The organism is Paraburkholderia sediminicola (genome assembly GCF_902859805.1).
GTDB lineage: Bacteria > Pseudomonadota > Gammaproteobacteria > Burkholderiales > Burkholderiaceae > Paraburkholderia > Paraburkholderia sediminicola.
Window position 1 is genome coordinate 1,492,241 of the sequence record NZ_CADIKC010000001.1, and the last position, 57,509, is coordinate 1,549,749.

Here is a 57,509-nt window from a genome sequence, read left to right on the forward strand (position 1 = left end):
ATTGAAAAGATGCTGAAGTAACCAAGGGAAAGCATCAGCAGGAAAAGAAACGGCGGCACACGAAAGTGGCCGCCGTTTTTCTTGATGCGATCTTGACGATTACGCCGCGCGCGATTGGCTCAGCGTGAAGGCGAGCAGGTCGCCATCGGTGGGTTCGCCCCAGGTTTTGCGAGCCAGCCAATCGAAGAACGCCGTTTCGACGATCTTCGAATCCAGCCCACGACGGCGCCAGTCATCCCGCATGTGTGTACCGAGATCCGGTAACACGTCGTCCTCAAACGACTTCCGCGCGATCTCCCGTTCGGACTCACCTTGCTCGTCGTATAGCTCGCGCGCTTCCTTGCGGCGAACCGCCGAGTACTCGCCAAGCAGACGCGCTTTCAGGTCGTCCGCCGGCGCAGCCACCGCGGCTTTACCGCCGCTACCGGACGCCAGCGCCTCGACCGGCGGCGCATAGCCCTTCTTCAACGCGTCCTTGAACAGAGCCGGAGCGCTGCGCACAGCGGGCAGAGACGTGCTGCGCATGCGTTGCTCGGTCATCTGCAGCGCCGCGCGAATTCGGTTTTCTTCGCTATCGGCGTACAGTGTTTGCGCTTCTTTCAGCGGAATGCCGATCTTCACCATCCGGTCGACCAGCGTGCTGTCGAACACATTCGGGTGTTCGTCGAGCGCCAGCATGGGCTGCTTACGCTCGGTCACGCGGAACTGGATCTCGGCAACCCGCCGCCCTTCGCGGTGTTCGATCAACTCGACGAAGATGTTGGTGACCGCATTGACTTCGGCGATGGCCGGGCGCAGGTAATCGCGCTTGAAGTACTTGTACTCGCGCTTCGCCTCGTCACCCGCTTCGGTGTCTGGCGTGCCGGAAAGAATAGGGCGCCACCATTCCCATGTTTCGCGCATCGTCAGATGGCTCGGGTTGGTCAGGTAGCGAACGCAAATCTCGTAAAGTGCGAGGCCCGCGCTACTGCGCAGCTGGCTCTGGAACTGCAGGCTCAACCGCGCATACTGAACCGGATCGAGCAGCTTCTTTTTGATCTTCGGCGCAAACGAGAACTCCACCCACACGCGGCGAGTGGTGGGATCTTCGAGAATTTCCGCGTCGGCAATCAGCGTGGAAATACCCCATTTCCGGCCCGGCTTCTGGCTGGACGTGCCGGTACTCCATTCCACCTGCACCGACACCATGCGCCGCAGGTGCTCCTTCACGAGCGCCGTGTCGTTCGAATCGAATGCGGAATTGGCGACGATGTCGGACAGCAAGGCCCGATAGGTATCACCGGACTCGTCAGCTTGCTGAGCGACGGCAAGGAGAACGTTGAACAGCTTGCGGGTGAGGAGCGTGATCTTGCCGCTCTTGGGCTGGATGGCGATCGCCTCAACGGCCTTGCGTAATTCGGCCGAGCTCGGGCTGACTACATCTGTCTTCTTCGCGCGCTTCGTGGCCATGCGTCTGGTCGAGGAGGGATTTGGCGAGAGCATACCGGCTGTGGTGATACGCGTCTATAGCACGGGTCTCACCGTTCCCGGTGAAGTGAGTTTACGAGGCACGACTCACCTCGAGCAACTCCCGAAAACCCTCACCTCACCCGTTTCGCGCCAGGTTCAGGGCATCCTTACAGGTCGCGGCCTCCAGAAAATTGACCGATTTCTGACCTGCCGCGAACGGGAGCCATTCGATCCCGAATCGTCTCACCTCAAAAAATTTTCGTGAATTTTGGCTGCACGCGCGTTGCGAGCGAGGCGCACTCGTACTCAATCGGTGGCTCGGATGCATTTCTGCCGATTTCAGCGGATAGGGGAGGGGAGAACGTCACCAAGCGCGCCGAGCCTCCTTCCTAAGCAGGGCGCCACGCCCAAGCTCGCCGGCACGCACACGCGTCGATTGAGGCCATGTGGCCTTCGGCGCGCAGACGCGCACGGCAATCGCAGCGTGCCCAATTGAGCAAATGGCTGCCAAACCTCGCAGCAAGACACCTCATTCATGCGTGAGTGAGATCTGAGTCGCGAGAATCTCCCCCGAAAAAGCTCACCTTAACGCTAGCTGAGCGCTTGGAACGACGCGGCCTCCAGACCTGGGGCGCTGAAAAAACACCGATAAATAGTCCCGAAAAGCCTCACCTATGAACCCGAAACAGGCCCACGCAGTGCATGAAAAAGGCCCCCCGAAAAACCTCACCTTTGCGCAGCGCACAAAAATTATCCAATGATTTCATTGACTTATCGGTCCGCTATTCACCGAGTCATGGGCACATACTCCCGTATATCCTCACCTTTGACAGCTTTTCAGTGAAATTCGGCGTTTCCGGCCGCAAGCCGAAAGGCCCCGAAAAACCTCACCTTAAGATTTTCGTAGCCACAAAATCGGAATGAATCTGACAGCGTCAGTAGGGCTTTTCCGGCCCGTTGTGGCCATTTCGGTCCTGCATTTCCTCACCTTAGCGAACACAGACGTCTCAAAAGGCTCCCGAAAAACCTCACCTCAGGCCCAAAACAGCCTTTTTGACGAGTCGGCTATCGCCTCGATCCAGGTCTCCCGAATTCGCTCACCTTTCCGCAACCGTGATCGACCGACCCTGTCGACACATCGAAGCGAATTTGAGCCGAAATCAGCTTCAGCTCCCGCAAACACTCACCTCAAGCCCCTAAATGCACAAAATTGAGGCAAAAATGACGCCTCGGCCCCGGAAAGTCTCACCTTCGGTTCGCGTTTTCTCCTGTCTTGACTCACCAATGGGGTTTACGAGGCCCAAATAAGGCCAAAATCTGTGGTCCGCGACGGTCCCGAAAGCGCTCACCTTAAGGTCCATCGAGCTACGCACCTACTTTTGAGCGCCGCCGGGCGATCCCGGACTCTCAGGTCCCGCAAAATCTCACCTTTAGCGAAACCGCACTTTTGGACCAGCTCCTGAACCCGCTCACGTTCTGTCCCGGACCCGCTCACCGAGGCCCCCGAACCTCATCACTCAACACTCCCGCAAGACCTCACCACCCCTCCCGTAAAGCTTCACCTTGTCGGGCTGGAACGCCTGCCTGGTAAGGGTTTGCCATGGCGTTAACGTTTTTAACATGGGTTCAAAGGTGTTTACTTTTATTACTCTCTAGACTTTCCCCGCGCGTCCTTCGGACAAGACCGCTCCACCCCCACCGCTCGCATTACGCCTTCGTGAAACAGTGAGCGATCAGAAAGAAACTGCTGAAATCTCTTTATTTACAACAGCTTATTGGCTAGTCTTCGTTTTGTTTCACGGAAAAATGCAGCTTGCTCCGATCCTGTGAGCTACCAGCAACGTCAAAACGCGCCAATTGGCTAAATAACACTCGTCCCCAACAAATACGTAGCAAACAATACGTAAATTGTTATGATTCATCCAATTCGAGCGACATCGAGGTATACATGAATCTGGACCAGGAACGGCAAGCCATCCGTGACGAGCTTGAATCGTTGAGGGCGAGCGGAGCCCGGCGGCAAGAACTGTCACTGCATGCTTGCAAGCGACTTTTCTTCGATTTGGGCATTCGCCCGTCCATGGCAGCCGTTCGCGATCTCACTCAAACAGGCAGCGCGAGCGATATCCCTAAGGACATCGACCATTTCTGGGAACGCATCCGAACGGTATCGCGCGTCAAAGTCGGCGCTGGCGCTATCCCCAAAGCACTGGAAGACCGCGCTGGCGAATTATTGGGCGCTCTTTTCGAAGAAGCCGTCGTCCACGCCCGCTCCACCCTCGACAGCGAACGCGAGGAAATTCGAGCCCAAGTCACTCTCTCCGACCAACGCGCACGAGAAGCGGAAATTCGCCGCGATGCGTCAGAAGAAGCGATCAAGCGCAGCGAACTTAGAGCTGAAGCCGCCTGGGACCGTGTTCGCGCACTCGAGACCGAGCTATCCAGCGCCGCCACACATGGGACCGCTCACCAGGAAGGTTTGCAGTCCACGGTGCGTCGACTCGACGGCGAAAACGAAACGTTGCGGCAACGCCTCGATACCGAACAGGCAACTAACGCGGCGCTCCGCGACCGCATCGATGCGCTGCATGTCGAATTGCGGCAAAGCACCGAGCACTATGCGCAGCAGATCAAGGACGCCGTCGCCGAAGCCGAGCGCCGTGTGAAACCCATGCTGGTCGAACTCGATTCCTTGCGCAGCATGGCGGCCACCTACCAATCGGGAGTGCGTGACGCCAGTCGAAAGGAATTCGAGTTTATTCAGCAACTCGCTGCGGCGAAGGCGCGCGGCGACCGGCTCGACGCGCAACTGCGCGAGCAGTCTCACGAAGTGGATGTTTTGACGAAAGAAGTTGCGGCGCTGCGCGGCCAACAGGACATCGATCCCGCCGTCGCGATCCTGTTGTGCTCGCTGGTCGAAGCCGGCAGGCTCACGACCGACGAGTTGGCGGCGATCGGTACCGCGGCGGACGGCCATGTCACGCTGCCGCTGCGCTGTCCAAAATGTGAGGAAGGTGAGCCTGAGTTGTCGCAAGTGGATCACCGCTTCGAACTGCAGTGTCCGGAATGCGATCACTCGTCGGGACCCGGCGAATCAAGGCTGGAGGCGGTTAGCCGGTTTTTATCGAGTGGGTCGATTGCAGCGTCGGCATGACCCTCGACGCACACGTAATAACGGACAAATCGCCAAAGGTGAGGAAATTCGGGACCCGTAGGGTGAGTGCTTTCAGGATCATTCCACTCACCCTTTTCTCGTCAAACGCCCGTCGCGCCTAGGCGTGGGCAATGGTGGAGCGGCTGGATCCGGTTCATCGACGGTTGGCGAATCCTGCTGATCCATCCATCTTTGCCATGCCCGATACAAACGGTTGGCAGACACGGCCTGGACAAATCCCAGCCATTGCCCGACCTGTTCCGCTTCAACTCCACTCTCGAACAGATCTGCCGCGAAGGTGTTGCGCAAAGTCTGCGGACTGGCGCGCGACGCTCGCGACGCGGCAATGCCTGCGGCGTCGATCAATGCATCGACGCCGCGCAGCATGGTCGCCTTGTGCATTGGGCGTCCGGAAGGCGAAGCGGGAAAGACCAGATTGCCGGCCAGTTCGGAAAGGCGCCGTTCCGCAAGCCATGCGTCGAGAACGGCCGCCGCGAAGGGCGCGAGCCGGGTGCGGCGCGTCAGCATCGGATTCGCGGACTCGATCGTGACCCACGGTGAGCCAACATTCACGCAACTAACCGTAAGTGCCGCCGCCTCCCCGGTCTTGACGCCACCGCCAAGAAACACAGCAATCAATGCACGGTCACGTCGCTCTCTCCAGCGCTGCGCGACGGACAAAACCGGCAAGGGCGAAAACAGATGTGCAATGAGCGCGGCGCGCTCTGCATGATTGAGAAACCCGGTCGGGTCATTATCGCGCGCATTCCGCCATGCTGCTTCGCCATCCTGAGCAATGAAGCGCGCAGGATTAGTCGACGCGGATTCGATTTCGCGCACATGATCCAGCACTCGTTCAATGAGCCGCAAATACCTGATGCGTTGCGGTTTTCGAATCTCGAGGCCGCCCACGAATTCGGCGATGGTTTGCGTATCGACGGTGACCAGGCTTTTTTGACGAACCGCAAGCCAGTCGAGGAAAAGCCCCCACTGTGCTTGATAGACTTCAGCAGAAGAACGCCTGAAATGTTGCTTGGCAAGCCACGCGTCGAACGCGATTTGCGGATCGCGTCGCCAGTCTTCCCGTTCCTGATCGAAGAGATCGGTTGACGGCGCAGGGCGTGGGACCGGGTCGGACAGATTAGGAGGTGACATACGCTATCTTTCCGTTAGTTGCGCATATTGTAGGTGGCAACCGATGAAAATACAGCGCCTGAGTCAATCGCCCCACGCCCGTGCGTGCTTTAGCGGCGCGTCTTTAGAAGTGGGTTGTGCGGCGCGGCGTGCCGCCTCTTCATAGGCCGAGACGGCAAAGGCAAACACGGCCGGCAATGCGGTGGATGTGCCGAAGTCCACCGCTTCGTCCGTTTCCGGATAGGGCAACTCGGACGGCCGTTGGAACAGGCCGAGCATGATCGCGTCGTGCCGGCTGGCAAACCCGAGGTCTGCCAACGCCTCAGCTTCGATTGCATGAAGCAGGCGCCACGAGAGCGGCACCTGCTGGACGATGTAGCGCGCGGCGATGTTGCGCACGATGTGTTCAAGATCGCGCGCCGCGGTTTGATAGCGCAGCGCGGCCAGAGCATGCTCGGCTTGTTCGGTGGTCAGGTCGTTCATTATCGGCTCCAGTCGACACCCTGTACTGTACAAATATACAGTGTCTCGCGCAACCTTGGCCGAGCGGACAATTCAGTCCAATTCAGACATCACCCTGCAGCGGTGCGCCTGCCCCTCAGCCGTGAATCACCACCAGCAGCGCTTTCGCCTCTCCCTTTCCGGCGTTGCGGATCGCGTGTGGCTCGTCGGCAACATAGCGCGCGGTGTCCGCCGCCTTGAGCCGCTTCGTCGCGCCCGCCGCCTCGATCTCGATCGATCCCTGCAGTACCGTCAAATGCTCACGCGTGCCGGGTTCGTGTGCGTTCGACACCAGCGCCCCGCCCGGCTGCAGCGTCAGCTCGTACCACTCGAACTTGCCGGCCAATTCGATCGGACCCCAGACACGCAACTGATACTTGGCCTCGTGCCCGCTCAAAGTCGGGATGTCGTGCGGACCCGACACCGCAATCGCCTCCGGCGCCTTCTGAGGCGCGAACAGCGAATCGAGACTGACGCCGAGAGCGTTCGTCAGACGCCAGGCGACCGCAATCGTCGGATTGGCCTTGTCGCGCTCGATTTCCGAGAGCATCGATTTCGATACGCCGGCCGCGCGCGACAGGTCGTCGAGCGTCATGCGCCGTTCGGCGCGCAGACGCTGAATCTGCTCGCCGACGCGAGGCGGCGCAGCGATCGCCTGGACCGGACTCGCGCCTGAAATGGGTGCCGCGTTGGCTGCTGCGCGGCGGATTCCCGAACTTGCCATTTACTGACCTATCGTTTAGAGTTGTTCGACATACCGGATTTTAGTTCGGAAAAACGAAAATATCCGATAAAACTGACAGCCGACTATAACAGCCCGTCTCGACGTCGAACATGCCGCAAATGCCGGACATGTCGGGGCGCACCACCCTTTCAGGAGTCTGGTTCATGCGTGACCTTTACCTCGCCCATCTGCGCGGCACACTCGAGCAGATCCGCGCCGACGGTTTTTACAAGAACGAGCGCGTGATCGCCAGCCCCCAGTCGGCTGACGTGCGTCTTGCGAATGGCACGGAAGTGCTGAATTTCTGCGCGAACAACTATCTCGGTCTGGCCAACGACGAACGGCTGATCGAGGCCGCGAAACAAGGCCTCGACAACGACGGCTTCGGCATGGCGTCGGTGCGTTTCATTTGCGGCACGCAAACCGTGCACAAAGACCTCGAGAAGGCGCTGGCCGCATTTCTGCAAACCGACGACTGCATCCTCTACTCCAGCTGTTTCGATGCGAACGGCGGTCTGTTCGAAACCCTGCTCGACGACAACGACGCCATCATCAGCGACGAGCTGAATCACGCGAGCATCATCGACGGTGTGCGGCTGTCGAAGGCGAAGCGTTTTCGCTACAAGAACAATGACCTTGTGGATCTCGAAGCAAGGTTGAAAGAAGCCGATGCCGCCGGTGCACGCTTCAAGCTGATCGCTACCGACGGCGTCTTCTCGATGGACGGCATCATCGCCGACCTCGCCGGCATTTGCGATCTCGCCGACCGCTACGGCGCACTGGTCATGGTCGACGATTCGCACGCAGTTGGTTTCGTCGGCGAACATGGGCGCGGCACGCCGGAACATTGCGGTGTGCTGTCGCGCGTCGACATCATTACCGGCACGCTCGGCAAAGCACTGGGCGGCGCATCGGGCGGCTACGTTGCAGCGCGCCAGGAAGTCATCGATCTGCTGCGTCAACGCTCACGTCCCTATCTATTCTCGAACACGCTGACGCCGAGCATCGCCGCCGCCTCGCTGAAAGTACTCGAATTGCTCGCCAGCGACGAAGGCGCGCAACTGCGTGCGCGCGTGCGCGAAAACGGCGCGCATTTCCGCCGCGCAATGAGCGCGCTCGGCTTCACGCTTGTGCCCGGCGAACACCCGATCATTCCGGTCATGCTCGGCGACGCGCAACTCGCATCGAACATGGCCGACGCGTTGTTGAAGGAAGGCGTGTACGTGATCGGCTTCTCGTTCCCCGTGGTGCCCAAAGGCCGCGCGCGCATCCGCACGCAAATGAGCGCCGCGCACACGCCGGAACAAATCGATCGAGCTGTCGACGCATTTGCGCGCGTCGGCCGTCAACTCGGTGTTATCTGAAGCGGAGGCGCACATGAAAGCATTGGCAAAACTCGAACGCGCACCGGGTCTCACGCTGACGGATGTGAAGAAGCCCGAAGTCGGTCACAACGACGTGATGATCCGCATCACGCGCACCGCGATTTGCGGCACCGATATCCACATCTGGAAATGGGACGACTGGGCGCAAAAGACGATTCCCGTACCGATGCATGTCGGCCACGAATACGTCGGCGAAATCGTCGAGATGGGTCAGGAAGTGCGCGGCTTTGCGATCGGCGATCGCGTGTCGGGCGAAGGGCATATCACCTGCGGCTTCTGTCGCAACTGTCGTGCAGGACGCCGGCATTTGTGCCGTAATACGGTGGGCGTTGGTGTCAATCGTGAAGGCGCATTCGCCGAATACCTCGTGATTCCCGCGTTCAACGCGTTCAAGATTCCGCCTGAAATCTCCGACGATCTCGCCGCGATCTTCGATCCGTTCGGCAACGCCACGCATACCGCGCTGTCTTTCAACCTGGTTGGCGAAGACGTGCTGATCACCGGCGCCGGGCCGATCGGCATCATGGCGGTGGCAATTGCGAAACACGTTGGCGCACGCAATGTGGTGATCACCGACGTCAACGACTATCGCCTCGAACTCGCGCGCAAGATGGGCGCAACGCGTGCCGTGAACGTCTCGCGTGAATCGTTGCGCGACGTGATGGCGGATCTGCACATGGCCGAAGGTTTTGATGTCGGGCTGGAAATGTCAGGTGTACCGAGCGCTTTCACCAGCATGCTCGAAGCCATGAACCACGGCGGCAAAATTGCGCTGCTCGGCATTCCGCCCGCGCAGACCGCGATCGACTGGACTCAGGTGATCTTCAAAGGCCTCGAAATCAAGGGCATTTATGGCCGCGAGATGTTCGAGACCTGGTACAAGATGGTCGCGATGCTGCAGAGTGGTTTGGACCTTTCGCCGATCCTTACGCACCACTTCAAGGTCGACGATTATCAGGAAGCGTTTGCCACGATGCTCTCAGGGGAGAGCGGCAAGGTGATTCTCGACTGGACCGCCGCGTGATTTGAAAAGCGCTGCACTCAAGCGCAACTGCTGAAGCAAAACGCCCGCACCGCGCTCACGCGCCTGCGGGCGTTTTTTCGAACTCAGCCTGAATACGCACATGAATATCGTTGCCGACAGCCGGATACCACGTCGACAAACCGAACTTCGCGCGGCTGAAATGCCCTTCCGCGGAAAAGCCGAGCGTGTCTTTTTTTGTAAGCGGATCGGGCGCGAAGCCGTTGAAGGTCACATCGAGTGTCACGGGTTGCGTAACGCCGTGAATCGTCAGATCGCCGGTCAATGTGCCGCGCGATTCGCCGGTGCGCTCAAAATGCGTGCTGACGAAGCGCAACTCCGGATAGCGCGCGACGTCGAGCATGCTGTCGCTTTTCACCATCTTGTCGAGTAGCGGCACATTCGTATCGATGCTCGCAGCGTCGATCGTGATCGCTACGCTACTCTTGTCCATCCCGCCTTCGTTCCAGTCGAGTTGCCCCTGCCTGCGATCGAAGCGCATCGTAAAGCGCGAGTACTTGAAGTGATCGATGTCGAAGGTGATGCTGCAATGGTCCCGATCGAGATCGTAGCGGCCGGGCGGCACGCGTGCTTCGTTCTGGCTGACCGTATGAGTGAGCACTTGCAAAGGCGTGCAGGCCATCGAAGTCAGCAGCGCCGCGCTGAGCAACGCGCGCACCAAGGTGATACGGACAACAGGGATGCTCATGGAATTCGTTCCGGTTGGTCGATCAGCATCACGATAGCAGCAAGCGCCGCAATCCGCCGAAGCGCACAAAAACTTGACGAAGGAGAATGATCGTTCTACCCTTCGCACATGGCTACTCAAAACCCAACTGAATCGGTTGCGTCCGGCAGCGCGCGTGAAAGGCTGCTCGACGCTGCTGAAGCGTTGATCTACGCCGGCGGCATTCATGCCACGGGCGTAGATGCGATCGTCAAGCAATCCGGTACTGCGCGTAAGAGCTTTTACACGCACTTCGAATCGAAAGACGCGCTCGTCGCCGCCGCGCTGGAGCGGCGCGACGAACGCTGGATGAACTGGTTTATCGCGGGCACGTTGCGGCACGGCAAGACTGCACGCGCACACCTGCTCGGCATGTTCGACGTGCTGCGCGAATGGTTTGCGTCGGAGGACTTTCACGGTTGCGCGTTTCTGAACGCGGCCGGCGAAATCGCTTCCGCGGAGGATCCGATCCGGATCGTCGCGCGTGAACACAAGGAACGTCTGCTCGTGTTCGTGCGAACCCAGTGCGATGACTACGCGGCCGAATCGGGCATGGACGCTCGCCGCGCCGCGCGCTTGTCGCGCCAATGGCTGATCCTGCTCGACGGCGCCATCGCCGTGGCGCTGGTGAGCGGCGAGGCCGACGCCGCGCTCGACGCGCGAGCCGCCGCTGAAGCCTTGCTCAACACCGAGTCCATAAGCGAATCGAACCCACTCGCGGGTAAGTCCGCGAGCAAGACCCCAAGTGAAGCCCGAAGCAAACGACCGCCGTCCCGGCGCACAGAAATCTGACTGAGGAAACACACCATGGCTGACTCGATCGAAACCCGCCCGCCTCTTCCGCCTTTCACACGCGAAACCGCGATCCAGAAGGTACGCGCCGCGGAAGACGGCTGGAATACCCGCGATCCCGAACGCGTGTCGCTCGCGTACACACCGGATAGCGTCTGGCGCAACCGTGCCGAGTTCACGCATGGCCGCGCAGAGATCGTCGGCCTGTTGCGCCGCAAATGGGCAAAGGAACTCGACTACCGTCTGATCAAGGAACTATGGGCATTCACGGATAACCGCATCGCTGTGCGTTTCGCTTACGAATGGCACGACGACTCCAACAACTGGTTCCGTTCGTACGGCAATGAGAATTGGGAATTCGATGAGCACGGGCTGATGGCGCGCCGTCATGCCAGCATCAACGATCTGCCGATCCGCGAAGCCGACCGTCTTTATCATTGGCCACTCGGCCGCCGTCCTGACGACCATCCCGGCCTGTCCGACCTCGGCCTCTAGACCTTTCTCCGACATTGAAGGTGGATACCTGCCGGGTGTTCACCGCTCTGCCATCGGTTCTCCGTTATCGTTGCGTCTGCGCCGTGGGGCACGTCCCGTGCCCGCGCGCCCGAGCGTGTCCTCCACATCGCCCGTGCGGGTTGAGGTACAGTGCGCGACGGACGACAAGCAAGAATACCTAGAACATAGATGACACCGGCGTTCGATCGGTGGCGGAGAATACATGCATTTTCGTCAGACAAAAAAGCAGATTCGACACGCGGCCGTAGCGCTCGTCGCGAGCCTCGCCGCAGCCTCCGCTGCGCATGCGGGCAATTGGTGCGACGGCGGCGTGTGGGTTGACGCCATGCTTGGCTCGTATCACATCAATCCAGACCCCAATACCCATTTCGAGCAGTTCAATCCTGGCCTTGGCGTCGAATGCTGGCTGAACAATCAATGGGCGCTGACTGCCGGCGGCTTTCGCAACTCTTTACGCCGCCCTTCCTACTATGGCGGCGGTGTTTGGGCGCCTGAGTTCGCGCACTGGGGGATCGTGCGGATTGCGGTGATGGGCGGGATCATCTCGGGCTATAACTACGGCAATTGGGGTCTCGGCCGTAACCATACGATTGGGCCAGTGGCCGCGCCGATCGTGATGGTCGACTACAAGCGCGTCGGCGCCAACTTCATTGTGATTCCGCCGATCCCTTCGGACAATCTTCCGTTCACGATCGGGTTTCAGGTCAAGGTGAAGTTCTAGTCTGCAACGGTGAGCGATTCCAGGATGGTGAGGAATTCCAGGAGATAGCCTCACCGTAGTCAACGGTGAGGATCGCCAGGAAACATCGTCAACATGGCTAAAGGTGAGGAATTCCAGGAGACGCAACCACCTCGACGAAAGGTGAGCTGTTCCAGGGAGCATGACTTCACGTCGGTGAGAGGTGAGCGGTTCCAGGAGGTGTCGCCATATCAGCGAGAGGTGAGTCGTCTCGTGGACTGAACTGCACCGTGGAAGCGAGCAAAGCCACGCCAAGGTGAGGCGTTCCAGGAGGCCGCTTGCCATAGGTGAGCGATTCCAGGAGGTGAGCAATCGCCGCGTTGAGTACGCACCTGAAATAAGGTGAGGATTTCCAGGGAGTCGCTGTCATAGCCGCCGACAGACAACCACCGCACTAGGTGCTTTCCCGCTCGATCAGACTGAACCCCACGTCGACGATTGGTTCGCCTCCAGCACGATTCTCAATACGATCGACCAGCATGGTCGCCGCAAGCGTTCCGATTCTCGTGCCGTCGACTCTCATGGTCGACAACGGCGGTGTGGTGTCTTTCGCAAAATTCAGATCACCGTAGCCAATCACACGCAGTTTCTCTGGCACGGAGATATCCCGGTACTCCGCTTCCATCAACACGCCCAGCGCCAGAATATCCGCGCCGCAAAAAACGGCGTCGATATCGGCGTGCGTGTCGAGCAAGCCTTTCAGTGCCCGTCGCCCGTCACCCAGATTCGCGGGTGACTCAACCGTCACGACAGGGATGGAGGAGAGTGTTTTGCCGTTTCCGAAGGCTTTGAGGAACGCTTTGGTGCGGGCCTGCGCGCGCCGGTCGCTGGGCGTGACGACAGCGGGCCGCCGCACACCACGCGTCTTCAGAAAATCCGCAGCAGCCCTCCCGACGTTCTCATGAGAGAAGCCGACCAGCATGTCGATAGGCTCGCGTGTCAGGTCCCAGGTCTCGACGACAGGAATGCCGCACGCGCGTAGCTTTTGCCTCGCGCTCTGCGAATGAATGACGCCGGTCAGTACGATGCCGGCGGGCCGGCGGCCGATCACTGCATCGAGCAGGGCGTCCTCGCGCGACTCGTCGTATCCGCTTTGTCCAATCAGTAATTGATAGCCCGCCGCGGCAAGCTCGGTCGTCAGGGCGCCGACGGTTTCCTGAAACACGCTCCCGGCCATCGCCGGAATCAACGCGACGATGAGATGACTGCGAGTCGACGCCAGCGAACCGGCGATGAGATCGGGCGTATACCCGGTTTGCCGGACGGCCGCCTGGACGCGCTCCAGCGTATCGACCGAAACCAGCTCCGGCGTGTTCAGTGCGCGTGAGACGGTCACTTTCGTCACGCCGACGAGCGCCGCGAGATCGCTCAGCGTCACGCGGCCGGAATTCTTGCGGGCGCGCCGGGAGGCGCTGCGTTCGGCAGGGGCAAGCAGGGTAGTAGGCGGTTTGCTCACGACGTTGATCACTCAGGCCCGAAAAAAGTTGCTGGCGATTATGGCAAAACCATACTACCATGCGTCATATGTTACCGGTTACATGAACCGGTAACATCAATCAGAAGAAAGGCGATTGGCGCGAACCGAATGCGTGCGCCCAGGACTTGAGAGACAGGAGAGCAGCATGTCGCAGGCTGGTACGGTGTTGAGCGAGCCGCTGATCCGGCTTAACGCCGCGGACAATGTACTGATCGCGCGAGAATCGCTGTCGATCGGGCAGCAACTGTGCATCGGCGAGGCGGCGATCCGCATCCGCGCGCAGGTCATCGCGGGCCATAAGGTCGCTGCCTGCCGCATTTCGCGCGGTGCGCCGATCCGCAAATACGACACGGTGATTGGCCGGGCCGCTCGTGACATCGAGGCGGGTGATCACGTTCACACTCACAACGTCGAACTGATCGATTTCGAGCGCGATCCGGGTTTCTGTCTCGACGTGCGTCCGGTCGAATACGTCGCAGAAGCTGACCGCGCAACCTTCAACGGCATTGTCCGGCCCGATGGGCGGGTCGCGACGCGCAACTTCATTGGAATCCTGGCATCGGTCAACTGTTCGTCGACCGTTATCAAGAATATCGCCGCCTGGTTTACACCCGAGCGGCTTGCACCCTATCCCAATGTCGATGGCGTGGTCGCGTTCGCGCAGACAAGTGGCTGCGGGATGTCCTCACCCAGCGAGCACTTCGACGTGCTGCGCCGGACGCTCGCCGGCTATGCGCGTCATCCCAATCTCGCCGGGGTGCTGATCGTCGGGTTGGGCTGCGAGCGCAATCAGGTCGCCGATCTGCTCGATTCACAAGGGCTTCATGTCGGTACATCGGTCCATGCGTTGGTGATGCAGGACGAAGGCGGCACCCGGGCAACGATCGAAGCGGGGATCGCTGCCATACAGAAGATGCTGCCGTTGGCGAACGATATCGAGCGTCGCCCGGTGTCGGCGAGCCACATCAAAATCGGTCTGGAATGTGGCGGCTCCGATGGCTTTTCAGGCATCACGGCCAATCCAGCCCTGGGTGCGGCGATGGACATTCTGGTACGCCATGGCGGCACGGCGATTCTTTCCGAAACCCCCGAAATTCACGGCGTCGAATACATGCTGACGCGCCGTGCGGTGACACCGGCAGTCGGCCAGAAACTACTCGACCGGCTTGCTTGGTGGGAGCGCTACACGCGCGGCCACAACGGTCAGTTCAACGGTGTCGTCGGCCCGGGTAATCAGAAGGGTGGCCTCGCCAACATCTTCGAAAAATCGCTCGGATCGGCAATGAAAGGCGGCACGACGCCGCTGCAGGCTGTCTATGAATACGCCGAGCCGATCGACCAGGCCGGCTTCGTCTTCATGGATTCGCCCGGTTACGATCCCGTTGCGGTGACCGGGCAGATTGCAAGCGGCGCAAACCTGATCTGCTTCACAACGGGCCGCGGTTCCATGTTCGGCTCGAAGCCCGCGCCCACGCTCAAGCTCGCGAGCAACACGCCGATGTTCAAGCGGCTCTCCGACGATATGGACATCAATTGCGGACTTGTCCTCGACGGCGAGCGGTCAGTCGAGGAGATGGGAAAAGATATCTTCGAGCACATCCTGCGAGCCGCGTCGGGTGAGCGCACCCGTAGTGAATTGCTCGGGCTGGGCGATCACGAATTCGTGCCCTGGCATATGGGCATCGTGAGCTGAAACGCCACCTCATTCCTACAAAAAAAGCGGAGACAGAGATTGAACCAAGCCTTGCAACAGGCGCCACGCAGCAAAGTGCGCTGGCTGGTGGCCGGTCTGATGTGGTCGGCCATTGCCATCAACTATATCGACCGCACGGTGCTGTCCGCCGCGGCCCCCCATCTTCAGGCGGAGTTCCATCTGAGCGCGATGGAGATGGGCATCGTGATGTCGGCGTTCTTCTGGTCATACGCGTTGCTGCAATTGCCTGCGGGCATGCTCGCCGATCGCTTCGGACAGAAGATCGTGCTGGGCGCGTCCGTGTTCTGGTGGTCGCTCGCCACGGCCGTCACCGGACTCGCCACCGGCTTCAAGTCCCTCGTGCTGCTGCGGGTCATGCTGGGCATCGGCGAAGCGGGCGCCTACCCCAGTAACGCGGGCATTGCCACGCGATGGTTTCCGCGCAAGGAACGCGCGACGGTGGCGGGCATCTTCGATAGCGGATCGAAGCTTGGAGGCGCGGTGGCGCTGCCGCTGATCGCATGGTTGCTGGCGACGTTCGACTGGAAGGTCACCTTTGCGATCACCGGCGTGCTGGGTCTCATCTGGTGCGTCGTCTGGGTGTTGGTGTTCAGGGACTCGCCGGCGGATCACAAACGCGTGAATGCGGCTGAGCTTGCGCATATTCGCGATGGCGAAGCGGTGTCGCGTAACGACAGCACCGGCGCGGCCGCCGCTGTACCCTGGCACAGGCTGTTTGCGCATCGGAACATCTGGGCGATGTGCATCGGCTTCTTCATGATCAACTACAACTCATACTTCTTCATCACCTGGCTGCCGACGTATCTCGTCAAGGAACGCGGCATGAGCCTGATGGAGATGGGCTTCATGGCTTCGCTACCGCTCATCCTTTCGATGATCGTCGAGGTATTCGCGGGCTGGGCCTCCGATCGTGTGTATGCGTCCGGAAAGTTATCGCTCACCGCGACCCGCAAACTTTTCCTCGTGGTCGGCCTGGTGATGGCGTCAAGCATTGGACTCGCGGCGTTCGCCACTTCTCCGCTCGTGGCCGTCGCGTTGCTCTGCGTGGCGAAGTCGGGCACGACTGTCGCCGCATCCCAGGTCTGGGCGCTACCGGGCGATGTCGCGCCGGGGAACATGGTGTCGCGGGTGGCGGGCATCCAGAACACGGTCTCCAACATGGGCGGCGTGGTCGGTCCGATCGTCACCGGCGCGATCGTCGGTGCAACCGGTTCGTTCATTCCTGCGCTGCTGTTCTCGTCGGGGCTGATCGTGATCGCGATCCTCAATTACCTGTTCCTGCTCGGAAAGGTGGAGCCCATTCAATTCAATCAAGTCCCCGTGGAGGCTAGAAATCGTGATGAACGCAACGTCGATGTCAGCGCTTAACCCATTCAAGGCAGCGCTTGCAAATGGTCAACGACAGATCGGTTTCTGGCTTTCGATGGCCGATGCCTACCTGGCCGAAGTCAGCGCGACCGCCGGCTTCGAGTGGCTGTTGATCGACGCCGAGCACGCCCCAAACGACGTGCGCAGCATTCTTGCGCAATTGCAGGCGGTCGCGCCGTATTCCGCCGAAGCCGTCGTGCGACCCGTGAATGGCGATCCGGCGCTGCTCAAGCGCTTGCTCGATATCGGCGCACGTAACCTCCTCGTTCCGATGATCGATACCGCGGATCAGGCCCGCGCGTGCGTGGCCGCCGTACGCTATCCGCCGCATGGAATTCGTGGTGTGGGCAGCGCGGTGGGACGCGCGTCGCGCTGGAGCTCGCGGACCGACTATCTGGATATCGCGGACAGCGAAATCTGCCTGCTCGTGCAGGCGGAGACGGTCACCGCACTCGACAATCTCGAAGCGATCTGCGCCGTTGACGGCGTGGATGGCGTCTTCATCGGGCCTGCGGATCTGGCTGCGTCGATGGGCCATCGCGGCAAGCCCGGCCATCCGGACGTGCAGAACGCGATCGAAGCCGCGATGCGCACCATCATCGCTTCCGGCAAGGCGGCCGGCACGTTGACCTCGGACCCGGTGCTCGCGCGTCGCTATCTCGAGCTTGGATGCACGTTCGTCGCGACCGGCGTGGACATCCTTATGTTCGCGAACGCAGCGCGCAAGCTCGCCCGGGAATTCATCGAGCAGTGAAGAATGGTGAGGAATTCCAGGAGATGGCGCCACTTCGATCATTGGTGAGGAATTCCAGGAGACGACACCCTCTTCTTCAGAGGTGAGTCATTCCATGAGTCGGACAGCACCTCAGGAGCACGCTGAGACGCGCTAAGGTGAGGAATTCCAGGAGATGATCTGCAAAGGTGAGCGATTCCAGGAGGTGAGCAATCGCCTCGCTGAGTGCGCACCTTAAATAAGGTGAGGATTTCCAGGGAGTCTTCGCCATGGTCGTTGTCGGTGATGCAGCGAGCACCGCAAACCTCACCTGATGCGTGCAAGAGCAAGACCGATACCGCCAATCTCCTTACATCCTCTTCCATATACAAACAAAGCGTGAGCGCGGCATCTGGCGTCGCGCCACGCCGCAAAAGCCCTGTTAGCGCCGCCGCACAGCAATACATACCGCAGCCTTTGCGCGGCAGAAGCGGCCAAACCTCGTCATCTTGTAACGCTCTCGTAAAACATCATCGCTCGCCGATTGATAAGTTGCGGATAACGCGTGTCGTCGCCACTCGAGCAACGACTTTGCGTCACTGTAGATCTATCGATGGAGAAAGCATGAAGAAGCTGTTGGCAATCGCGGCGTTGGCCGCACTGAGTGCAACCTTGGGCGGATGCTGGTGGGGGCCGCCTCCAGGTTGGGGCGGCGGCGGCCCTGGCGGGGGCGGACCTGGCGGCGGCGGACCGCACGGTGCGATCGTCGTTCCTGGCCTCGCCGCTCAGGCCTAGGCGGGAAACGTAAGCGTCACCACGAAACCGCCGTCGGCGGCGTTATCGGCATGAAAAACGCCGCCGTTGTACCGCACGAGGCGCCGCACGATCGCGAGTCCGAGCCCGCAGTGCGCATCGCCGCTACGCGCTTCATCGAGTCGCACGAACGGCTGCAGCGCACGGTCCAGTTGACCATTGGGAATGCCGCCGCCATGATCGCGGACCTCGAGCGTGTACTGCCCGTCGCGGCGGGACGTCGAAATTTCCACCGGCGGCTCACCGTAAGTGAGCGCGTTCTCGATCAGATTGGTCAGAATCCGGTCGAGGTCGACAAGCGGCAACCCAAAGCCATCGCCGGCTTGCAGATCGAGGCGCACGAGCGCCTCGTCCGCGAGACTGTCGCCGTAATGCCGGCGACAGTGGGCATCGACGCTGGTGCTCGGCGAGGTATCCGCTGTCTCACGCGCGAAGTCGAGAAACTGCGTGACGATGCGTGACAACGACTCCGCGTCCCGCAAAAAGCCGCGGCGATTCGCTTCATCAGGCAGCAGATCCGCACGCACCTGCATGCGCGTGATCGGCGCACGCAGATCGTGCGCCACGCCGGCCAGCATCACCGCGCGCTCCTGCTCGGCCTGTGCAAGTTCATGCACCATCTGATTGAAGTCGCCGATCAGTTCTTTCAGCTCGCGCGGGCCGCTCGCCTCCACGACCGGCGCGCGATGGCCGACGCGGAACTCGCGCGCGGCGAGCGCCAGCCGATGCAATGGTCGTTGCAATTGCCACGCGCCGAGCAGCGCGATGATCACCGCCAACACCAACATCGTCGCCGATGCGCTCAGGAAGCGACGCGCCGGCAGCGTCGCGTTCTGCATTTTGAGCCAGCCTGGATTGCCCGCGTATTGGACCCAGACCGTGCCGGTCTCGCCATCGGTTACGACCTTGCTGCCCGCTGGCAATTTTTCGCGCAAGTCGTGTTCGATCGGACCCGAGGTGTTCTCGCACGGCGCGGGACAGCCATACCGGATCGCGTCTTGCGCGCTCACATAGGACACACCGAGTGTTGCCGCGACGTGGGATGCGGCGAGCGGGTCGCCGCGTCCGGCCTCAACCGCGAGCAGCAACGCGCGTTGCGCGTGACCCGCGTCGATCTGGCCGCGGTCACGGTCCACGAGAACGATTGCGGTGATGTGCACCAGTACGATCAGGCTCACCGTCATCAACGCGAGCCGGCCAAACAGTGTGTTAAAGGGATTCTTCATCGTCATTGGCGTCGGGCACGAACATATAGCCAATGCCGCGTATGGTCTGGATCCGGCGCGGATTGGCCGGGTCGTCTTCAAGCAGACGGCGCAGACGCCACACCGGCACGTCGATACCGCGTTCGGTCACTTCCGAGTGGGGCCCATGCAGCAGATCGACGAGCTTCGAGCGCGACAGCGTTTCCATTGGATGCGCGGCGAGCACTTCCAACAGCGCATATTCGCCGCCGGTCAGCTTGAGCGCTTCGTCATCGCGGAACAGGGTGCGCCTCGCGAAGTCGAGCCGGAAGCGGCCGAAGCGTAGCGCTTCACGCCTTTCGAGCGTCGTAGCCGCGGACCCCGATGGCTGCGCATGCCGGCGCAATACCGCATGAATACGTGCGAGCAGTTCCTGCGGCATGAACGGCTTGCCGAGATAGTCGTCGGCGCCGAGTTCCAGACCGACTATGCGATCCACGCCGTCCGCGCGCGCCGTCAGCATGATCACGGGAATCGTGTCGCCATGCGCGCGCAATTGCCTGAGCGCGCTGAGTCCGTCGACGCCCGGCATCATCAGATCGAGCACGATGATCGAGGGCCGTTCGCGTTCCAGCCGGCGTGCCAGATGGTTCGCGTCGTGCAACACGGACATCTCGATGCCGCGTTGTTGAAAGAATGTTCTGAGCAGGTCACGAAGGTCGGCGTCGTCGTCGACCAGTAATACCTGGATGGGCGTGTCTGACATGGCTGGGCCCTGATCGATGAGGACAATTGACGGACGGCGCGGCCGCGCGTCTATCACAAGTCGCAATATAGCGAATCGCGCGGTGACAGCGGTTTCGGGTTCTTATCTGCGCTTACAGTTTATTACGATGGCTGCCTTCGGTTCTATCCGGCTGCGTGAAGCAACCCGTGCCGGCCAACGTCACACCGCCCGATTCAATGCCACACCGCGCGCCGCGTTACAACTCGTAATCCTCGCCTAAGCCACCGTAAGACGCCGCTCACTATGCTGGGCCACTTCTCGCCGCTGGTGGCGTTTTGCGGTTTCCTCCGGGCTCAGTGTGTCGGTTTGCGTGCAGATTCAAGCGCGTGGTCGACCGATACGTTTTCACTCGCCCCGCTTTAGCGAACAACGCATGCCAGACGGCCCTTTGTCGAATTGAGTCGAAGGATGCCCACAGCATGCCGAATAACCCTAGCGCGTCCGGACCTTCCTCGCGCGTACCGAGCTTCACCTATCTTGCCGCTGCAGTCGTCGCCGCCGCCCTTTTGCTGGCGGGTTGCGGCGAGCAGGCGCCGCATGGACCGCCACAGTCGATCCCTGAAGTTGGTGTCCAAACGATCGCGCCGCACACCGTGGTGTCGAGTACCGAATTGTCCGGGCGACTGTCGGCGATCCGCGTCGCCGAAGTCAGGCCACAGGTCGAAGGCATCGTCAGAAAGCGCCTCTTTGCTGAAGGCTCGCTGGTTGCGGCCGGCGCGGTGCTTTACCAGATCGATCCGTCCAGCTACCAGGCAACTTACGACCAGGCCGTCGGCACGCTCGCCAAAGCCGAGGCGACAGCGAGCGCCGCGCAGACCAAGGCCTCCCGCTACGCCGAACTGTCGAAGATCGAAGGCGTGAGCAAGCAGGACTACGACGACGCCGTCGCCGCGCTCGAGGAAGCGAAGGCCGATGTGGTTTCCGACCGTGCCGCATTGAAGACTGCCGCGATCAACCTCGGCTATACGAAAGTCGTTGCGCCCATCGCGGGACGCATCGGCAAATCGAGCGTGACTGAAGGCGCGCTCGTCACCGCGGAGCAGACCACCGCGCTCGCGACAGTCCAGGCGACGAACGAAATGTATCTCGACGTCACGCGCTCTTCCGCCGACTGGTTGCGGCTGCAGAAAGAATTCGCCAGCGGCCAGCTGCAACAGGCGGGCTCGGACGGTGCGGTCGTTCATCTCGTGATGGAAGACGGCAGCACGTACACGCAGCGAGGCAAGCTGCTGTTCTCCGATATCACCGTCGACGCCACCACCGGCTCGGTCACCTTGCGCTGCGTGTTTCCGAATCCGGACGGCGTGTTGCTGCCCGGCATGTTCGTGCGTGCGCGGCTTGAAGAGGGCGTGAACCAGCAGGCAATCACGGTGCCGCAACTCGCGGTCTCGCGCGCATCCGATGGTTCCGCAAGCGTGCTGACGGTCGGCGCCGACAACAAGGTCACGCAGACGCCCGTCACCGCCGACATCGCTTCAGGCGCCGACTGGTTGGTCACGCGCGGCCTCAAGGCGGGCGATCGCGTGATCGTCGCCGGATCGCAGAAAGCGCGCGCGGGCGGTGTTGTAAAGCCGGTCGAATCGGCCGCCCCATCGGGCCCGCCCGCCACTGCAGACACCACGTCGGCTGCACACAGCTAAAGCGAGACACTCATGGCAGGTTTCTTTATCAACCGACCGATCCTCGCGTGGGTCATCGCTATCGTCATCATGATGATCGGCGGCGCTTCCATCGGGACGCTTCCGGTCGAACAGTATCCGAGCGTGGTGCCGGTCTCCGTGCAGATCACGGCGACGTATCCGGGCGCCTCGGCTGAAACCGTGGCGACCACCGTCACGCAGGTGATCGAGCAGAAACTGAGCGGCATTGACCATCTGCTCTACATGTCGTCCACCAGCAGTTCGGCCGGACGGGCCACCATCACGCTCACGTTCCAGCAGGGCACCAATGCCGACATCGCCCAGGTGCAGGTGCAGAACAAGGTCGAACAGGCCAGTTCGTCGCTGCCGCAGACGGTTCAGGACCAGGGTGTGCAGGTCGCGAAAGCGGCCAACGCGTTTCTGATGATCGTGTCGCTGTCGTCCGCTGACGGCAGCATGAATTCCATCGATCTCGGCAATCTCATTGCAACGCAGATCGAAGACCCGCTCACGCAGATCGACGGCGTCGGCGATGTGACGCTGTTCGGCGCGCAGCACGCCATGCGCATCTGGCTCGATCCGGTGAAGCTGCAGGCCGTCGGTCTGACTGCCGGCGACGTCACCACCGCGATCACCAATCAGAACGTGCAACTCTCGGTCGGCCAGATTGGCGGCTCGCCGTCCACGAAGACGCAGGCGCTCAACGCGACCATTTCTGCATCGAGCCTGCTCACCACGCCCGCGCAGTTCGGCGCGATCCTGCTGCGCGTGAATAGCGACGGCTCGAAGGTCATGCTCAAGGACGTCGCGCGTGTCGAGGTCGGCGGCGACGACTACAGCACGGACTCGCGTCTGAACGGCAAGCCGGCGGCCTCGCTCGCGGTCAAACTGGCGAGCGGTGCGAACGCGATGAGCGTAGCCAAAGCGGTCCGCGCCAAGCTCAACGAACTGAGCGGGCAATTACCGCATAACGTGGTGGTCGACTATCCGTACGACACCACGCCGTTCGTGCGCATCTCGATCGAAGAAGTGGTGAAGACGCTGATCGAAGCGGTGATGCTGGTCTTCGTCGTAATGTACGTGTTTCTGCAAAATCTGCGCGCGACGCTGATTCCAACCATCGTGGTGCCGGTTGCCTTGCTCGGCACGTTTGCGGTCATGTCGGCGGTGGGCTTTTCGATCAACGTGCTCTCGATGTTCGGGCTCGTGCTTGCGATCGGGTTGCTGGTGGACGACGCGATTGTGGTGGTGGAAAACGTCGAGCGGTTGATCGCGGAGGAGGGACTATCGCCCGTCGAAGCCACGCGCAAGGCGATGAAGCAGATCACCAGCGCATTGGTCGGCATCACGACCGTGCTGATTGCGGTGTTCATTCCGATGGCGTTTTTCTCGGGGTCCACGGGTGCGATCTACCGGCAGTTCTCGATCACGATCGTCGCCGCGATGCTGCTCTCCGTGTTCCTCGCCTTGACGCTGACACCGGCGCTGTGCGCGACCATGCTGAGGCGCGCGGACGTCGAGCACCACACGAAGCGCGGCGTGCTCGGCTGGTTCAACCGCGTGCTGACTCATGGAACCGATCGTTACGACTCGACGGTCGCGCGTGTGATCGGCAAGCCGATGCGCTATATGGTGATCTACCTGCTGATTGGGGGTGTGGTTGCGTTGCTCTTCATGAAGCTGCCTTCGTCTTATCTGCCGGACGAGGATCAGGGGATCATCATCACGTCGATTTCCGCGCCGGCCGGCACGCCCGCCGCGCAGACGCTGGAAGTCGTCAAGAAAGTCGAGGCGTATTACCTCGGCTTGCCGCAGGTGGACAAGATCATCGCGCTGACCGGTTTCAGCTTTAACGGCTCGGGGCAGAACAACGGCCTTGCATTCGTCAAGCTGAAGGACTGGAGCACGCGGCGCGGTAGCGACGGTTCGGCGTCGGCGATCATCCAGCGCGCCAACATGCATTTCGCCGCCTCGCACGACGCGCAGATTTTCGCGCTCAATCCGCCGGCCATTCAGGAACTCGGCACGCAGAGCGGCCTCGACTTCGAACTGGAAGATCGCGCCGGGCAGGGTCATGACAAGCTGATGGCCGCGCGCCAGCAATTGATCGCGCTTGCCTCGCAAGATAGCGCGCTATCCGGCATGCGTCCCGGCGGTCTCGACGATACGCCGCAGTTCCATGTCGATATCGATCGCGAGAAGGCGAGTGCGCTCGGACTTTCAATCGCCGACGTGAACGACACATTGCAGACCGCGTTCGGCTCGACTTACGTGAACAACTACGTCGACACGGGACGCATCCAGAAGGTCTACGTGCAAGCCGACGCGCCTTACCGGATGATGCCGTCCGATATTGGGCGGTGGTATGTGAAGTCCAGCACGTCGAGCAGCAGTTCGACTTCCAGCACGAGCAGTACGACCACCACAAGCTACGACGGCCAGATGGTCCCGTTCTCCGCGTTCGCCACCGGCAAATGGACCTTCGGGCCGCCGCAGATCGAACGCTTCAACCGCACGCTGGCGATGGAAATCACCGCGCAAACCGGTGCGAACACCAGCACGGGCCAGGCGATGGCCGCCGTCGACGCGCTCGTGAAGAAACTGCCCGCCGGCTTCGGCATCGACTGGACCGGGCAATCGTACCAGGAGCGCCTTGCCGGATCTCAGGCGATCTACCTGTACGCGATTTCGCTGGTCGTGGTGTTTCTCTGTCTGGCCGGTTTGTACGAGAGCTGGTCCATTCCGATCGCTGTGATTCTGGTTGTGCCGCTCGGGGTGCTCGGCGCGGTACTGGGTGCGCATATTCGCGGACTCTCCGACGACATCTACTTCAAGGTCGGCTTGCTCGCGACCATTGGGCTCTCCACCAAGAACGCCATCCTGATCGTCGAATTCGCCAAGGACCTGCAAGCGCAGGGCCGCAACCTGATCGACGCCACGCTGGAAGCCGCGCGACTGCGTCTGCGGCCGATTCTGATGACCTCGCTCGCTTTCGTGTTCGGCGTACTGCCGCTGGTTATCAGCACGGGTGCCGGCTCGGCAAGCCGGCATGCGATCGGCACCGGCGTGATGGGCGGCATGATCGCCGCGACGCTGCTCGCTATCTTTTTCGTGCCGGTGTTCTTTGTCGTCGTGCGCCGCCTGTTCGGCGAACACGGCGATGCCAAGCAACAGGAAGGTGTTGAATGATGAGACTCAAATTGAGCGCATGCATGGTGGCGTTTGCCGTTGCCATGCTGACGGGATGCACGCTGGATCCGCGCTATGAACGGCCCGCGGCGCCCGTCGCTGCGGCTTATCCAAAAGGCGAGGCGTACGAGAGCACGAGCGCTGCGGCAGCAACCACCGCGGCTTCGGGAACGGCTTCTGGAACCGCGACACCGGGCACGACAACTACCGCACCGCCGCTTGCCGCCGACATAGCCTGGCGCAGTTTCTTTCGCGACGAGCGTCTGCAACGGTTGATCGAGATTGCGCTCGACAACAACCGCGACCTGCGCGTCGCAGCGTTGAACGTGGCCGAGTACGAGGCACAATATCGCATCACGCGTGCCGCGCTCGCACCGTCGATCAGCGCGAGCGGCAGCCTGACACGCGAGCGTACATCGGGTGTGACGACCAGTTCCAGCGACGTGAGCATCGGCACGACGTCATGGGAGATCGACTTCTTCGGACGCTTGCGCAGCCTTAAGCGTCAGGCTCTGGAAAACTATCTTGCGACGGATGCCTCGCGGCAGAGTACGCAGATCAGCCTGATTGCGACAGTAGCGACCGACTACCTGACGCTCCTGTCCGACGAACGTCTTTTGCAAATCACCGAAGACACGATCAAGGCGGACCAGTCGACGTACGACGTGACCAAGCGCATCCAGGAGTTGGGCAATTCTTCGATGCTCGACGTGCAGCAGGCGCAAAACTCATTGGCGAGCGCGAGGGCCAGCCTTGCGTCTTACCGGCGCGCCGTCGCGCAGGACCGCAACAACCTGGTCGCCGTGCTCGGCGCGCCGATTCCCGACGACCTTCCGCCCGCTCGCGAATTCGACGACGAGTCGATGTTCGCAGACATCGGTGCGGGCGTACCTTCGTTGCTGCTCACCCGTCGTCCCGACATCGTGCAGGCGGAACATGCGCTGAAGGCGGCGAATGCGAACATCGGCGCCGCGCGCGCTGCATTCTTTCCGAAGATCGAGTTGACGGCTTCGGCTGGTACATCGAGTTCGACGCTTTCAAGTTTGTTCAAAGCGGGCACGGGTGCCTGGGCGTTTGCGCCAACCGTGTCGGTACCGATCTTCGATTACGGTAGCAACAAGGCATCGCTCGACGTCGCCAAGATCGAGAAACAGATCGAGGTCGCTGACTACGAGAGCACGATTCAAACGGCGTTCAAAGAAGTCGCGAACGCGCTGACTGCGCGCGCAACGTACGTCGATCAGGTGGAGGCGGATCGCGACTATGTGATGTCGTCGCAGCGGTACTACACGCTTGCTCAGGCACGCTACAAGGCGGGCACGGACAGCTTCCTCACGTTCCTCGACGCGCAGCGCACGCTCTACACCGCGCAGCAGCAACTGGCGTCGGATAGTCTGTCGCGACAGGCCAATCTCGTGACCTTGTACAAGGTGTTAGGTGGCGGTTGGGAGGGCAGCTAAAAACCGAAAGGTGAGAACATTCGGGAGCGCGTGCGGTGATAATGTTGCTACCTGTCGACGCACTTTCAATTCGAAGGTGAGAAGATTCGGGAGCCCTGCGCAAACGCAAACGCAGACACCTGCGAATCACTTTCCATCCATATGGAGCACGTTCCCAATGACGCCCGACGCTTTCGGTGAAGAAATCAAGGCAGCGCTGGCGCTGCACGCGGATGCCGGGCGCGCCGTCGCGATGCGCGCCTACATGCGCGATCAGTTCGAGTTCATCGGGGTGCCGACGCCACTGCGGCGCAAAGCGATATTGCCGGTCTTCAAGCGGCTGCCTGTTGAAAACGCGGAACACCTGCTCGCGTGTGCGCACGTCTTATGGGCGATGCCGCAGCGCGAATACCAATACGCTGCTACCGATCTGCTGGCGCGCAAGTGGAAGACGTTGACGATCGCGGACATCGAGCATCTGCTCACAATCGCTCAGCTTAGCGCGTGGTGGGATTCGATCGATCCGCTGGCTGGTGTGGTCGGCGACATTCTGAAGTCGGCACGCGGACAGACGCCGCACGCGCAGGCATGCATGGACGCGGCGCTCGAGCATGAATCGTTGTGGGTTCGCCGTATCGCGATGATTCATCAACTCGGCTGGCGTGACGATACGGACGAGGCGCGCTTGTTCGGTTATGCGCGCTCGCTCGCCGCAGAGCCGGACTTCTTTATTCGCAAGGCGATCGGCTGGGCCTTGCGGGACTATGCGTGGCATGCGCCTCAAGCGGTCGGCGGTTTCCTGATGACCGCACGCGACATCCTGTCACCGCTCACGCTGCGTGAGGCGTCGAAGCACCTGCCGCCGATTCGCTGACACGCTGACACGTTGAGCGCGAACGTTTGTCGTTCGATTCGCGGGCTGCATCAACGCAATGCAGGTGGTGGTAAAAAAGCCGCAAACCGCGGGGCGCAAAGTGGCGGCTGTTAACGGCGTCGAAGCTGAAAACTTTAGAAAAATATTTGATCCCTTTGGTGTGGCCAAACGCTTTGTAGTCATCGCTTAGTAATATGCGCCAGCAATACTCGGCAGCGCTGCAAGCTTGACTCGAATTAGCAAATAACGCGCTGCCCCGATCGAGGGTGGACGCGAAGGCCATACCCCCGGGGGTTTCACATGACTATCCGTCATCGCATCACGCTATTGGTTGTCTTGATGTTCGTCGCCTTGTCGGCAATCGGTGGCTACGCCGTGTATCAAACGCGCGGCAGCGCAGGCGAAGTGCGCAAGGTGACCGAGGGCGTCGTCCCCAGTGCGCTGGCTTCCGCTGACCTCGTTTCGCAAGTGAAAGACGTACAGCTCGCGACCATGACCTTGGTCTACGCGCCGGACGCCAACATGGTCACGCAGGCACAAGACGAACTGAAGAAGAAAAAGGCCTCGTTGCAACAGGCTCTCGCGCTGCAAGGCAAAGATGCCGCGAGCCATGCCCAGCAAGGTCTCGTTTCCCAGGCTAACGATAGTCTCGAGAACTACTTCTCCGCGATCGCCGAAACGGCAAAAATGAAGGCCGACGGCAAGAACGAACTCGCGCAAGCGTATCTGTTCGCCAACGTCGCCCAGTATCGCGACGAACTCGAAGGCATTGTCGAAACCCTGCGTGTCGAGAAAAACCGTCAGAAAGACGAGGCAATCACCGCACTGAACGCCACACTGTCCACCACGACAACGGCCATTGCCATCGTTACCGGCATCGCGATCGTTCTGCTGACTTTTATCGGCACGCTGCTCTACCGTCAGATCACCCGTCCGCTCAGCCGCATGCAGGCCATGATGAGCGAGATCGCGTCGAGCCAGGATTTCACGCGGCGCGTACCGGTGGGCCGGCTGGATGAGATCGGCCATTCGATCGTTGCCTTCAACGGCATGATCGAAAAGATCCAGGAAAGCTCGGCGCAACTCAAGCAGAAGACCGCCGACATCCAGGCGATGTTGCAGAATATGCAGCAAGGTATCTTGACGGTGATCGACGGCGCCGCGATTCACTCGGAGTATTCGGCGTATCTGGAAGACATCTTCGAAACGAAAGATATCGCCGGGCGCGGTCTGATGGATCTGGTGTTCTCGGATACCGATCTTGGTTCGGACGTGCTCTCGCAAGTCGATGCGGCCACCCATGCCTGCCTCGGCGAGGACTGCATCAACTTCGCGTTCAATCAGCATCTGCTGGTCGGCGAAATTTCGAAGCGCATGGCCGACGGCCGCGTGAAGATCCTCGACCTCAGCTGGTCGGCGATCACCGACGAAAACGACGTGATCGGCCGTTTGATGCTGTGCGTGCGCGACGTTACCGAACTGCGCAAGCTCGCTGCGGAAGCCAGCGAACAGCGTCGCCGTCTCGACATGATCGGCGAGATTCTCGCGGTGAGCGAAGAGAAGTTCCATCACTTCATTGAAAGCTCCGCGGGTTTCGTCAGCGAGAACGAGCGCATCATCCGCAAGCACTCGGAAGCGGACCATGCGGCGATCGCCGAGCTGTTCCGCAACATGCACACCATCAAGGGCAATGCGCGGACCTATAACCTGGCGCATCTGACCAACGTCGTTCATGAAACCGAGCAGAGCTATCACGAACTGCGCCAACCGGACGCGGACCGCTCGTGGGATCAGGAACACCTGATGCAGGAACTCACGCGCGTTCGCGAGGCGATCGAGAGCTACGCGAAGATCAACGAACATAGCCTCGGCCGCAAGGGCAAGGCCGGAGCGAATAACGCCGGCAATGCGGGCCGCTATGTGATGGTCGAGAAGGATCAGATTCAGCAGACCCTGAGCATGCTGGACAGGACGAACGCCGGCGAACTCCACGAATTGCAGTCCATGCGCGACGCGCTGCGCCGGACCTTGCGCGCCTTGGGCAGCGAAAGCGTGCGCGATGCGCTGTCCGGCGTGCTGGACTCGCTGCCTTCGTTGGCGCAGGAACTGGGCAAGCCGGCACCGGCCGTGCGCATCGACGACAACGGTTACCGTCTGCGCGGCCAGGCGGGTGGCACCTTGAACAACGTGTTTATGCATCTGCTGCGCAATTCGATGGACCACGGCATCGAAACTGCCGAGGCGCGCAGCGCACACGGCAAGACGCCGGCTGGCACGATCGATATCGAAGTGGGCGTGGACAGCGGCGCGCTGCAGATCACGCTTAGCGACGACGGCCGCGGCCTCGCACTCGAACGGATTCGCGGCATTGCCGTCGAGCGCGGCTGGATCGGCAGCGACGAACACCTGAGCGACGAAGCCATCGCCGAATTCATTTTCCGGCCGGGCTTCTCGACCGCCGCAACGGTGACGGAAGTATCGGGCCGCGGCGTCGGCATGGACGCGGTGCGCGACTTCCTCAAGCGCGAGAACGGCCGCATCGAACTGCGCTTTACCGACGACCATAAGGGCGCTTCGTTCCGTCAGTTCCAGACGATCGTCTGCCTGCCGGATAGCTTCGCCGTCGACACGTTGGGTATGGCAGCGCGCGGCGATGCCGGTGAACTGCAACTCGACGCGATGGCAGATTGAACGTTGGTCGAGCGCTGATTGACGCGCTTCGCGACGGACTTCGGAAGGATAGGTTGTGATTCAACAGTACGTATTGGCGGCGGTGGCAGGCAGCGCGATAACCGCGCTGCTGGCTTTTGTCGCGCACAAGTTGCAAAGCGCGAGGCTGACGGCACGGTTGCGTGACGAAGCCGACGCACGGATCAAGGCGCTATCGGCGGAACAGGCGGACCACAGTGAAGTGATCCTCGAACGCGAACAGGCCGCGCAGGACATGGAAGCGTTGGCTGCACAGTTGCGTGAGGAGTTGAGGCAGCAATCGGCCAGCGTCGACGAGCTGCGCGCAACGTTGAAAGCGGCGACCGACGACAAAGACCAGTGGGCGCATCAGGCGCGACAGATCGCCGGCGAAGCTGCGCGTCTGAAGAGCCTCGGCGCGACATTCGAGCGTTGGCACGAGCAGATGATCTCGCTGATGACGCAGAACCACGACATGCACGCGAAGAATCAGGAGTTGTCGTCGATCGTCCGGCATGTGGTGATCGTGTCGCTTAACGCGTCGATCGAGGCTGCGCGCGCGGGTCCGGCAGGACGTGGCTTCGCGGTGGTGGCGAGCGAGGTCCGGGCGCTCGCTGCGCGTTCTGAGGAATTGTCGAAAAGCTATCGCGACAGCCTGCACCGCAACGATCTGACCACGACCTCCACGTTCCAGGACATCCAGGCGGGCGGCAAGATGATTGCGGCGTCGCTCTCCAGCGTCGAATCGCTCGCCAATCAGTTTCACTCGAAGCTGCACCAGGTGCCGGCGTGATCACGAGCCAGGCGAAGGACAGCTTCGAACGCATTTTCCGCAAGGCGGCAGAGGCGCGTCTGCCGCAGAATTCCGGCGATACGTGTGAAATTGTGCCGCTCGCGGAGGCCGGCGAGGGCGCGACGAAGGACACCCAGGTGGTCGTGCTGACCATCTCGTCGATTGTGTTCAGACTGCTGCTGATCCTGCACTTCGACGAAAACGACAGCACGCGTGGCTACTACCTGAAAGAAGCCGACGAGCGGCCGTTTCAGGAAGCCTTTCTGGAAATCTGCAATCTGTGTTGCGGCGCGATGAATCAGGAACTGCTGCGCTATTTCCCGGACCTCGGCATGTCGACGCCTTATGTGCTGAGCGCGCGTTGTCTCGGGCATCTGCCGGCATTGAAGCCAGGTTTGCTGTCGTCATATTCGGTCATGCTGAACGGTTCCGTGCAACTTGCCGCGACGGTATGCGTGTGCGCCCATGCGCCGATCGACTTCCTGGCCGACACGAGCGCGATCGAAGAATCCAGCGGCGAGCTGGAGTTGTTTTGAGAGTTGGGGTTTGACCATGACGTCGATGTCCGCAGCGAGCAGGAACGCGAAATGAACATGAACAAGCCGGTCAGCAAGGTGCTGGTGCTCGACGACTGTCCCGTGCACAAAGAGGCGCTGAAGCGCTTTTGCGACGAGCACAATCTGGTTGGCGTGAAAGTCGGCAAGAACCGCTTGCAGTCGGTACTGCGCTCGAACATCGATCTGGGCGCGGTTCTGTTTGCTGAAGGCTACGGTGGCTCAGCCGAAGCGAGCGCCGATATCGCGATCAGGATCAACGCGGTGCGCCCCGAGCTGCCGATCATCATCCGGCGGGATGACGATCCGAGCGTCGAGAGTCTGCCGGAGAGCTTGCGCCGTGTGGTCTGCGCGGCCTACGTCGCGCACGATATGGCGCCCTTGCGCAAGGTGATCGACGAATACATCTTCAGCCTGGACTATCCGAACGCGCTGGTGCGCGGCATCGCCGACATGACGCAGGCGATTCTCGGCGACGTGTTCAAGGACCTGACCATCACGTGCGACACGCCTTATATCGTGCGCGACCGGATCATCTTCGGCGAGGTGTTCAGCCTGATTCCGCTGGAGAGCGCGTGGTGCCGCGGTTACATGATGATGCAGGCGGAAGAGGCGCCGATTCTCGAACTGATCGATCGTTATCGGATGAGCGAGCACGCGGAAGACGGCGAAGCGAACTTCCGCGATCTGAATGGCTTGCTCGGTGAAGTGACCAATCTGATCTGGGGTTCGTTCAAGAATCGCTATGTCGGCGATGCAGGCGCCTGGCTGGGCAGCCAGGTGCAGGTGCCGCTGCTGGTGAATCACAAGCACAAGTACATCTCGTTCGGCAGCGGCAATCCACAACTGTGTTTCATGTACTCGCTGACGGACCCGCAGACGGGCGGCTCGGTCAAGCTGCATCAACGCTTTGTGTTCAGCCTGAGCTGGTCGCCGGAGGACTTCAAGGAAGTCACGGACGACGTCGGCGCGATGGTCGAAGCGGGCGAACTGGATCTGTTCTGAATGTTGTCATAGGAAACAAACATGTCGAAAATTCTAGTGGTAGATGACTCGAGCACCGTGCGCGACGAAGTGGCCGGCTTTCTGAAGAAGAACGGCCTGGACGTCGACACGGCGGTGGACGGCAAGGACGGCCTTGCAAAACTGAAGGCCAGCCCGGGCATCAAGCTGGTGATCAGCGACGTCAACATGCCGAACATGGACGGCCTGACGATGGTCGAAAAGATTCGCGGCGAACTCGCAAACACAACCGTCAACGTCATCATGCTGACAACCGAGAGCAGCCCGGCGATGAAAGAGCGCGGCAAGGCGGCGGGCGTGAAAGGCTGGATCGTCAAGCCGTTCAAGGGCGACGCGGTGCTGGAAACGTTCCGCAAGCTGGCGAGCTAGACGCCGCAAGCGCGGCAGGCCGGGCAAAGGTGAGGGTTTTCGGGAGCCCGTGCGCCGGTGATTTGCAAAGCATGATTCGCTATAACGGCGGCGGTTGAAACACGCTAGTCTGCGAGCATGTGCCAACTGCTCGCCCTCAGCTGCGCCGAACCCACCGACGTCAGTTTCTCGCTGACGGGCTTTGCCGCACGCGGCGGCCTTACGGACCATCATGTAGACGGCTGGGGCGTGGCGTTCTACGAGGACCGCGCATGCCGCGTGTTCGTCGATGAAAAGCCCGCGTATCAGTCGCCGGTGGCCGAGTTTCTGAAGAGCCATCCGATCAAATCACGCAATGTCGTCGCGCATATTCGCAAGGCGACCCAAGGCGGCGCGCGCGTGGAAAACTGCCACCCGTTCATGCGAGAGTTGCGCGGCCAGCAATGGGTATTCGCGCATAACGGCGACCTGCAGCCTCTCGGTGAACCGGAGCAAGGTCCGTATGCACCGGTCGGCACGACCGATAGTGAAGCGGCGTTCTGCTTCATCATGAATCGCCTCTACGCGCGTTTCGCCAATCACGCGGACACCGATGACATCGACGCGGTATTCGACGTTATCGAGCAGGCGACGCACGCGCTGAACCCGTATGGCATTTTCAACTTCGTGCTTTCGAACGGCACGGCACAATTCGCGTACTGCTCGACGCGTCTCTCGTACGTGATACGTCACTGGCCGTTTTCGAGCGCGCGTCTCGTCGATGGCGATCTTTCAGTCGATTTCGCCGAACGTGGCACGCCGGCGGATCGCACGGCAGTGATCGCCACCACACCGCTCACCGATGAAGTCTGGACCACCTGCGAACCAGGCGATCTGTTGATGTTCCGCAGCGGCGCGCTGTTGCGGCGCGCACACGTACCCGTTCCCGCCGAAGTCCTCGCCACCGCGAAATACGCACCTTCCGAACTGTCCGCCATTCCGGCGTGACATCGCGCGAACGCGTGGCCTTAGAAGCGGCCACGCTACCGGCACTTTCATATTCATCGAAGAATTCGTTAGTTTGCCGACACAAATTCCTCTCGTATCGTTTCGCCAGATTTAAACAAATACAACATTGATACGGGAACTCCAAAAATGAAACGTCTTTCTCTCCTCGCATTGCCCGCAGGTCTTTTGTTTGCTGCCGGCGCTCAGGCACAGAGCAGTGTCACGCTATACGGTATCGTCGATGCCGGTATCGCCTATGTTCACAACGCACAAAACGCGAGCGGTCAGAATCAGTCGACGCTCGTGAAGTTCAGCAGCGGCAACCTGTCTGGCAGCCGCTGGGGCCTCAAGGGTATCGAAGACCTGGGCGGCGGCCTCGCCGCTGTGTTCCAGCTCGAGAATGGCTTCAACATCGGCACAGGTGCGCTTGGGCAAGGCAGCCGCGAATTCGGCCGCAAGGCGGTGGTTGGCTTGTCGAGCGGCACGTGGGGGACGGTCACCCTTGGACGTCAATACGACCCGGTGGTCGATCTGGTTCAAGGCCTCACGGAAGACAACTACTTCGGTGGTGTATTCGGCACGCCTGGCGACCTGGACAACTACGACAACAGTCTGCGTGTGGGCAACTCGGTCAAGTACGTGAGCCCGCTGTTCGCCGGCTTCCAGGTCGAGGCACTGTACGGCGTGGGTGGTGTGGCGGGTGCGACCGGCAGCGGCCAGACGTATAGCTTCGGCGCGGCCTATGCAAATGGGCCGTTGTCGCTCGGCGCAGGTTACTTCTACGCGAACGGCGGCAACACCACGACGACGGCGAATGTGCGGACGTGGACCAGCAGTTCCGATTCGCTGTTCAACACTGTCATCAACGCGGGATTTGCAACCGCGAAGTCGATTCAGATCGTGCGGGTTGGCGGACAGTATGTGATCGGCGCGGCGACGATCGGCGCGGCCTACTCCAACACGCAGTACGCGAACGACGCGTTCTCCGTTTTCAGCAGTACGGCCAAGTTCAACAACGGCTCGGTGTTCTTCAACTATCAGATCACTCCGGCATTGCGCACGGGCGTTGGCTATAACTACACGTCGTTGACGGGCCCGAGTTCGGCACACTACAACCAGGTCAACCTCGGTGCGGACTTCGCGTTGTCGAAGCGCACCGAACTGTATGCACTGGCGGGCTATCAGAAAGCGAGCGGCAACACGCTGAACGCGAGCGGCAAGGTGGTGAACGCCCAGGCATCGATCGGCGATTATGGCGTGAATTCAGGGACCAACAGCCAGGAAGTGGCGGTGGTCGGGATCCGTCACAAGTTCTGATTGCCTGGTTGAACAAGCCGGTTGCCTTGATGGCGGCCGGCGTTCCGAATGTCCTCGCAAAACCCAAAGGTGAGAATATTCGGGAGCGCGATGCCGCCGCGCACACGTGAGTCGCACCCCATCACCCCGCCTCACCCTCCAACTATTCCATCGACGACTCCCGCCAGCATTTTTTAGGCAGATCCGCCACTGGTGCGGAATGCGAGCGCCTGACACACATCGCCTCTTACCTGGGTATGCAGATTACTCGACCTCTTCCAAAGGTGAGGGTTTGCGGGAGTAGCCAGTTCTGAACCATCGGTTGCCCGCCCAGCATGCCTTTGCGGCCTGTCCCCAAGCTTGAAAGGTGAGCGTTTTCGGGAGCGCTCTGATGGGCACTTCGCGCCTGATCCCGTTCGCTCCGTACCAAAGGTGAGATTTTTCGGGAGCCGGCGTGCGCATCGCAAGATGATTCTGCGAGCTTTCCCATATCACGTTCTGCGTTGAAAGAGTTGGGAAGAAATTGCCAACCTTGGGGGCTGTTCCGCGTTTTGAGAATAGCGGCATACAGGGAAGATGGCGACGCGGACGACAAGCGGTCAGCGGATTTGCTATTCCCGCAAGCCATCGCCTGTCTCTGAAAACCGATCGTCTCCTGGAATCAGTTGGATGAGTCAGCACATTCTCTTTGTTGGCGCCGATGCCGGTTTAACGGCAGTAGTGGGCGAATCTTTACGTGGGCAGGGCTGCGGTGTGTCCGCACGTCCGCATTGCGCCGGACTGAAGCACGTGGTCGAGACGGAGCGGCCGGCGTTGCTGGTGCTCGACGTCTCAGCACCGCACGGCGACGGCCTTGCCGTATTGCGCGACTTGCGCATGAGCGGCAACGACGTGCCGGTGATTTTGCTGTCGGCGAGCAGCAAGGCGATCGATCGCGTGATCGGTCTCGAGCTCGGCGCCGACGATTTCATGAGCAAGCCCGCCGACCCCGCCGAATTGCTCGCCCGCATTCGCGTGCTGCTGCGCCGGCGCGGCGCGCTCGCGCCTGGCGCGCCGGAAACGCGGCCGCCGTACCGCTTCGGGCGATGCGAACTGAACTTCTCCGCACGCGAATTGCGTCGCGACAACGAGCATTTCGCGCTGCGCAGCTCCGAGTTCGCATTGCTGAAAATCTTCGTCAATCACGCGATGACCGTGCTCACGCGCGTGCAACTCAACGAGAAACTACGCGGCAATAGCGTGCTGCATCAAGGGCGGAGTCTCGATGTATCGATCTGGCGGCTGCGGCGTCTCATCGAGATCGATCCTTCCGAGCCGCGCTATGTGCAGACGGTGTGGGGACGCGGCTATGTGTTCGTGCCGCACGGCGAGATTGGAGCGGCCGAGCGCGGCGTGATGGTTGCGCCCGGCGTGTGAGGTTCGGCTTCTCTGCCGAAAGATCAGCCGAAAGGTGAGGTTTTACGGGAGCACGAAGCTCGCGTATCAGGCCTGCTTCGCGACCTCGCGAATGTCGGCCACCGGCGTTTGCCCGAATGCATCGCTGAAGGCGTAGTCGAGCAGCTGGGTGGCGCATTGTTCGGGCGTCGAAAGCTGGCCGTTGCGCTTGAGGTCTTCGAATTTTTCGCGCATCGGGAACTGTTCCTCGCCGCTGCTGCGAATTTCCGCCTGCATGTTCGTATCGATAACGCCAGGCGCCAGGCTGCAGATACGCAGCGCGCGATTCGCGTCGAGTGCAACGGCGCGTGCGTGATGATCGAGCGCGGCTTTGGTCGCGCAGTAGATGCTCCAGCCGGGATACGCATTGCGCGCCGCGCCGCTGGAGATATGCATGATGCGCCGGTCTGTCGCGTCGACGCTGGTTGCGGCAAGCGCGCTCGCCAGCATCAGCGGCGTGGCCACGTTCAGGCTCACGGCGGTCGCGATGTCGGCGGCGTTCTGGCCTTCGATCGGACCGATCGGTTGAACCATGCCTGCGTTGTTGATCAACAGTACGCTCTGCGCGCCGCTGACGAAGCTACGCAGTGCATCGGTCGCGACCCACTGCGCGACGCGCGTGGGATCCGAAAGCTCGAGTTCGATTTCGTCGAGCAGTGCCGGGAAACGCTCTTTGAGCGTGGCGTGACGCGAGCGGGACAGACCCAGTACCGCGACGCCGCGCGTCAGCAGTTGTTCAGCGAGGGATGCGCCGAGGCCGCGAGTGTGACCGGTAACGATCGCACGGATCGGAGAAGAGGGAGACATGTCGTTCCTTGTGATCGTTCGCTTGAGAAGGCCGCTATTTTCTCACGCTATGTCTGATGCTTGCAGCGGCGCCGGTGTTCAGGCTGCGTTCTGGCGGCGCGCAAGTTGCTCTCCTGCCTGCCGCCTATGCCGTCACCATTCTATTTCCCTCAGCCAGAGCGAAAGCGCTCGCGATATTGCATCGGCGTGACGCCGATTCGCTTCGTGAAGACAATGCGCATCCGGTCCGCCGTGCCGAAGCCGCAATCGTAGGCAATCGCCTTGAGCGCGGCATCGCTGCTTTCGAGCAACTTGCGCGCTGCATCCACGCGTGCGCGCTCGACGAATTCGTGCGGCGTCACTCTGGTTTCCTGCACGAACACGCGGGCGAAATTCCGCGCGCTCATTCCGGCGACGTCCGCCAGTTGTTTGACCGTAAAGCTCTCGCGAATCCGTTCCATGACGTGTGCCTGCACTTTAGCGACCGGCGAGGTGTCGTCCGCGGGTGCCGTCAAGTAAGGGCTGAACTGCGATTGACCGCCTTGTCGCTGCGCAAACACCACCAGCCGTTTGGCGACGGCGAGCGCCGTATGTGGCCCATGATGTTCGGCGACCAAAGCAAGCGATAGATCGATGCCCGCCGTGACGCCCGCCGACGTAACCAGGTTGCCGTCGCGCAGATAGATCCGGTCGAAATCGACATGGGCTCGCGGAAACTGCTCGGCGAGCTGTGCGGCGTGCTGCCAGTGCGTCGTGACTTTGCGCGCGTCGAGCAGCCCCGCGTGGCCGAGTGCGAACGCGCCGGTGCAGATCGAGCCAAAACGCTCGCATTGTGTGGCGGCTCGCGACAACCATTCCAGCAAACGTGTATCGGGCGCGGCGCCATCGGGCAGTGCGGGGCCGCCTGCAACCAGCGCAAGATCAAACGGCTGGCGTGCCTGGTCGAACGTGGCATCGGCGACGAGCGTCATGCCGTTGGACGCGCGCAGCGGACCCGGCTCCGCGCTGAGCAGCGTGACCTCATAGCGATCCTGCGGCGCGATGAAGCGATTGGCTTCGGAGAACACATCGACCGGACCGGCGACGTCGAGCGCCTGCACGCCTGGAAAGATCGCGATCGCGACGGTAGGCATCGAATGATCTCCTTTGACGATGGATAGGAATCCGCGGCCTGCGGCAGTCAACGCGGTGCGTTTGGCAGTGTTCAACGGTCCGCGACGATTGCCCGCGACCGCCTGCTGACCAATACTGAACTTCATCGGACGCGCTGCTCGACGGGTCAAATAGGCAGCCAGAAAAAGCATCGCGGACCAGCATACCAAACGCGCTATCGAGTCACAAAGACCGCGCGTCGGGTTCACTCAAGTCTTTCATGGAGCACTTCACATGACCACGATCGCAGGCATCCAGATTCCCGATAGCATGATGGCGCGCGAAGCCACGCAGCTTGTGCGCGACACCGAAACCGAGCTGCTCTATCACCATTCGCGGCGCGTTTTCCTGTTCGGCTCGCTGGCCGGCGCGCGCAAGCAACTCAAGTATGACCCTGAGCTGCTGTACATCGGCGCGATGTTTCATGACATGGGACTCGTCGCGCCGTATAGCAGCGAGCATGACCGCTTCGAGGTGGACGGCGCGAACGCGGCGCGTGACTTTCTGCAACGCCACGGGATCGGCGAAGACGATATCGAGCAGGTGTGGAACTCGATTGCGCTGCACACCACGCCTGGGATTCCGCAATATATGAAACCTGTGGTTGCGCTGGTGACGGCGGGTGTGGAGATGGACGTGCTGGGCCTCGCCTATGACGAATTCACCGAACACCAGCGCCATGAGGTAATCCACGCTCACCCGCGCGGCGCGCATTTCAAGGAAGGCATCATCGACGCATTCGCGCACGGCACGATCCACAAACCGGAGACGACCTTCGGTAACGTGAAGGCAGATGTGCTGGCACTGAAAGACCCGCATTACCATCGCGAGAATTTCTGCACGATGATTTTGGGGTCGTCCTGGAAGGATTAATTAGTCGGCGTGCCGCGGCGAAAATGACAGCCGCGTAGAAGAAATATTATCGGCACGATTTTCATCCAGCATGTCATTTCCAGTCAGCGTTCGCGACTAAATCCATGAAACACCCGGTCGATCGTGTGCAGCGGTCAGGCCCGGGTGTTGCATCCTCAGACCCGGCATGTGCGACGGATTCATCGCGGCAGGCCAGTCTGGGCACCTGAATGTCGCTTATGCGGCCCTCCTTGAAGCCGGGCTGCTCTCATAAGACTGGAGATGAAATGAAATCGATCCGAGCCGTACTGATGTGCGGATTGCTGCCGCTCGCGCTTGTAGCGGGTTCTGTGCAAGCACAGGGAATAGGACGCGCCGGCACCTATCTGATGCCGCCCGAGTACAGCATGATGATGGACAAGCTGACTCCTGAACAGCGCGCTCAGGCCATCGGCATCCAGCAAAAAATGATGCAAATGGACATGGAGTATCAGGACACGATGGCGCAAATGGAGATGAAACACGCGCACGAGATGATGCAGATGCAAAATCAACTGCTGGATATTTTCAAAGGCCATTGACGTTCACCGCGGTTCGACCGGTTCGCGTGCGGACTCACGTCAGGCGCGGCCCGGTCATCCTCTGCCATGCAACGCGGCGATCTCCTGCAAATCGAGATCCCGTTCCAGTTCGGTTAGCAGTTCATCATGAATCATCCCTGACCGATGCATCCGCAACAACTCGCTACGACCGGCTGCCACGGCGGCGAGCACAACGTCGTAATGCGCGACGCGAACGTCGGCGGGATATTCCGTCAGGTCCTGGTGGGTTTCCGTCATCTGCGCTCGATAGCTGTATTGCTCCAGCAGGCGCGGATGAATCACTTGTCCCTCGGCGTCGTGCACGAGCGGTTGGATCGCGGCGAATTGAGCCGCTTCCAGCCTCGCCCATGCCTGAGGCTCGGTCAAATGCTGCTCGTTGCGCTCTTTCACGCTATCCAGTTTGACCCAGCGAATCAGTGCGCCGATCGTGGTGCCTTGCCCGAGCACGGTCACGAGAATCACCGCGAACGACGCGACCAGAATCAGATCGCGTCCCGGCATCGCCTCAGGCAACGAGAGCGCGATCGCCAGCGTCACCACGCCACGCATGCCGGCCCAACTCGTCACCGTCGACGAGCGCCAGTCGAGTGCAATGTTTGCGCGCCGCGTCACTTTGCATACGAGTCCCTTCAACCATTCGACGGCAAACACCCACACGAAGCGCGACAGCACCACGGCTGCGATCACGGCGCCGACGGCGGGTGTAAACGCGGTCAATGCGTCGCCGACGCCGCCCAGCCGCACGATCACGCCGCGTAGCGACAGCCCGATCAGAAGGAACACGAGCGCTTCCATCAGGAAGATCAGGACTTGCCAGAAAGCCGTGCCGCGCATGCGCACCGAGGCAGAGAAAATTTCATGCTGATGCCAGCCGAGCACCATCCCGCAACTGACGGTCGCGATGACACCCGAGACGTCCAGCATGTCGCCGGCGATGTAGCTGAGCCACGGGGAGAGTGCGGATGCGGTGATGATGAGGTAGACGTCGTCGAGATAGCGCAGCAGCCTGACGACCACGAAGCCGATCGCGATACCCACCGCCACGCCACCCAGGCCGAGCACCGCGAACCGCTCGACCGCGTGTTGAGCGTTGAACGTGCCGGTCAGCGCGGCCGCGACGGCGAAGCGGAACAGCACGATGCCGGCGGCGTCGTTGAGCAGGCTTTCGCCTTCGAGGAGCACCATCAACCGGCGCGGCAGCGCGACACGTTCCAGCACGGCCTTCGCGGCGATGGCGTCAGGCGGCGAGACGACCGCGCCCAGCGCGAAGCACGCGCTCCACGGTAAAGACGGTACGACCCAATGCACGACCATACCGACCGCGAGGGTCGTGAAGGCGACCGCGCCGATCGCGAGCAGCAGGATGCCGCCGAGATTGCGCTTGAATTCATCCCATACGGAGAAGTAGGCGCCGTCCATAAGGAGCGGTGGCAGGAACACGACCAGAACCAGCTCGGGATCGAGGTTGATGCGGGGGAGTCCAGGCACGAAGGCCATCGCGGCGCCGCCGACCAGGAGCGCTGCGGCCGGAGGGAGTCGTAGCCGTTTGGCGAGCAGTTGGAGACCGATCATCGCGCCGAGCGACAGCAGGACGAGTTTGAAGCCCATGACGGAGGACATGCGGGAGCCTCGGCGGGTGGCTGGGGATTACTTTTTATCACAGAGCAAGGGTATTGCCTGCGGCTGGGCCGACGGGGGATATATCTATTGCATCAAGTACTTGAGTTGACTGTGGGTGGGTTGTGCACAGGCTTGCCCACAATTTGTGGGGATAAGTTTTTGGATGCTCGGCGCTTTTTGGGCCGTGTTCTTGGGGCTTTGGCCTTTCCTTGTTTTGTTAGTGGTCTATTAGCGTTCCCCCTGTGCGGGGGGGCACCTACTTTTCTTTGCTTGCCGCAAAGAAAAGTAGGCAAAAGAAAGCGGCTCAAACCGCTAATGCTAAGTGGGCTCCGTGGTCTGCTGCGGGTAGTGGTGCGACTGGAATCCGTGCTCTCGCGCATTCCGCGCTAGTGACAAAGGACTCGTCAGCTCCCACTCCGCACTGCGTGCGTCGCGGACGGGTATGCATGGGAAACCACGGGCTTCGTTTTTGCGCGGCGGGGGCCATCGGCTTCGTCTCGGCGGGGTGTCGAAGCGACAAAGGAGATACGCGCCGGCCACCGCGCCGAAGAAGGTGTGAGCGCGAAAACGCAGTGATCGGTTTGAGAGATACGCTTCGGCGCGCGCAGCGCCGCCGGAAGAATGACGCCCTTGTCACTGGCGCATGCAGGTGCACGAACCCAGATTCCAGATGCACCACTACCTGTAGCAGACCACGGAGCCCGCTTAGCATTAGCGGTTTGAGCCGCTTTCTTTGCTTATCTTTCTTTGCGGCGGCAAAGAAAGTAAGTGCCGCCCCGCACAGGGGCAACGCTAATAGACCACTAACAAATCAAGGAAAGGCACCAAAGCCAGAACAAGGACAAAAAAGCGCCGAGCATCCAAAACCCTTATGCCTTCAAAACCGAAGCCGCCACCTCCTCCCGCGACTGCACCTGCAAAACCGCATCCCGCTTATCCAGCAAATGCTGCCGAAGAATCGCGCTCAACTTCTTCCCATCCCTCGCCTCGAGCGCCTTCAACATCTCATCATGATCATGAATCGCGCTATCCCACTTGGGGATCTGAAAATTCGACCGAAACCGCAGCGCCTGCAAGCGCCGATTAACCGCGACATAAGTCTGCCGCAGTGCTGAATTTCTCGCCGCCTCATTGATCTTGTCGTGAATCGCCTGGTTGCGGCTGTAGTACCCGGCCAGATCGTTCTGCGTCCTGCAAGCCAGCATCGCGTAATGCAATGCCTTGATCTCGGCGAGCTCCGCAGCTGTCATCCGCTCCGCCGCCAGTTCGCCTGAAAAAGCTTCAAGACCGCTCATCAACTCGAAGGTCTCACGCAACTCGGCTTCCGACATCTTCGACACCGACGCACCGCGATTCGGCGAAATCTCGATCAGCCCTTCAGCAGCCAGAACCTTCAGCGCCTCCCGCAACGGCGTGCGCGAAATCCCGAGCGTCTCGCACAACTCGCGCTCGTTCAGTTTCTTGCCCGGCTCGAGCACCCCCTCGACGATAAAGCGGCGAATGTGCTCCACCACCGTGTCGTGCAAACGCTGACGCTCCACCTTCGGCATCAGCGGAGAAGCGGCCACACCCGCATCGAAATCCGAATTTTGCATACAAAAGCCCCCAACATCGTGTTAGGTACGATTTTATCGGAACCATGCAGATTAGTTAATAGCACGGGTAAACACCGGTATCTGCAGGCAATTTTCGCCTTGGGATCATCACGGATCATCTGATATAGTTTTTTGCATGCAAAATTCAATCGGAGGAGCCCAATGCTCAAGCTAGACTTTCACCCCGCTGGCCGTCACTTTCTGCAGATCCCGGGTCCGAGCCCGGTGCCCGATCGCATTCTCCGTGCGATGAGCTACCCGACCATCGATCACCGCGGCCCCGAGTTCGGCGAACTCGGTCTGAAGGTGCTCGAAGGCATCAAGAAAATCTTCAAGACGCAGCAACCGGTGGTGATCTATCCGGCCTCCGGCACCGGCGCTTGGGAAGCGGCGCTGTCGAATACGCTGAGCCCTGGCGACAACGTACTGATGTTCGAAACCGGTCACTTCGCGACGCTGTGGAAAAAGATGGCGGAAAGCCTTGGGCTGAAGCCGGAGTTCATCGGCTTGCCTGGCATCGAAGGCTGGCGGCGCGGGGTTCAGCCGCAGATGATTGAAGAGCGCCTGCGCGCCGACACGCAGCACGCGATCAAGGCCGTGTGCGTCGTGCATAACGAAACCTCCACGGGCGTCACCTCGGATATCGCCGCCGTGCGCCGCGCGATCGACGCTGCCGGTCACCCGGCGCTGCTGCTGGTCGATACGATCTCGGGGCTCGCCTGTGCCGACTATCGTCATGACGAATGGGGCGTCGACGTCACCGTGTCCGGCTCGCAAAAGGGCTTGATGCTGCCGCCTGGCATCAGCTTCAACGCGATCTCGCCGAAGGCATTGGCCGCCAGCAAGCAGGCCAAATTGCCGCGCAGCTTCTGGGACTGGACCGACATCGTCGAGATGAACAAGACCGGTTACTGGCCGTACACGCCGAACACGAACCTGCTGTATGGGCTTCACGAGGCGTTGGAGATGATTCTCGGCGAAGGGCTCGACAACGTGTTCGCCCGTCACGAGCGTCTCGCCGAAGCCACCCGCCGTGCGGTCCGCGCGTGGGGTCTGGAGATCCAGTGCGCCGATCCCGCTGTGTATAGCCCGGTGCTCACCGGCGTGATGATGCCCGAAGGCATCGATGCCGACGCCGTGCGCAAGCTCATCTACGAACGCTTCGACATGTCGCTCGGCACGGGTCTCGGCAAGATGAAAGGCCGCATGTTCCGCATCGGCCACCTCGGCGACTGCAACGATCTGATGCTGCTGGCGACGCTGGCAGGCTGCGAAATGGGTCTGCGGCTCGCGGGTGTGCCGCTCAAGGAAAGCGGCCTGCCTGCCGCTATGGAATGGTTGAGCCAGCCGACCAAAGCCTCGGGGCTGAAAGCGGCGGCTTAAGCGATAGAGCGCCACGCGCATCGGTGCTCAGCGCATCGATGCGTCAGCGCCTCTGCCTGACAGGCAGCAAGCAGCAGGCAGCAAGCAGCAAACAACAGGCATCTCGCAGCAAGGGAAGGCGGGGAGCACTTCCCTCACGAAGCCGCGCATAGAACGCGGCTCATGGACAACATGCGATGGACCCACAGCGTATGCCGCTGACGGGCGACGACGCAGCGCGCCATTCCAGGCGCGCCGTCGATAGACTGCAATGGAGAGAGGCGATGAAGCGGTTTCGTGTGAGCAGTGCGACCAGTATCGTTCTAGTGATGCTATGCATCATGTACTTCATCACTTACCTCGACCGCGTCAACGTCAGCACCGCGGCCGCAGGGTTCGGCAAGGAGTTCGGTCTCTCGCATACGGAAGTGGGCCTGGTGTTTTCGGCCTTCGCTTATCCGTATCTGATTTTCCAGATTATCGGTGGCTGGGTCAGTGACCGCTTCGGTGCAAAACGCACGCTGATTTTCTGCGGTGCTATCTGGGGCGTGGCGACTTTGCTGACCGGTTTTGCCGGTGGTCTCGTTTCGTTGCTGGCGGCGCGTGTGTTGCTGGGTTTCGGCGAAGGCGCCACGTTTCCTGCGGCGACGTCCGCGATGGCGCGCTGGGTCGCGAAAGAAAAACGCGGCTTTGCGCAGGGCATCACCCACGCGGCATCGCGTATCGGTAACGCGGTGGCGCCTGGCCTGATCGTGCTGGTGATGGCGACCTGGGGCTGGCGCGAATCGTTCTACATTTGCGGCGTATTCAGCCTGTTGTGGGTGGCGGTGTGGGCGTTCACGTTCACCGAACATCCGAAAGATCATCCGCGTATCACGAACGAGGAACTCGAAGTCCTGCCCGCGCCGAAGCCGAAAGCGGCCGGCGTGCCGTGGAAAAAACTGTTTCGCCGCATGTGGCCGGTCACGATCGTGTACTTCTGCTACGGCTGGACCCTGTGGCTGTTCCTCAGCTGGATTCCGCAGTACTTCCTGCACAGCTATCACCTGCAACTGCAGAAGTCGGCGATCTTCGCATCGGTCGTGTTCTTTGCCGGCGTACTCGGCGACACGCTCGGCGGCATTGTGACCGACTGGATCTTCACGCGGACCCGCAGCCTGAAGTGTGCCCGGAGCTGGATGGTGTCGGTGTGCATGTTCTTTTGTCTGCTCTCGCTGATTCCGCTGATGTTCACGCACGATCTGTATCTGTCGATGGCGTGTCTCGCTTCGGGCTTCTTCTTCGCCGAAATGACGATCGGCCCGATGTGGGCGATTCCGATGGATATCGCGCCGGAATACTCGGGCACCGCGAGCGGCATGATGAACACCGGCTCGGCATTGGCCGCGATCATCTCGCCGGTGGTCGGCGGATTCCTGATCGACTACTTCGGCAGCTGGGAGTTACCGTTCGTCGGCAGCATGCTGTTGATGGCGATCGGCGTGGTGCTCGCGTTCCGCATGCAGCCGGAAAGCAAGTTCGAACTCGGCGCGGCCGATAAAGCGCACGCTACGACCGGCGTGGGCGCGTAAGCAGATCGCGCGCCATTCCCTCTCTTCGTCTTTAAAGCAATGACAACATCACTGAGTCAACGTCTCGCTGACGTACGCCGCAATCATTTGACGCTCGATGCGTTGCCGCCTGAGCAAACGCCCGCCGACAGCGCCGCCGCCTACGCGATCCAGCACGAGATCCTGCGCGTGCTGGACGCGCCGATCGGCGGCTGGAAGATCGGCGCGAAGTCCGACAGCGGCCCGATCCAGGGCGCACCGTTACCGGCGAACGATCTGCACGTCGACGGCGCACGGTTGCCGCGTGAAGCCTTTGCCCCGCTGGGACTCGAACTGGAGATCGCATTCCGCTTCAGCCGCCGCTTCGAGCCGTCAGCAACACCCTATAGCGAAGCCGACGTGCACGCTGGTATCGGCTCGATCGGCGCGACCATCGAGGTTGTGGCGAGCCGTTACGCAGACTGGCCCAAGGTCGACAAGCTTGCGCAGCTCGCGGATTTGCAGAATCACGGCGCGCTGATCGTCGGCGAATTTACGCCGTATCGCGAGGACTTTCCGTTTGTGGCGCCGTCGCTGCATTTCAGCTTTGAAGGGCGTGACGTGGTCGAGGCGACGCCTGCCAATCCGGCCGGCGATCCGCGACGCCTGCTGACGTGGCTCGTCAATCACGCCACGTCGCGCGGCATCGCCGTCACGCCGGAGATGGTCGTCACGACCGGTTCGTACACCGGCATGTTTTTCCCGCAGAGTGCGGGCACAGCGAGCGGGCGTATTGAAGGGCTCGCGCCGATCAGCCTGACGCTGTACTAGCCCGCTTTCCTATAGGCCGACGATATGACGAACCCCACTTCCGCTTTACTCGTCAAGCCGATCCATCTGGTGCCGTCCGCCGCACGGCTGACTTCGCCGCTCGCGCAGCATCTGCGCAAGGCTTTGCGCGGCGACGTGTTGTTCGATGCGGCGAGCCGCGGCCGTTATTCCACCGATGCGTCGATCTATCAGATCACGCCGATCGGCGTGGTGGTGCCGCGCGATCAGGACGATCTGCGCATTGCGCTGGAAATTGCACGCAGCGAGAAAATCCCGTTGCTCGCGCGCGGCGCGGGCACGAGCCAATGCGGTCAGACAGTCGGCGAGGCGCTGGTGATCGACACCAGTAAGTGGCTGAACAACATCGTCGCCTTCGATGCCGACGCGCGCACGGTGACAGTCGAACCGGGCGTTGTGCTGGATCATCTGAATGCATGGTTGAAACCGCATGGCCTGTGGTTTCCGGTCGACGTTTCGACGGCGGCGCAGTGCACGATCGGCGGGATGGCCGGCAACAACTCGTGCGGCTCGCGTTCGATCGAATACGGCAATATGGTGCACAACGTCGAGGCGATCGACGCCATTCTCGCCGACGGCAGCGAAGCACGTTTCGCCTCATTGCGCGAGGCGCCGCAAGGCGCACGCTTGCAGCAGATTGTCGAAGGCGTGAAGCGGATCGCCGAGCGAGAACGTGACGAGATCGTCGAACGCATACCGAAAGTACTGCGTCGTGTCGCGGGCTACAACATCGACGTGTTCGATTGCCAGAACCCGCGCGCCTACACCGACGACGGCATCGCGAATCTCGCGCACCTGCTGGTTGGCTCGGAAGGCACGCTTGCGTTCAGCCGGCAATTGACGCTGAAGCTCGCGCCGTTGCCGACGCATAAGACGCTGGGCGTGGTCAATTTCCCGACCTTCTGGCAGTCGATGGATCTCACGCAGCACATCGTCAAGCTGAAGCCGGTGGCTGTGGAACTGGTCGATCGCACCATGATCGATCTGGCGATGAGCAATCCCGCCTTCCGTCCTGTGATCGAGAAGGCGCTGGTCGGCGAGCCGCAGGCCATTCTGCTGGTGGAATTCGCGGGTGAGAACCGCGACCAGCAACTCGCGTCGCTCAAGCAACTCACCGAACTGATGGCCGATCTTGGCTTGCCCGACTCGGTCGTCGAGATGCCTGCCGCGAGCGAACAGAAGGCGCTGTGGGAAGTCCGCAAAGCCGGGCTGAACATCATGATGAGCATGAAGGGCGACGGCAAGCCGGTTTCATTCATCGAAGATTGCGCGGTGCCGCTCGAACATCTCGCGGAATACACGAGCCGCTTGACCGAAGTCTTTCACCGCAACGGCACCGAAGGCACCTGGTACGCGCATGCGAGTGTCGGCACGCTGCACGTGCGGCCGATTCTCGATATGCGGCGCGACGGCGCGGTAAAGATGCGCGCAATCGCTGAAGAAGCGGCGGCCCTGGTGCGCGAATACAAGGGCGCGTATTCCGGCGAGCACGGCGACGGCTTGTGCCGCGGCGAATGGGTGGCGTGGCAATACGGGCCGCGTCTGAACCAGGCATTCACGGAGATCAAGGCGTTGTTCGATCCGGACAACCGCTTCAATCCCGACAAGATCGTGCGTCCGCCGAAGATGGACGACGCGCGCAATTTCCGCTTTGCACCGGGTTACAAAGCGCAGCGGATTGATACCGCGCTCGACTGGTCCGCATGGAACGTCGATCGCGATCCGCGGACGGGGCAGGAGACGCTGCCGGGCAGTGGCAACGATCTTTCGGGCGGTCTCGCGAAGGCCGTCGAGATGTGCAACAACAACGGCCATTGCCGCAAGTTCGATGCAGGCACCATGTGCCCGAGTTATCGCGTGACGAAGGACGAGCAGCATGTGACGCGAGGACGTGCGAACACCTTGCGTCTGGCGATTTCCGGGCAACTCGGCGAGGCAGGACTCGCCAGCGACGACGTCAAGGACACGCTCGACCTGTGCGTCTCGTGCAAGGGCTGCAAACGCGACTGCCCGACGGGCGTCGACATGGCGAAGTTCAAGATCGAGGCGCGGGCGGCGCGCGTCAAACGACACGGACTGCGTCTGCGTGACAGGTTGGTGGCCTTCATGCCGCGCTATGCGGCAACGGCAAGCCGCGTGCCGGGCTTGATGGCGCTGGCCGACAACGTGCCGGTGTTGTCGGCGTGGTTCAAACGCTCGGTGGGTTTTGCGCCTGAACGCACGTTGCCGCGTTTCAAGAAATCGTTTCTGTCTGACGCAGCGACGGCCAAGCCGCCTCAAGGCAGCGCACTGAAAGAAGTGCTGTTGTTCGTCGATACGTTCAACAACAACATGGAGCCGGAAAACGCGCGCGCCGCGCAGCAGGTGTTGGAGGCTGCGGGTTACACGGTGCACTTCAATACGCGCCAGGGCGAACGCCCGGTGTGTTGCGGCCGCACGTTCCTCGCGGCCGGTCTGGTCGATGAAGCAAAGCAGGAAGCGCGACGCATGCTCGATCTGTTCAAGCCGTTCGTGGAGCGTGGCGTGCCGATCGTCGGGTTGGAGCCGTCGTGTTTGCTGTCGTTGCGCGACGAGTTTCTGCACTATGGTTTCGGTGAAGAAGCACAACGTCTTTCGAAGCAGGCGTTTCTATTCGAAGAGTTTCTGGTGCGCGAGGAAAAGGCCGGCCGCTTGCAGCTTGCGTTGAAGCCGCTGGCCAAGGAGCAGGCGCTTGTACACGGCCACTGCCATCAGAAGGCCTTCGACGCGTTCACGCCCGTGCAAACCGTTCTGAACTGGATTCCTGAACTGAAGGTGTCGACGGTCGAGTCTTCGTGTTGCGGCATGGCGGGTAGCTTCGGCTACGAAGCCGAGCATTACGCGACATCGCAGGCAATGGCGGAATTGTCGCTGCTGCCCGCGGTGCGCAAGATCGACGGCAATACGGTGATGGTCGCGGACGGCACGAGTTGCCGGCATCAGATTCATGATGGCGCGGGCGTCGACGCAATCCACGTGGCGCGCGTACTGGCGATGGCGTTGCAGTGAGGGCTGTCAGCCTTTATCCCGCGCCCACCACTTGCCGATACGCGGTCGGCGCCACGCCGACGCTTTCGCGAAAACGATGGCTGAAATGGCTGGCGTTCGCGTAGCCGCATTGTTCGGCGACTTGCGCGAGCGGCAGTCTCGTCGTGCGCAGAAGCGTTCGTGCGCGTTCGAGCCGTTGCTGCGCGATCCAGGCCGCCGGCGGTAGTCCGAGCGACGTGCGGAACATGCGCGCCAGATGAAACTCCGACAGCGCCGCGACACCGGCAAGCTCGCCGAGCGTGAGCGTCTGCTCGAGATGGTTTTCGATGTAGTCGCGCAAGCGCCGCCGGGTCGCAACCGACAGACCGCCCTTGAGCGACGTATCCGTGCGACGCACACCTTGAGCGCGCAGCAGCAGACTCAACACCTCGTGCGCGGTCTCATTGGTCCGCAGCAGGCCATCAGGATCCTGCCAGTCTTCATTCGCGAGCGACTGACACAATTGCGCGATGCGGGCGTCTTCGAAATAGGTCCGATCGGCCAGCGTCAGTTCGCGTGGCTCGCGATCGAGTTCCTGCACCGCGCGCTGCGTAAAGTGTTCGGGCAGGAAGTAAAGATGCATGAAATGCATATGCCCGCGAACCCACCAGCGCGACTCATGCTCGCCGGGCAACGCGCAGAGCCGCGACGGTGCGCCGTAGCGCCCGGGCATTTTCTGACGCTCGGTGCGATAGCCACCGTCCAGATAGCACGACAGCGTGTGATGGCCGGGGCGGTCATAGACGGTCTCGGCTTCCTCGGTGTCGCGGGTCCAGACGGCAATGGCAAGCCGGTCGCCGAGCCACGCGAAGCGTTCGAGGTTCGCGTTGGCGCTCTGCAGCGTGTGGCAGACCGACTGAAGGCCGAACGGCGTTTCGGTGGAGTCGATCACAGTGGCGGGCGGTCTGGCGTTCACGGAACGAGCGGGATGCATTCGATGACAGGGTAAGCGTCAGTATAGGGCGAGCGATTGCCGGCCGCTCGAGCCTCCGAAAAAGTGCGCAATCCTGGACAAGTGCCACCGCCGACGCTGCAGCATAGTTGGGTTTCCGCTTTTTCGCTGCTGCAGGCACTGCCATGAACCTTTCGCTCTATGCCATCACCGTGCTGATCTGGGGCACCACGTGGATTGCCATCAAGTGGCAACTGGGCGCGGTGCCGCCGCCCGTGTCGATTGCGTGGCGTTTCTGGATCGCAGCGCTGGTGCTGTTCGCGTTGCTGCGCATCATGCGCCGGCCCATCTGGCCGCCGCGCGCCGCATGGCGCTTCCTCGCCGCGCAAGGTCTGGCGCTCTTCTGTCTGAACTTTCTGTGCTTCTACTATGCCGAGCAGGTGGTGCCGAGTGGCCTCGTCGCGGTGGTGTTTTCCACCGCGCCGCTGCTGAATTCGATCAACGGCCGGCTTTTTATGGGACGTCCTTTGCAGCCGTCGGCGATTGCCGGGGCGGCGTTGGGGCTCGTCGGCATCGTGTGCCTGTTCGTCCAGCAGATGGCGGGACACCTGGGCGACCACACGGTATGGCTGGGACTCGCGATCGCGTTTCTTGGCACCTTGTGCTTTTCAGCGGGCAATCTGTTGTCGAGCCGGATGCAGTCGATGGGCTTGCACCCGTTCGCCACCAATAGCTGGGCCATGCTGATCGGCGCCGGCATTTTGACGGTGGGAAGCGCGCTGGCCGGATTTTCGTTCTCTATCGAACCCGACGCGCGCTATCTCGGCGCGCTCGCCTATCTGGCGATCTTCGGCTCGGTGATCGGCTTTACTGCGTACCTGATGCTGGTCGGGCGCATCGGACCGGAGCGGGCCGCCTACTGCACCGTGCTGTTTCCGATTGTGGCGCTGGCGGCGTCGACGGTATTCGAGGGCTACCAATGGTCCGCGTTGGCGGTGCTTGGGCTTCTGCTAGTGGTGGCGGGGAATCTGGTGGCGTTCGATCTCACGCGGCGGCTCTTTGTGCGTCGGGTGAGGGCATCCTAATCCGCGGCTGCCCACTCCGGCCGCTTCCCCATGCTGTCGAACAGTTCGAGTATCGTCGCCTTGACCTTCTGCACGGCATTGCTGAGCAAGGCCGTGTCGTGCCAGCAGAGTGACAGATCGCGTGAGAACAACCGGTGATCGACCTTGGCAAGCTTGAGCTTGTGCTCATCGAGTTCGACGTGAGCGGCCGTCCACGGCAGGATCGTCACGCCCAGCTTTGCCATCACCGCCGCGAATAGCAACGCGGTGGAACTGGCCTCGAACAGAATCTCGCATGGCAGTCCGGCTTCGCGCAGCGCCCACTCGACGCGGCTGCGAATCGTATTCGGTGCGCTTGGCAGGATCAGCGGCATGCGCGCGAGTTCGGCGATCGACACGGGCTCGCGCGGCATCTGAAACTCCGGCCACGCAATCAGATAGAGCGCTTCGGCGAGCAGCTTTTGCGAGGCCACCCCGCGCGTTTCGACCGCGTCCACCACGACGGCCAGATCCACCCGCCCGCTACCGATCAGACTGCCGAGTTCCGCGCTCGGTGCTTCGAGCAACTCCAGCGCGATGCCGGGATAACGGTCGCGGATCGTACGTGCAAGCGGGATCGCCACCATCCGCGCCGTGCTCGACGGCATGGCGACCGACACTCGGCCCTGCGGCAACTCGGCGTCCTGGCGCAGGAGTTCGCGCGTGCTGTCGGCCTGCCGCAGCAACTCGATCGCATGCCGGTACAGCGTTTGCCCGGCTGCAGTGGGCGCCACGCCTTGCACGCTGCGCTCGAGCAACTGCATCCCCAGATCGCGCTCCAGATTGCGCATCTGCTGGCTGATCGCGGGCTGCGCGATATGCAGCGCCTCGCTCGCGCGGGTGACGTTGCCGCACTCCACCACTTTGACGAAATACCGCAGTTGCCGCAGGTCCATGCGCGTCGCTCGCTCCCTCTTCCCATAACGAAATCCGATTGAGCTAGAGAAATATCATATTTTTCGATTATCGAGCGCGTTCTTATACTCAAGCCACAAAAAAACCGAAGCGTGCCCAGCGTGAGCTGTCCGGCACCGCTTCAAAAGGGCCGGCTGTTGCCGGCAGCAACCAGGTTGCATGGGACCAGAGCGCACTGAAGTGCGAACTCTGGTCGACACAGGAGACAAGCATGTCCAAAGCGATCGCTGCATCGACAGCCGGGCTCAAGCCCAGGCGCACGCCCCTCACCCGCGAGCAGATCGGCGGCTTCTGGGCGGTTTACTCGGGATGGGTGCTGGACGGTGTGGATTCCGTGATCTACGCGCTGGTGCTCATTCCGGCGCTCACCGAGTTGCTGCCCGTCTCGGGCATTGCCGCGACGCCCGGCAATCTCGGCATGTACGGCTCGATCCTGTTCGCGCTGTTTCTGATCGGCTGGGGGCTGTCGTTCATCTGGGGGCCGCTCGCCGACCGCTTCGGACGGGTCAAGACGCTGGCCGCGAGCATCCTCATCTACTCGGTGTTCACCGGCGCCGCGGCGTTCGCACACAACGTCTGGGAGCTGGCCGCATTCCGGCTGATTGCCGGCATCGGCGTGGGCGGCGAATGGGCGCTGGCGGGTACCTATGTCGCCGAGAGCTGGCCGGAGGATCGCCGCAAAATGGGCGCGGGCTACTTGCAGACCGGTTACTACGTCGGATTCTTCCTTGCCGCGTTGCTGAACTATACGGTCGGCGCGACGTACGGCTGGCGCGCGATGTTCCTGTGCGGTCTTGCACCGGCCTTGCTGGCGATTTTCACGGTGCTCAAGGTGAAGGAGCCGGGGCAGTGGCGCAAGGCCACGCATGGCGCCGGTCAAACGAACGTCGCAGCGGCGGCCGGGCGCCGTCCGCTGATGGAGATATTCGCGCCGGCTTATCGACGTCGGACGTTGACCAGCGCGAGCCTTGTGGGCGTCGCGATCATCGGCTTGTGGGCCGGGTCAGTCTACGAAGCGAGCGCGGTTGTGACATTGGCGACGCGCGCCGGCATCGATCGCGTCGGCGCTGTGCGCCTTGCATCGATCGGGGCGGCGGTGCTGTCGGTCGGGACCATCCTCGGCTGTCTCGTCGCGCCGTGGCTGGCGGAACGGCTGGGGCGGCGCTCCGCACTCGGGGTGTACTTCGCCGGCATGGCGGTGTCGATCGTATTTGCATTCGGCTGGGTCTTTTATCTGCCGAACGGACTCAACCTGTTCATGGTGTCGCTGCTGTTCCTCGGTTTCTTCGGCGGCAATTTTGCGATCTTCTCGCTGTGGCTGCCGGAGCAATACCCGACCCGGATACGCGCTACCGCGTTTGCCTTCAATGCGTCGGTGGGCCGCCTGCTTGGCGCCGGTGTGAACTTCCTGCTGGCTGCCGCGATTCATTGGCAAGGTTCGCTCGGGCTGCCGATTGCGTGGACGGCGGCGGCTTTTGTGATTGGCCTGCTGATCTTGCCGTTTGCCGTCGAGACCCGTCATCAGACGTTGCCGGAATAGCGCCTCGTTGAGCGAATCGCTCGCGCTGCCGCCGTCTTTCGTTGGACGCGGCGGGTACGGCGCAAGCGCGTCACTTGGCGCTGTCCGCAATCGTCCTTAATTCGCTGGAGAAATGAATGCAAGCGTTACAAGGAATCAAGGTCGTCGAACTGAGCCGTGCGCTGTCGGGGCCGTTCTGCTCGATGGTGCTGGCCGATCTCGGCGCGGACGTCATCAAAATCGAACCGGGCCCGGGCGGCGACATGAGCCGAACCTGGGGACCGTTCGACCGGGGCGTGAGTACCTACTATCTATCGTGCAACCGCAACAAGCGCGGCGTATGCATCGACTTCCGCAACCCGGAAGGACTTGCCGCGATTCATCGGCTGATCGACGATGCCGACGTGGTGATCGAGAACTTCAAGCCTGGCACCATCGAGAGCATGGGACTCGGCTATGACGTGCTCAGCGCGCGCAATCCGCGGTTGGTGATGGGCAGCATCAACGCGTTTGGCGCCGATGGTCCGATGAGCGGCTGGCCCGGTTTCGACCAGATCGCACAGGGTTATTCCGGCCTGATGAGCCTGACCGGTTTCGCCGATGGCGACCCCACGCGCACTGGCACCGCGATCGGCGATCTGAGTTCCGGCATGTGGCTCGCGATGGCGATCCTGTCCGCGCTATTGGAGCGCGAGCGAACCGGACGTGGCCAGCATGTGAGCACGTCGTTGCTCGCAAGTCTCGTGGGGATGCTGAGCGTGCATGGCCAGCGCTACCTGAGCCTTGGCGACATTCCACGCCGTACCGGCAACGCGCATTCGGTGATTGCACCGTATGGCGTATTCGAAACCGCCGATGGTCCGCTCAACATCGCGCCGATTACGTCGGACATGTGGCTGCGCTTATGCCAATTGCTCGAGTTGCCCGCATTGCCGGACGATCCGCGCTTCGCGACCAACGAAGCCCGCGTCGCGCATCGCGATGAATTGAAGGTCGCGTTGGAAGCACGTTTGAAGACGCGCGGCAAACGGGAGTGGACCGAGTTGTTCATCGGCGTGGGCTTGCCTGCCGGCCCGATCAATACCCTGGACGAAGTGTTCGCCGACCCGCAAGTGCAGCATTGCCGATTGGTGGAAACGGTCGAGCATCCGACGCTCGGCGCGTTGCGCCAGGTCGTGACACCGGTGTCGAGTTCGGCGGTAACGGGCGAATCTTCGCGTCATGTTAGCCGTCATGCGCCGCCGGGCCTTGGCGAACATACTGTCGATGTATTGCGCGAGGCAGGTTTCGATGAGGCCGCGATTGAGGCGTTGATTGCTGCTAAAGCGGTGCATCAGCAGGGCGAATATTTGTCGCCGCAAAACGCTCGGGAACACGCGGCTGGCGTTACGCTATGAGCGCCGGCACAAACCGCGAAAAAGGGCGAGAGGGGCGCGCACCAAGCGCGTTGCGCAATTGGAATACGCTGTAGGAATTGCGAAATGAGCGGGCCACAAACTTTGGAACATGCAGCAGGGGTCACACAATGAACACACCGAACGCATCGCCGTTTTCGGTAACGGTGGATATCGTGGATGAGCGGATCGCACGTTTGACGTTCAGTCATCCTACTCGCCGGAATGCCCTCAGCGCGGAGTTGTTGCACGCGCTCGACTCACGCCTTGTCGATCTCGCGGCACAGCGCATACCGGTCGTGATACTTGGCAGCGGCGTCGGGCAGGACGTCTGGAGCGCGGGCCACGACCTTGGAGAGTTGGCGGATGACCGCGATCCGATTGCCTACGGCAAGCCACTGGAACAGACCTTGCGCCGCGTGCGTGCTTACCCGGGCGTAGTGATCGCGATGGTATCGGGCTCAGCATGGGGTGGCGCCGTCGATCTGGCGATGAGTTGCGACCTCGTTATCGCCGACGAAAGCGCGCGCTTCGCGATGACGCCGGCGAACATCGGCTTGCCCTATACGACCAGCGGCCTGCTGCGTTTCTTCAACAACTTGCCGATTCACGTATTGAAGGAGATGTTCTTCAGCGCGCAGCCACTCGATGCCGCGCGCGCCGAGCGCTTCGGCGTAATCAACCGCCTGGTCGACAGCGACAAACTGGAAGCAACGGCGCTTGAAATGGCGCGCGGAATCGCAAGCAAGGCACCCTTGGCGATTCAGGCCGTGAAGGAACAACTGCGGATACTGGAAGACCTGCAACCCATGCCTGTGCAAGCGATGGAACAGATTGCCGAGCTGCGTCGGCAGGCGTGCGAGAGTGCAGACTTTAGCGAAGGGCTGGCGGCGTTTTCGGAGAGACGGCCCCCGAAGTTCAGTGGTAAATGAACAAGGCGTTCACCCGAGCGAACGATGTTGTTCGAGAGAAGCGATTCAAGCACCGGTGATGTTCAGAGCGATCGAACCTGCACCACCAGCACCAAAGGTGAGTCTTTCCGGGAGTAAAAAACAAACGAAAGACACCATCGGTGAGCTTTTCCGGGAGCAAGAAAAGCAAGAAAAGCAAGAAAAGCAAGAGGAGCACGAAACACGCAACCGCAAGCCCTTCACCGCCAACCCACGTGCGCCAAAACGCAGTGAGTGGTTTTAAGAAGTACTCTTCGGCGCGCGCAGCGCCGCCGGAAGTATGACGCCCTTGTCACTGGCGTATGCAGATGCACGAACCCAGATTCCAGATGCACCACTACCCGCAGCAGACCACGGCGCCCACTTAGCATTAGCGGTGTGAGCCGCTTTCTTTGCTTATCTTTCTTTGCGGCGGCAAAGAAAGTAAGTGCCGCCCCGCACAGGGGCAACACTAATAGACCACTAACAAAACAAGGAAAGGCACAAACCCCAGATCAAAAACAAAACCTCAACGCCCCGCACGAACAACCCTAGGCGCACACGCCGCCAACCCCGCCGCACCCGCATACGTCACAAGCCCGATCGCCGCAACCCACCACAACGCAGTCGCCACATGCGGCGCCAAAATCGTCGCGGCCCCCGCCATGGCGACCCCGACAAGCCCCCCCGCCTGCCGCAACGCGTTCAACAACCCTGACGCCACACCAGCCAACTCACCAGGCACCTGTTCCAACACAGTTGAAATCATCGGCGGCACCGACAACGCCGTCCCACCCCCAAACATCACCATGGCTGCATAAGTAAAAACCCACGGCGCGCGCCATTCCAGACTCATTGCCATCGCAGGCACCGCAACAGCAGCCAGCACGAGCCCCGTAGTCA

50 protein-coding genes (2 of these 50 running past the window's edge) are annotated in these 57,509 nt (G+C 61.2%); 35 read left to right on the top strand and 15 right to left on the bottom strand.

The window, feature by feature from the left end; translation table 11 throughout:
- Window positions 1-21: the 3' portion of a ParB/RepB/Spo0J family partition protein gene (locus R8871_RS06730; protein ID WP_175049616.1), read on the top strand. Its footprint begins 1,035 nt before the window's first position; the window shows 21 of its 1,056 coding nt (coding positions 1,036-1,056); the start codon falls outside the window, past its left edge; the stop codon is at window positions 19-21.
- Window positions 22-99: 78 nt separating this feature from the next.
- Here the strand turns inward: R8871_RS06730 and R8871_RS06735 are convergent, their stop codons facing one another.
- Entirely contained in the window at window positions 100-1,449 is a 1,350-nt protein-coding gene (locus tag R8871_RS06735) for a replication initiation protein (protein ID WP_054034706.1), read from the bottom strand.
- 1,948 nt (window positions 1,450-3,397) lie between these two features.
- Here R8871_RS06735 and R8871_RS06740 point away from each other — a divergent pair.
- Entirely contained in the window at window positions 3,398-4,603 is a 1,206-nt protein-coding gene (locus R8871_RS06740) for a DNA-binding protein (RefSeq protein ID WP_175050022.1), read from the top strand.
- Between the two features lie 87 nt (window positions 4,604-4,690).
- Here R8871_RS06740 and R8871_RS06745 read toward each other — a convergent pair whose 3' ends face one another.
- The 3 genes from R8871_RS06745 to R8871_RS06755 all read right to left on the bottom strand — a co-directional run bounded on the left by R8871_RS06745 (window position 4,691) and on the right by R8871_RS06755 (window position 6,962).
- Window positions 4,691-5,758, bottom strand: coding sequence for a tyrosine-type recombinase/integrase (locus R8871_RS06745; protein ID WP_175049617.1), 1,068 nt, complete (start codon window positions 5,756-5,758; stop codon window positions 4,691-4,693).
- 63 nt (window positions 5,759-5,821) lie between these two features.
- Entirely contained in the window at window positions 5,822-6,220 is a 399-nt protein-coding gene (locus R8871_RS06750) for a DUF2471 family protein (protein ID WP_093634340.1), read from the bottom strand.
- A 115-nt stretch (window positions 6,221-6,335) separates the two neighbouring features.
- Window positions 6,336-6,962 (bottom strand): helix-turn-helix domain-containing protein, encoded by a 627-nt coding sequence (locus R8871_RS06755; RefSeq protein ID WP_175049618.1) that lies wholly within the window; start codon window positions 6,960-6,962, stop codon window positions 6,336-6,338.
- A 164-nt stretch (window positions 6,963-7,126) separates the two neighbouring features.
- On the opposite strand from R8871_RS06755, the gene R8871_RS06760 reads away from it, so the two are divergent.
- Together R8871_RS06760 and tdh are read left to right on the top strand one after the other, a co-directional pair.
- On the top strand, window positions 7,127-8,326 hold the full coding sequence (locus R8871_RS06760) for a glycine C-acetyltransferase (protein WP_093634342.1): 1,200 nt from the start codon (window positions 7,127-7,129) through the stop codon (window positions 8,324-8,326).
- A 13-nt stretch (window positions 8,327-8,339) separates the two neighbouring features.
- Entirely contained in the window at window positions 8,340-9,371 is a 1,032-nt protein-coding gene (gene tdh, locus R8871_RS06765) for an L-threonine 3-dehydrogenase (protein ID WP_028195988.1), read from the top strand.
- 55 nt (window positions 9,372-9,426) lie between these two features.
- Here the strand turns inward: tdh and R8871_RS06770 are convergent, their stop codons facing one another.
- Complete coding sequence (locus R8871_RS06770) at window positions 9,427-10,077, bottom strand: YceI family protein (protein WP_175049619.1); 651 nt, start codon at window positions 10,075-10,077, stop codon at window positions 9,427-9,429.
- A gap of 108 nt (window positions 10,078-10,185) precedes the next feature.
- Between R8871_RS06770 and R8871_RS06775 the strand changes: the two genes are divergently transcribed.
- The 3 genes from R8871_RS06775 (at window position 10,186) to R8871_RS06785 (ending at window position 12,124) form a co-directional block, all read left to right on the top strand.
- Window positions 10,186-10,887: a TetR/AcrR family transcriptional regulator gene (locus R8871_RS06775; protein ID WP_175049620.1), complete on the top strand. Its 702-nt coding sequence runs from the start codon at window positions 10,186-10,188 to the stop codon at window positions 10,885-10,887.
- Window positions 10,888-10,902: 15 nt separating this feature from the next.
- On the top strand, window positions 10,903-11,382 hold the full coding sequence (locus R8871_RS06780) for a nuclear transport factor 2 family protein (RefSeq protein ID WP_093634345.1): 480 nt from the start codon (window positions 10,903-10,905) through the stop codon (window positions 11,380-11,382).
- A gap of 223 nt (window positions 11,383-11,605) precedes the next feature.
- Complete coding sequence (locus tag R8871_RS06785; protein WP_175049621.1) at window positions 11,606-12,124, top strand: hypothetical protein; 519 nt, start codon at window positions 11,606-11,608, stop codon at window positions 12,122-12,124.
- 412 nt (window positions 12,125-12,536) lie between these two features.
- On the opposite strand, the gene R8871_RS06790 is transcribed toward R8871_RS06785, so the two are convergent.
- Window positions 12,537-13,514 carry a LacI family DNA-binding transcriptional regulator gene (locus R8871_RS06790; RefSeq protein ID WP_175050023.1) on the bottom strand — a complete coding sequence of 326 codons (978 nt, stop codon included), beginning with the start codon at window positions 13,512-13,514 and terminating at the stop codon, window positions 12,537-12,539.
- A gap of 250 nt (window positions 13,515-13,764) precedes the next feature.
- Between R8871_RS06790 and R8871_RS06795 the strand changes: the two genes are divergently transcribed.
- From R8871_RS06795 to R8871_RS06810, 4 genes are all read left to right on the top strand, one after another.
- The gene (locus tag R8871_RS06795) at window positions 13,765-15,312 is read left to right on the top strand and encodes a UxaA family hydrolase (protein ID WP_175049622.1); all 1,548 of its coding nucleotides are present in this window, start codon (window positions 13,765-13,767) and stop codon (window positions 15,310-15,312) included.
- 99 nt (window positions 15,313-15,411) lie between these two features.
- A complete protein-coding gene (locus R8871_RS06800; RefSeq protein ID WP_175050024.1) occupies window positions 15,412-16,701 on the top strand; it encodes an MFS transporter in 1,290 nt (429 codons plus the stop codon).
- Entirely contained in the window at window positions 16,688-17,455 is a 768-nt protein-coding gene (hpaI, locus tag R8871_RS06805; RefSeq protein WP_175049623.1) for a 4-hydroxy-2-oxoheptanedioate aldolase, read from the top strand. The genes R8871_RS06800 and hpaI overlap by 14 nt, the downstream gene beginning before the upstream one ends.
- A gap of 582 nt (window positions 17,456-18,037) precedes the next feature.
- Entirely contained in the window at window positions 18,038-18,208 is a 171-nt protein-coding gene (locus R8871_RS06810; protein WP_175049624.1) for a hypothetical protein, read from the top strand.
- On the opposite strand, the gene R8871_RS06815 is transcribed toward R8871_RS06810, so the two are convergent.
- Both R8871_RS06815 and R8871_RS06820 read right to left on the bottom strand, forming a co-directional pair.
- Window positions 18,205-19,452: an ATP-binding protein gene (locus tag R8871_RS06815; RefSeq protein WP_175049625.1), complete on the bottom strand. Its 1,248-nt coding sequence runs from the start codon at window positions 19,450-19,452 to the stop codon at window positions 18,205-18,207. The two genes, R8871_RS06810 and R8871_RS06815, sit on opposite strands and share 4 nt — an antisense overlap.
- Window positions 19,436-20,176: a response regulator gene (locus tag R8871_RS06820; RefSeq protein WP_175049626.1), complete on the bottom strand. Its 741-nt coding sequence runs from the start codon at window positions 20,174-20,176 to the stop codon at window positions 19,436-19,438. The genes R8871_RS06815 and R8871_RS06820 overlap by 17 nt, the downstream gene beginning before the upstream one ends.
- Window positions 20,177-20,616: 440 nt before the next feature.
- Here R8871_RS06820 and R8871_RS06825 point away from each other — a divergent pair, with 440 nt between their 5' ends.
- The 13 genes from R8871_RS06825 (at window position 20,617) to R8871_RS06880 (ending at window position 36,444) form a co-directional block, all read left to right on the top strand.
- Entirely contained in the window at window positions 20,617-21,837 is a 1,221-nt protein-coding gene (locus tag R8871_RS06825) for an efflux RND transporter periplasmic adaptor subunit (protein WP_175049627.1), read from the top strand.
- A gap of 12 nt (window positions 21,838-21,849) precedes the next feature.
- Window positions 21,850-25,026 carry an efflux RND transporter permease subunit gene (locus tag R8871_RS06830; protein ID WP_175049628.1) on the top strand — a complete coding sequence of 1,059 codons (3,177 nt, stop codon included), beginning with the start codon at window positions 21,850-21,852 and terminating at the stop codon, window positions 25,024-25,026.
- Entirely contained in the window at window positions 25,026-26,486 is a 1,461-nt protein-coding gene (locus tag R8871_RS06835) for an efflux transporter outer membrane subunit (protein WP_217468893.1), read from the top strand. The genes R8871_RS06830 and R8871_RS06835 overlap by 1 nt, the downstream gene beginning before the upstream one ends.
- A gap of 157 nt (window positions 26,487-26,643) precedes the next feature.
- Window positions 26,644-27,339, top strand: coding sequence for a DNA alkylation repair protein (locus tag R8871_RS06840; RefSeq protein ID WP_175049630.1), 696 nt, complete (start codon window positions 26,644-26,646; stop codon window positions 27,337-27,339).
- A gap of 58 nt (window positions 27,340-27,397) precedes the next feature.
- Window positions 27,398-27,529, top strand: coding sequence for a hypothetical protein (locus tag R8871_RS38690; protein ID WP_281370221.1), 132 nt, complete (start codon window positions 27,398-27,400; stop codon window positions 27,527-27,529).
- A gap of 110 nt (window positions 27,530-27,639) precedes the next feature.
- Window positions 27,640-30,030 carry a HAMP domain-containing protein gene (locus R8871_RS06845; RefSeq protein ID WP_175049631.1) on the top strand — a complete coding sequence of 797 codons (2,391 nt, stop codon included), beginning with the start codon at window positions 27,640-27,642 and terminating at the stop codon, window positions 30,028-30,030.
- A 55-nt stretch (window positions 30,031-30,085) separates the two neighbouring features.
- Window positions 30,086-30,820, top strand: a complete 735-nt coding sequence (locus R8871_RS06850) for a methyl-accepting chemotaxis protein (RefSeq protein WP_175049632.1) — start codon at window positions 30,086-30,088, stop codon at window positions 30,818-30,820.
- On the top strand, window positions 30,817-31,356 hold the full coding sequence (locus tag R8871_RS06855; protein ID WP_175049633.1) for a hypothetical protein: 540 nt from the start codon (window positions 30,817-30,819) through the stop codon (window positions 31,354-31,356). Before R8871_RS06850 ends, R8871_RS06855 begins: the two co-directional genes overlap by 4 nt.
- Window positions 31,357-31,407: 51 nt before the next feature.
- Window positions 31,408-32,379 (top strand): chemotaxis protein CheX, encoded by a 972-nt coding sequence (locus tag R8871_RS06860; RefSeq protein WP_175049634.1) that lies wholly within the window; start codon window positions 31,408-31,410, stop codon window positions 32,377-32,379.
- Between the two features lie 21 nt (window positions 32,380-32,400).
- On the top strand, window positions 32,401-32,766 hold the full coding sequence (locus R8871_RS06865) for a response regulator (protein ID WP_028196001.1): 366 nt from the start codon (window positions 32,401-32,403) through the stop codon (window positions 32,764-32,766).
- 117 nt (window positions 32,767-32,883) lie between these two features.
- Window positions 32,884-33,732: a class II glutamine amidotransferase gene (locus tag R8871_RS06870; protein WP_175049635.1), complete on the top strand. Its 849-nt coding sequence runs from the start codon at window positions 32,884-32,886 to the stop codon at window positions 33,730-33,732.
- Between the two features lie 147 nt (window positions 33,733-33,879).
- Window positions 33,880-35,049 (top strand): porin, encoded by a 1,170-nt coding sequence (locus tag R8871_RS06875; protein ID WP_175049636.1) that lies wholly within the window; start codon window positions 33,880-33,882, stop codon window positions 35,047-35,049.
- Window positions 35,050-35,697: 648 nt separating this feature from the next.
- On the top strand, window positions 35,698-36,444 hold the full coding sequence (locus R8871_RS06880) for a winged helix-turn-helix domain-containing protein (RefSeq protein WP_097394932.1): 747 nt from the start codon (window positions 35,698-35,700) through the stop codon (window positions 36,442-36,444).
- Window positions 36,445-36,510: 66 nt separating this feature from the next.
- Here R8871_RS06880 and R8871_RS06885 read toward each other — a convergent pair whose 3' ends face one another.
- Window positions 36,511-37,269, bottom strand: coding sequence for an SDR family oxidoreductase (locus tag R8871_RS06885; protein WP_175049637.1), 759 nt, complete (start codon window positions 37,267-37,269; stop codon window positions 36,511-36,513).
- A 149-nt stretch (window positions 37,270-37,418) separates the two neighbouring features.
- A complete protein-coding gene (locus R8871_RS06890) occupies window positions 37,419-38,381 on the bottom strand; it encodes a GlxA family transcriptional regulator (RefSeq protein ID WP_175050025.1) in 963 nt (320 codons plus the stop codon).
- 253 nt (window positions 38,382-38,634) lie between these two features.
- On the opposite strand from R8871_RS06890, the gene R8871_RS06895 reads away from it, so the two are divergent.
- The gene (locus R8871_RS06895; RefSeq protein WP_093634363.1) at window positions 38,635-39,273 is read left to right on the top strand and encodes an HD domain-containing protein; all 639 of its coding nucleotides are present in this window, start codon (window positions 38,635-38,637) and stop codon (window positions 39,271-39,273) included.
- A gap of 266 nt (window positions 39,274-39,539) precedes the next feature.
- Entirely contained in the window at window positions 39,540-39,833 is a 294-nt protein-coding gene (locus tag R8871_RS06900; RefSeq protein ID WP_093634364.1) for a hypothetical protein, read from the top strand.
- A 54-nt stretch (window positions 39,834-39,887) separates the two neighbouring features.
- Here R8871_RS06900 and R8871_RS06905 read toward each other — a convergent pair whose 3' ends face one another.
- Entirely contained in the window at window positions 39,888-41,474 is a 1,587-nt protein-coding gene (locus R8871_RS06905; protein ID WP_175049638.1) for a Na+/H+ antiporter, read from the bottom strand.
- A gap of 869 nt (window positions 41,475-42,343) precedes the next feature.
- A complete protein-coding gene (locus tag R8871_RS06910; protein ID WP_030102283.1) occupies window positions 42,344-43,069 on the bottom strand; it encodes a GntR family transcriptional regulator in 726 nt (241 codons plus the stop codon).
- A gap of 162 nt (window positions 43,070-43,231) precedes the next feature.
- Here R8871_RS06910 and R8871_RS06915 point away from each other — a divergent pair, with 162 nt between their 5' ends.
- The 4 genes from R8871_RS06915 (at window position 43,232) to R8871_RS06930 (ending at window position 49,836) form a co-directional block, all read left to right on the top strand.
- Window positions 43,232-44,452 carry a pyridoxal-phosphate-dependent aminotransferase family protein gene (locus tag R8871_RS06915; RefSeq protein WP_175049639.1) on the top strand — a complete coding sequence of 407 codons (1,221 nt, stop codon included), beginning with the start codon at window positions 43,232-43,234 and terminating at the stop codon, window positions 44,450-44,452.
- Window positions 44,453-44,715: 263 nt separating this feature from the next.
- Window positions 44,716-46,002 carry an MFS transporter gene (locus R8871_RS06920; RefSeq protein WP_175049640.1) on the top strand — a complete coding sequence of 429 codons (1,287 nt, stop codon included), beginning with the start codon at window positions 44,716-44,718 and terminating at the stop codon, window positions 46,000-46,002.
- A 39-nt stretch (window positions 46,003-46,041) separates the two neighbouring features.
- Window positions 46,042-46,791 carry a 2-keto-4-pentenoate hydratase gene (locus tag R8871_RS06925; protein WP_175049641.1) on the top strand — a complete coding sequence of 250 codons (750 nt, stop codon included), beginning with the start codon at window positions 46,042-46,044 and terminating at the stop codon, window positions 46,789-46,791.
- 24 nt (window positions 46,792-46,815) lie between these two features.
- A complete protein-coding gene (locus R8871_RS06930) occupies window positions 46,816-49,836 on the top strand; it encodes an FAD-binding and (Fe-S)-binding domain-containing protein (RefSeq protein WP_175049642.1) in 3,021 nt (1,006 codons plus the stop codon).
- A 13-nt stretch (window positions 49,837-49,849) separates the two neighbouring features.
- Here R8871_RS06930 and R8871_RS06935 read toward each other — a convergent pair whose 3' ends face one another.
- Complete coding sequence (locus R8871_RS06935) at window positions 49,850-50,770, bottom strand: AraC family transcriptional regulator (protein WP_175049643.1); 921 nt, start codon at window positions 50,768-50,770, stop codon at window positions 49,850-49,852.
- A gap of 161 nt (window positions 50,771-50,931) precedes the next feature.
- Between R8871_RS06935 and R8871_RS06940 the strand changes: the two genes are divergently transcribed.
- Window positions 50,932-51,831, top strand: coding sequence for a DMT family transporter (locus R8871_RS06940; RefSeq protein WP_175049644.1), 900 nt, complete (start codon window positions 50,932-50,934; stop codon window positions 51,829-51,831).
- Here the strand turns inward: R8871_RS06940 and R8871_RS06945 are convergent.
- The gene (locus R8871_RS06945; protein WP_175049645.1) at window positions 51,828-52,745 is read right to left on the bottom strand and encodes a LysR substrate-binding domain-containing protein; all 918 of its coding nucleotides are present in this window, start codon (window positions 52,743-52,745) and stop codon (window positions 51,828-51,830) included. The genes R8871_RS06940 and R8871_RS06945 overlap by 4 nt on opposite strands.
- Window positions 52,746-52,975: 230 nt before the next feature.
- Here R8871_RS06945 and R8871_RS06950 point away from each other — a divergent pair, with 230 nt between their 5' ends.
- The 4 genes from R8871_RS06950 (at window position 52,976) to R8871_RS06965 (ending at window position 56,871) form a co-directional block, all read left to right on the top strand.
- Window positions 52,976-54,304, top strand: coding sequence for an MFS transporter (locus tag R8871_RS06950; protein ID WP_175049646.1), 1,329 nt, complete (start codon window positions 52,976-52,978; stop codon window positions 54,302-54,304).
- 116 nt (window positions 54,305-54,420) lie between these two features.
- Window positions 54,421-55,680, top strand: a complete 1,260-nt coding sequence (locus tag R8871_RS06955) for a CaiB/BaiF CoA transferase family protein (protein WP_175049647.1) — start codon at window positions 54,421-54,423, stop codon at window positions 55,678-55,680.
- Between the two features lie 128 nt (window positions 55,681-55,808).
- Window positions 55,809-56,609, top strand: coding sequence for a methylmalonyl-CoA decarboxylase (scpB, locus tag R8871_RS06960; RefSeq protein ID WP_175049648.1), 801 nt, complete (start codon window positions 55,809-55,811; stop codon window positions 56,607-56,609).
- Window positions 56,610-56,667: 58 nt separating this feature from the next.
- The gene (locus R8871_RS06965; RefSeq protein WP_175049649.1) at window positions 56,668-56,871 is read left to right on the top strand and encodes a hypothetical protein; all 204 of its coding nucleotides are present in this window, start codon (window positions 56,668-56,670) and stop codon (window positions 56,869-56,871) included.
- Between the two features lie 264 nt (window positions 56,872-57,135).
- Here R8871_RS06965 and R8871_RS06970 read toward each other — a convergent pair whose 3' ends face one another.
- A protein-coding gene (locus R8871_RS06970; protein WP_175049650.1) for an MFS transporter crosses the window boundary here: on the bottom strand, window positions 57,136-57,509 show its end. It continues 1,048 nt past the right edge of the window; 374 of the gene's 1,422 nt are visible here — the last part of the coding sequence; its start codon lies off the right edge, out of view; it ends in the stop codon at window positions 57,136-57,138.

Bases quoted from the DNA above. Each gene is read 5' to 3' on its own strand.
- R8871_RS06735 (WP_054034706.1), bottom strand. From the start codon at position 1,449: ATGGCCACGAAGCGCGCGAAGAAGACAGATGTAGTCAGCCCGAGCTCG.
- R8871_RS06740 (WP_175050022.1), top strand. From the start codon at position 3,398: ATGAATCTGGACCAGGAACGGCAAGCCATCCGTGACGAGCTTGAATCG.
- R8871_RS06745 (WP_175049617.1), bottom strand. From the start codon at position 5,758: ATGTCACCTCCTAATCTGTCCGACCCGGTCCCACGCCCTGCGCCGTCA.
- R8871_RS06750 (WP_093634340.1), bottom strand. From the start codon at position 6,220: ATGAACGACCTGACCACCGAACAAGCCGAGCATGCTCTGGCCGCGCTG.
- R8871_RS06755 (WP_175049618.1), bottom strand. From the start codon at position 6,962: ATGGCAAGTTCGGGAATCCGCCGCGCAGCAGCCAACGCGGCACCCATT.
- R8871_RS06760 (WP_093634342.1), top strand. From the start codon at position 7,127: ATGCGTGACCTTTACCTCGCCCATCTGCGCGGCACACTCGAGCAGATC.
- tdh (WP_028195988.1), top strand. From the start codon at position 8,340: ATGAAAGCATTGGCAAAACTCGAACGCGCACCGGGTCTCACGCTGACG.
- R8871_RS06770 (WP_175049619.1), bottom strand. From the start codon at position 10,077: ATGAGCATCCCTGTTGTCCGTATCACCTTGGTGCGCGCGTTGCTCAGC.
- R8871_RS06775 (WP_175049620.1), top strand. From the start codon at position 10,186: ATGGCTACTCAAAACCCAACTGAATCGGTTGCGTCCGGCAGCGCGCGT.
- R8871_RS06780 (WP_093634345.1), top strand. From the start codon at position 10,903: ATGGCTGACTCGATCGAAACCCGCCCGCCTCTTCCGCCTTTCACACGC.
- R8871_RS06785 (WP_175049621.1), top strand. From the start codon at position 11,606: ATGCATTTTCGTCAGACAAAAAAGCAGATTCGACACGCGGCCGTAGCG.
- R8871_RS06795 (WP_175049622.1), top strand. From the start codon at position 13,765: ATGTCGCAGGCTGGTACGGTGTTGAGCGAGCCGCTGATCCGGCTTAAC.
- R8871_RS06800 (WP_175050024.1), top strand. From the start codon at position 15,412: ATGTGGTCGGCCATTGCCATCAACTATATCGACCGCACGGTGCTGTCC.
- hpaI (WP_175049623.1), top strand. From the start codon at position 16,688: ATGTCAGCGCTTAACCCATTCAAGGCAGCGCTTGCAAATGGTCAACGA.
- R8871_RS06810 (WP_175049624.1), top strand. From the start codon at position 18,038: ATGAAGAAGCTGTTGGCAATCGCGGCGTTGGCCGCACTGAGTGCAACC.
- R8871_RS06815 (WP_175049625.1), bottom strand. From the start codon at position 19,452: ATGAAGAATCCCTTTAACACACTGTTTGGCCGGCTCGCGTTGATGACG.
- R8871_RS06820 (WP_175049626.1), bottom strand. From the start codon at position 20,176: ATGTCAGACACGCCCATCCAGGTATTACTGGTCGACGACGACGCCGAC.
- R8871_RS06825 (WP_175049627.1), top strand. From the start codon at position 20,617: ATGCCGAATAACCCTAGCGCGTCCGGACCTTCCTCGCGCGTACCGAGC.
- R8871_RS06830 (WP_175049628.1), top strand. From the start codon at position 21,850: ATGGCAGGTTTCTTTATCAACCGACCGATCCTCGCGTGGGTCATCGCT.
- R8871_RS06835 (WP_217468893.1), top strand. From the start codon at position 25,026: ATGAGACTCAAATTGAGCGCATGCATGGTGGCGTTTGCCGTTGCCATG.
- R8871_RS06840 (WP_175049630.1), top strand. From the start codon at position 26,644: ATGACGCCCGACGCTTTCGGTGAAGAAATCAAGGCAGCGCTGGCGCTG.
- R8871_RS38690 (WP_281370221.1), top strand. From the start codon at position 27,398: ATGCAGGTGGTGGTAAAAAAGCCGCAAACCGCGGGGCGCAAAGTGGCG.
- R8871_RS06845 (WP_175049631.1), top strand. From the start codon at position 27,640: ATGACTATCCGTCATCGCATCACGCTATTGGTTGTCTTGATGTTCGTC.
- R8871_RS06860 (WP_175049634.1), top strand. From the start codon at position 31,408: ATGAACATGAACAAGCCGGTCAGCAAGGTGCTGGTGCTCGACGACTGT.
- R8871_RS06865 (WP_028196001.1), top strand. From the start codon at position 32,401: ATGTCGAAAATTCTAGTGGTAGATGACTCGAGCACCGTGCGCGACGAA.
- R8871_RS06870 (WP_175049635.1), top strand. From the start codon at position 32,884: ATGTGCCAACTGCTCGCCCTCAGCTGCGCCGAACCCACCGACGTCAGT.
- R8871_RS06875 (WP_175049636.1), top strand. From the start codon at position 33,880: ATGAAACGTCTTTCTCTCCTCGCATTGCCCGCAGGTCTTTTGTTTGCT.
- R8871_RS06880 (WP_097394932.1), top strand. From the start codon at position 35,698: ATGAGTCAGCACATTCTCTTTGTTGGCGCCGATGCCGGTTTAACGGCA.
- R8871_RS06885 (WP_175049637.1), bottom strand. From the start codon at position 37,269: ATGTCTCCCTCTTCTCCGATCCGTGCGATCGTTACCGGTCACACTCGC.
- R8871_RS06890 (WP_175050025.1), bottom strand. From the start codon at position 38,381: ATGCCTACCGTCGCGATCGCGATCTTTCCAGGCGTGCAGGCGCTCGAC.
- R8871_RS06895 (WP_093634363.1), top strand. From the start codon at position 38,635: ATGACCACGATCGCAGGCATCCAGATTCCCGATAGCATGATGGCGCGC.
- R8871_RS06900 (WP_093634364.1), top strand. From the start codon at position 39,540: ATGAAATCGATCCGAGCCGTACTGATGTGCGGATTGCTGCCGCTCGCG.
- R8871_RS06905 (WP_175049638.1), bottom strand. From the start codon at position 41,474: ATGTCCTCCGTCATGGGCTTCAAACTCGTCCTGCTGTCGCTCGGCGCG.
- R8871_RS06910 (WP_030102283.1), bottom strand. From the start codon at position 43,069: ATGCAAAATTCGGATTTCGATGCGGGTGTGGCCGCTTCTCCGCTGATG.
- R8871_RS06915 (WP_175049639.1), top strand. From the start codon at position 43,232: ATGCTCAAGCTAGACTTTCACCCCGCTGGCCGTCACTTTCTGCAGATC.
- R8871_RS06920 (WP_175049640.1), top strand. From the start codon at position 44,716: ATGAAGCGGTTTCGTGTGAGCAGTGCGACCAGTATCGTTCTAGTGATG.
- R8871_RS06925 (WP_175049641.1), top strand. From the start codon at position 46,042: ATGACAACATCACTGAGTCAACGTCTCGCTGACGTACGCCGCAATCAT.
- R8871_RS06930 (WP_175049642.1), top strand. From the start codon at position 46,816: ATGACGAACCCCACTTCCGCTTTACTCGTCAAGCCGATCCATCTGGTG.
- R8871_RS06940 (WP_175049644.1), top strand. From the start codon at position 50,932: ATGAACCTTTCGCTCTATGCCATCACCGTGCTGATCTGGGGCACCACG.
- R8871_RS06945 (WP_175049645.1), bottom strand. From the start codon at position 52,745: ATGGACCTGCGGCAACTGCGGTATTTCGTCAAAGTGGTGGAGTGCGGC.
- R8871_RS06950 (WP_175049646.1), top strand. From the start codon at position 52,976: ATGTCCAAAGCGATCGCTGCATCGACAGCCGGGCTCAAGCCCAGGCGC.
- R8871_RS06955 (WP_175049647.1), top strand. From the start codon at position 54,421: ATGCAAGCGTTACAAGGAATCAAGGTCGTCGAACTGAGCCGTGCGCTG.
- scpB (WP_175049648.1), top strand. From the start codon at position 55,809: ATGAACACACCGAACGCATCGCCGTTTTCGGTAACGGTGGATATCGTG.
- R8871_RS06965 (WP_175049649.1), top strand. From the start codon at position 56,668: ATGTTCAGAGCGATCGAACCTGCACCACCAGCACCAAAGGTGAGTCTT.